The sequence below is a fragment of the Gordonia sp. N1V genome (genome assembly GCF_029269935.1).
Classification (GTDB): domain Bacteria; phylum Actinomycetota; class Actinomycetes; order Mycobacteriales; family Mycobacteriaceae; genus Gordonia; species Gordonia polyisoprenivorans.
The window spans coordinates 288,358-346,028 of record NZ_JARJDD010000005.1 but is presented as its reverse complement, the minus strand read 5'-3'; the positions used below and the strand labels follow the sequence as shown (position 1 = coordinate 346,028).

General features: G+C 68.6%; 34 protein-coding genes and 1 riboswitch (2 of these 35 only partly in view). Of the genes, 6 read left to right on the top strand and 28 right to left on the bottom strand.

The window, feature by feature from the left end:
* From P3L18_RS09595 to P3L18_RS09575, 5 genes are all read right to left on the bottom strand, one after another.
* Positions 1-851 carry the 5' portion of a VOC family protein gene (locus P3L18_RS09595; protein WP_006372796.1) on the bottom strand. It extends 4 nt beyond the left edge of the window, so 851 of the gene's 855 nt are visible here — the first part of the coding sequence; it begins with the start codon at positions 849-851; the stop codon falls past the left edge of the window.
* 14 nt (positions 852-865) lie between these two features.
* Complete coding sequence (locus P3L18_RS09590) at positions 866-1,174, bottom strand: hypothetical protein (protein ID WP_006372797.1); 309 nt, start codon at positions 1,172-1,174, stop codon at positions 866-868.
* 155 nt (positions 1,175-1,329) lie between these two features.
* Entirely contained in the window at positions 1,330-1,551 is a 222-nt protein-coding gene (locus tag P3L18_RS09585; protein ID WP_026920127.1) for a DUF3263 domain-containing protein, read from the bottom strand.
* A 321-nt stretch (positions 1,552-1,872) separates the two neighbouring features.
* Positions 1,873-2,703 (bottom strand): adenylate/guanylate cyclase domain-containing protein, encoded by an 831-nt coding sequence (locus P3L18_RS09580; RefSeq protein WP_006372799.1) that lies wholly within the window; start codon positions 2,701-2,703, stop codon positions 1,873-1,875.
* Positions 2,700-3,065, bottom strand: a complete 366-nt coding sequence (locus tag P3L18_RS09575; protein ID WP_020171316.1) for a hypothetical protein — start codon at positions 3,063-3,065, stop codon at positions 2,700-2,702. Before P3L18_RS09575 ends, P3L18_RS09580 begins: the two co-directional genes overlap by 4 nt.
* A gap of 119 nt (positions 3,066-3,184) precedes the next feature.
* Here P3L18_RS09575 and P3L18_RS09570 point away from each other — a divergent pair, with 119 nt between their 5' ends.
* On the top strand, positions 3,185-3,529 hold the full coding sequence (locus tag P3L18_RS09570) for an RNA polymerase-binding protein RbpA (protein ID WP_006372801.1): 345 nt from the start codon (positions 3,185-3,187) through the stop codon (positions 3,527-3,529).
* Positions 3,530-3,693: 164 nt separating this feature from the next.
* Here P3L18_RS09570 and P3L18_RS09565 read toward each other — a convergent pair whose 3' ends face one another.
* The 5 genes from P3L18_RS09565 to cobN all read right to left on the bottom strand — a co-directional run bounded on the left by P3L18_RS09565 (position 3,694) and on the right by cobN (position 12,236).
* Positions 3,694-4,494 (bottom strand): polyprenol monophosphomannose synthase, encoded by an 801-nt coding sequence (locus P3L18_RS09565; RefSeq protein ID WP_020171317.1) that lies wholly within the window; start codon positions 4,492-4,494, stop codon positions 3,694-3,696.
* Entirely contained in the window at positions 4,481-6,256 is a 1,776-nt protein-coding gene (gene lnt, locus P3L18_RS09560; RefSeq protein ID WP_276113960.1) for an apolipoprotein N-acyltransferase, read from the bottom strand. Before lnt ends, P3L18_RS09565 begins: the two co-directional genes overlap by 14 nt.
* A complete protein-coding gene (locus P3L18_RS09555; protein ID WP_079929726.1) occupies positions 6,253-7,881 on the bottom strand; it encodes an amidohydrolase family protein in 1,629 nt (542 codons plus the stop codon). The genes lnt and P3L18_RS09555 overlap by 4 nt, the downstream gene beginning before the upstream one ends.
* A gap of 87 nt (positions 7,882-7,968) precedes the next feature.
* Complete coding sequence (locus P3L18_RS09550) at positions 7,969-8,475, bottom strand: FxsA family protein (protein WP_006372805.1); 507 nt, start codon at positions 8,473-8,475, stop codon at positions 7,969-7,971.
* 104 nt (positions 8,476-8,579) lie between these two features.
* Complete coding sequence (gene cobN, locus P3L18_RS09545) at positions 8,580-12,236, bottom strand: cobaltochelatase subunit CobN (protein ID WP_276113959.1); 3,657 nt, start codon at positions 12,234-12,236, stop codon at positions 8,580-8,582.
* A gap of 58 nt (positions 12,237-12,294) precedes the next feature.
* Positions 12,295-12,361: riboswitch (cobalamin riboswitch) on the bottom strand.
* Positions 12,362-12,439: 78 nt separating this feature from the next.
* On the opposite strand from cobN, the gene cobG reads away from it, so the two are divergent.
* Positions 12,440-13,633, top strand: coding sequence for a precorrin-3B synthase (gene cobG, locus P3L18_RS09540; protein WP_276113958.1), 1,194 nt, complete (start codon positions 12,440-12,442; stop codon positions 13,631-13,633).
* Here the strand turns inward: cobG and P3L18_RS09535 are convergent.
* On the bottom strand, positions 13,618-15,150 hold the full coding sequence (locus tag P3L18_RS09535; protein ID WP_276113957.1) for an NAD(P)/FAD-dependent oxidoreductase: 1,533 nt from the start codon (positions 15,148-15,150) through the stop codon (positions 13,618-13,620). The two genes, cobG and P3L18_RS09535, sit on opposite strands and share 16 nt — an antisense overlap.
* A 57-nt stretch (positions 15,151-15,207) precedes the next feature.
* On the opposite strand from P3L18_RS09535, the gene P3L18_RS09530 reads away from it, so the two are divergent.
* Complete coding sequence (locus P3L18_RS09530) at positions 15,208-15,996, top strand: SDR family oxidoreductase (RefSeq protein WP_276113956.1); 789 nt, start codon at positions 15,208-15,210, stop codon at positions 15,994-15,996.
* 4 nt (positions 15,997-16,000) lie between these two features.
* Here P3L18_RS09530 and P3L18_RS09525 read toward each other — a convergent pair whose 3' ends face one another.
* The 4 genes from P3L18_RS09525 to P3L18_RS09510 all read right to left on the bottom strand — a co-directional run bounded on the left by P3L18_RS09525 (position 16,001) and on the right by P3L18_RS09510 (position 19,996).
* The gene (locus tag P3L18_RS09525) at positions 16,001-17,680 is read right to left on the bottom strand and encodes a hypothetical protein (RefSeq protein ID WP_276113955.1); all 1,680 of its coding nucleotides are present in this window, start codon (positions 17,678-17,680) and stop codon (positions 16,001-16,003) included.
* Positions 17,681-18,007: 327 nt separating this feature from the next.
* The gene (locus P3L18_RS09520; RefSeq protein WP_249155056.1) at positions 18,008-18,799 is read right to left on the bottom strand and encodes a nitroreductase family protein; all 792 of its coding nucleotides are present in this window, start codon (positions 18,797-18,799) and stop codon (positions 18,008-18,010) included.
* Positions 18,792-19,304 (bottom strand): DUF2505 domain-containing protein, encoded by a 513-nt coding sequence (locus P3L18_RS09515; protein ID WP_211544914.1) that lies wholly within the window; start codon positions 19,302-19,304, stop codon positions 18,792-18,794. The genes P3L18_RS09520 and P3L18_RS09515 overlap by 8 nt, the downstream gene beginning before the upstream one ends.
* Positions 19,304-19,996 (bottom strand): flavodoxin, encoded by a 693-nt coding sequence (locus P3L18_RS09510; protein ID WP_094600532.1) that lies wholly within the window; start codon positions 19,994-19,996, stop codon positions 19,304-19,306. The genes P3L18_RS09515 and P3L18_RS09510 overlap by 1 nt, the downstream gene beginning before the upstream one ends.
* A gap of 82 nt (positions 19,997-20,078) precedes the next feature.
* Here P3L18_RS09510 and P3L18_RS09505 point away from each other — a divergent pair, with 82 nt between their 5' ends.
* Positions 20,079-20,897 (top strand): class I SAM-dependent methyltransferase, encoded by an 819-nt coding sequence (locus P3L18_RS09505; RefSeq protein ID WP_020171328.1) that lies wholly within the window; start codon positions 20,079-20,081, stop codon positions 20,895-20,897.
* Between the two features lie 8 nt (positions 20,898-20,905).
* On the opposite strand, the gene P3L18_RS09500 is transcribed toward P3L18_RS09505, so the two are convergent.
* The 11 genes from P3L18_RS09500 to P3L18_RS09450 all read right to left on the bottom strand — a co-directional run bounded on the left by P3L18_RS09500 (position 20,906) and on the right by P3L18_RS09450 (position 53,891).
* Entirely contained in the window at positions 20,906-22,177 is a 1,272-nt protein-coding gene (locus P3L18_RS09500) for an acyltransferase (RefSeq protein WP_006372816.1), read from the bottom strand.
* Between the two features lie 45 nt (positions 22,178-22,222).
* Positions 22,223-23,071: an ABC transporter permease gene (locus P3L18_RS09495; RefSeq protein WP_006372817.1), complete on the bottom strand. Its 849-nt coding sequence runs from the start codon at positions 23,069-23,071 to the stop codon at positions 22,223-22,225.
* A 4-nt stretch (positions 23,072-23,075) separates the two neighbouring features.
* The gene (locus P3L18_RS09490; protein ID WP_006372818.1) at positions 23,076-23,915 is read right to left on the bottom strand and encodes an ABC transporter permease; all 840 of its coding nucleotides are present in this window, start codon (positions 23,913-23,915) and stop codon (positions 23,076-23,078) included.
* Complete coding sequence (locus tag P3L18_RS09485) at positions 23,912-24,958, bottom strand: ATP-binding cassette domain-containing protein (RefSeq protein WP_276113954.1); 1,047 nt, start codon at positions 24,956-24,958, stop codon at positions 23,912-23,914. Before P3L18_RS09485 ends, P3L18_RS09490 begins: the two co-directional genes overlap by 4 nt.
* Positions 24,945-29,366, bottom strand: coding sequence for a type I polyketide synthase (locus tag P3L18_RS09480; protein WP_276113969.1), 4,422 nt, complete (start codon positions 29,364-29,366; stop codon positions 24,945-24,947). Before P3L18_RS09480 ends, P3L18_RS09485 begins: the two co-directional genes overlap by 14 nt.
* An 11-nt stretch (positions 29,367-29,377) precedes the next feature.
* Positions 29,378-34,864, bottom strand: coding sequence for a type I polyketide synthase (locus P3L18_RS09475; RefSeq protein ID WP_276113953.1), 5,487 nt, complete (start codon positions 34,862-34,864; stop codon positions 29,378-29,380).
* Complete coding sequence (locus P3L18_RS09470; RefSeq protein ID WP_276113952.1) at positions 34,861-40,392, bottom strand: type I polyketide synthase; 5,532 nt, start codon at positions 40,390-40,392, stop codon at positions 34,861-34,863. Before P3L18_RS09470 ends, P3L18_RS09475 begins: the two co-directional genes overlap by 4 nt.
* A 4-nt stretch (positions 40,393-40,396) precedes the next feature.
* Positions 40,397-45,217 carry a type I polyketide synthase gene (locus P3L18_RS09465; protein ID WP_276113951.1) on the bottom strand — a complete coding sequence of 1,607 codons (4,821 nt, stop codon included), beginning with the start codon at positions 45,215-45,217 and terminating at the stop codon, positions 40,397-40,399.
* A complete protein-coding gene (locus P3L18_RS09460) occupies positions 45,214-50,901 on the bottom strand; it encodes a type I polyketide synthase (protein WP_276113950.1) in 5,688 nt (1,895 codons plus the stop codon). The genes P3L18_RS09465 and P3L18_RS09460 overlap by 4 nt, the downstream gene beginning before the upstream one ends.
* A complete protein-coding gene (locus tag P3L18_RS09455) occupies positions 50,898-52,658 on the bottom strand; it encodes a fatty-acid--AMP ligase (protein ID WP_276113949.1) in 1,761 nt (586 codons plus the stop codon). The genes P3L18_RS09460 and P3L18_RS09455 overlap by 4 nt, the downstream gene beginning before the upstream one ends.
* Positions 52,659-53,192: 534 nt before the next feature.
* On the bottom strand, positions 53,193-53,891 hold the full coding sequence (locus tag P3L18_RS09450) for an alpha/beta fold hydrolase (protein WP_020171335.1): 699 nt from the start codon (positions 53,889-53,891) through the stop codon (positions 53,193-53,195).
* Between the two features lie 122 nt (positions 53,892-54,013).
* On the opposite strand from P3L18_RS09450, the gene P3L18_RS09445 reads away from it, so the two are divergent.
* Both P3L18_RS09445 and cobJ read left to right on the top strand, forming a co-directional pair.
* Positions 54,014-54,637: a precorrin-8X methylmutase gene (locus P3L18_RS09445; protein ID WP_170320202.1), complete on the top strand. Its 624-nt coding sequence runs from the start codon at positions 54,014-54,016 to the stop codon at positions 54,635-54,637.
* Positions 54,638-54,695: 58 nt separating this feature from the next.
* Positions 54,696-56,201, top strand: a complete 1,506-nt coding sequence (gene cobJ, locus P3L18_RS09440; protein WP_265077970.1) for a precorrin-3B C(17)-methyltransferase — start codon at positions 54,696-54,698, stop codon at positions 56,199-56,201.
* A 52-nt stretch (positions 56,202-56,253) separates the two neighbouring features.
* Here the strand turns inward: cobJ and P3L18_RS09435 are convergent, their stop codons facing one another.
* On the bottom strand, positions 56,254-57,042 hold the full coding sequence (locus P3L18_RS09435) for a cobalt-precorrin-6A reductase (RefSeq protein WP_006370179.1): 789 nt from the start codon (positions 57,040-57,042) through the stop codon (positions 56,254-56,256).
* Positions 57,011-57,671, bottom strand: the 3' portion of a protein-coding gene (locus tag P3L18_RS09430) for a cobalt-precorrin-4/precorrin-4 C(11)-methyltransferase (protein ID WP_276113948.1). 137 nt of this gene lie beyond the right edge of the window; 661 of the gene's 798 nt are visible here — the last part of the coding sequence; its start codon lies beyond the right edge, outside the window; it ends in the stop codon at positions 57,011-57,013. Before P3L18_RS09430 ends, P3L18_RS09435 begins: the two co-directional genes overlap by 32 nt.

The following is a 57,671-nucleotide window of genomic DNA, read 5'->3' as shown; positions in this document are numbered from 1 at the left end:
CGGGCTCCTTCGTCGTGGACGGATGCGGCACGGCGCGGGTGGTCAGTGCCGATGACGGTCGAACGGCCGATGATGATCGAACGCGTCGCAAGGGCATCGTCGTTGATGGTGGCCACCTTGGTACCCGGTTTGCGGCCGTCTCGGACCTCGGAGATGCCGACCCCGGCGTCGGTCAGGCGACGATGGGTAGCCCCAATGTCGGTGCTCCCCCACGCAATACCCCATAGGCGGATGGGCTCGTCGGCGGGCGCGCTGTCGGGGACGACGACTTCCACGACGAGATCGCCTCGGCGGAAGAACAACTGTCGCAGACCGTCGACGACTCGGCGGTCGAGCCGGAAATCCAGTCCGAGCGTGGCACCGAACAGCGCGACCGCGTGATTGCGATCGGGGCTGGAGAACACGAGATGATCGATACCGGCGATGTCGGCGGCAACCTCGGGCGCCGACACGGTCAGCCCGCGATCGGCCACCGGGTCGGCCGGGGTGACACCGAAGGGCAACGTGTCGACATGCCACTCCCCGCGCACGTCATCTCCCGTCGGTGCCGTCAGCTCCAGACCGCGCCGCCGGAGTAGGCGCACATGACCGTCGGCGTCGGGGACTCCGAAGAGTACCCGGTGCTGATCACCAGATGTACTGGGCCGCAATCGGATTCGAGCAGCGAACACGCCGATGTCGTCGGTGGGCTGCGACAGACCGAGCAGCCTTGCATATGCCGCGGCCGATGCGTCGACGTCGGGCGTGCCGAGATCGACAACGGCAACCGGGTCGTGCGGTCCGGTCGGTGCCGTGGCGGTGGGTCCGGTCTCGATCCCGCTCGGGACGTCGGTGTCGGCGTCATGGGCCATCGGAGAAATGCTCCTCATCGTCTGTGTCGGCCGCGACGGCCGCGCGGGGGTCGGGGTGGCTCCTCGCGCGGCGGGCTGCTGGTGATGTGCCACGACCCGCAGTCACAGCGATAACACCGCAGCGTCGGCGCACGCCGACCGACCTGCCGTATCCGGCCGATCCCCTCGATGGCTGCCGCCTCCGAACCGAAGGCGTCCTTGTACGGCGTCGGACAGTCCCGATACACCGGCGCCGGACGCCGTCGACGCCGCGGGGTCAGGTCTGTCCGCGCCTCCACACCTCGATAGAACTGCTCGAGGTCGTCGTCGGAGAAAGGCGTCATCACTGCACCACCACCGATCTGCGACGGCGCGTCGACCTCTTCTGTCGGTCGCAAGCATCCGGGTGGTTGCCTGATCGGGTGGGCACATACCCAGCCTGCCATCCTCCTCGGCGTGACGTCGCGTCAGCGCGCCGAGCGCTCGGCGTGTTATCGGCTCAGCGCGCCATCCACAACCGCCGGCGGATCACCTGGCGCATCCGCCGCAATTCGGAGTTGCTCAGTCCGCTCGGCGGTGCCTCGTCGACGAGCTGATCGACCTGCGCGAAGAAGTCACGATCGGTCAGCCCGAACTGCTCGGTGATCTCACGGGACGAGCCACCGCCCAATGTGTACCAACTCGTCTCGAAGTCGATCATCTGCTGCTGCTTGTTGTTGATCACTGTCATGGTGCCGCCCAACCATCGTGGTGTTTCCGTGCGCACAGAACACTCTCGGTCTTGGCTCGGCCGAGAATGTTGCAGGAGTGCGGTTGACGTCCTTTGTACACCGCGACGGTGACCGAGGGCAGTCATTTGTGCACCGACGAGGTTAATCCCCGCGAGCTCTTTCCACAGGTATCGAAACACCTTGTCGCAGTGGACGACTACGTCGGTCTTTCTCGCCGTGGCGGACGTGCCGGAAATGTCTCGACGGACCGATCTCTCATCGCGGGGTCAAGGGTCGCGACGACGTCGCCGGGACCGGTCCGATCCGCTGTGCTACGCGTCGTATCGGGGAACCACCGCGTATACGGTCAGTTCCCGGGGAACGCCCTTGGCCTTGAAACGGCGGCGTCGGCGGCGGGCATAGCGCTGCGGATCGACGCTCTCGAGGGTCGCGTCGCTGATGAGCAGTTCACCCGCGCCGGCGGCACCGGCAACGCGTGCCGCGATATTGACGTCGACGCCGACGAAGTCGTCGCCGACCGCGCGAGGTGTACCGGTGTGCAGGCCGGCCCGCAGCTGAGGACGGTAGCCGTCGATCGTGAGTGCGCTGACCGCACCGATCGCCTCGTAGGCGGCCACGATCGCCTCGTCGGGATCGGTGAACATCGCCATCACCCCGTCCCCGAGGTTCTTGACGATCCGGCCGCCGTGCTGCCGGACCACCTGCTCGGTCGCGGTGTTCACTTCTCGCAGAAGTCGCAACACCTGATCATCGCCGGCTGCGAGAGCCCAGGTGGAGAACGCCACGAGGTCGGTGAACAGGATGGTCACGTCGACCGGTGTGTCCGCGGAGTGCCCGCGCCGCCGGGTCACCGATTGCCAGGCCTGTACCGCAGCGAGACCCAACTCTCTGGTTGCACTTGGCTTTTCAGGTCTGGCGTCAGCGATCAACCGGGCCAATCGGTCCGACGGTCGGGAGTCGGTGATCGATGGTGGTGCGTCCGGCAGCAACCTGCGGACCGCGCGGATCGCCCGGATGCCGGTGGAATTGGCGTCGGCGCGGGCGAGAGCATCTGCGGCGCGGGCACTCAGCGGTGCCGGTTCGGGACCCGATGGCGGTTCGGGATTCGGGTCGGATGAATCGGGGGCGTCGCCGGCGTTCACCGCAGTCGCTCCGCGTCTCGCGCCAAGGACAGCAGCTCGTCGGCGAGACCGGACAGAGTGGCGCGGTCGGCGTCTTCGCCCACCGCGGTGGCGAGGTCCTCGGCGGCACATCGCAGGGCGAACATCCGGTCCCCGAACTCCGCGACCTCGGCCGAGGACAAGATCACCGCATCGTCGGGAATAGAAGTACCCGCCACGAGCGCTCTCTGTTCGTACGCCCGCTGTCGACATGACCGTTTGCAGTACTTGCGTCGCCGACCCATCTCGGAATCGGCCATGGCCGAGCCGCACCACGCGCACGCGTAGGTTCGCCGGGAACGGGTCGCATCCACGGCACAGACCGTACCGTGCGCGGTACTCATCGCGACACAAGCCGCGCGCGGTGTCGCGTGCATCGGGCGTCACGGATCAAGAAGAGTAGAATGGTTCTGTTCAGCAGCTGGTTTGGTCAGCGAGCAAGCCGAGAGGAAAGCAGTAGCAAATGGCAGATCGAGTACTTCGGGGTAGCCGCCTCGGTGCGGTGAGCTACGAAACCGATCGTGATCACGATCTCGCGCCGCGGCGGATTGTCCAATACCGCACCGACAACGGGGAGATCTTCGACGTCCCGTTCGCCGACGACGCCGAGGTGCCGTCGAAGTGGCCGTGCAAGAACGGCATGGAGGGCACCATCCTCGAGGGCGCCGAGCCCGAGGAGAAGAAGGGCAAGCCGCCGCGCACCCACTGGGACATGTTGCTCGAGCGGCGCAGCGAGGAAGAGCTCGAGGTCCTGCTCAATGAGCGCCTCGACCTGCTCAAGCAGCGCCGTCGCGGAGCGACGAATTGATCGAGCGCTGCGGAGCGACGAATTGATGCTGCGGGGCGACGAATTGATTGAGCTCTGGGGGGCGACGAACTGATCATCTGATCATCGCCGACTCAGGCATACAGACGGGCGGCCCGGGAGATCGTCTCCCGGGCCGCCCGTCGTTCTGTCTGTCTGGTGCGTCGTCAGCGCCGTACGCCGAGTTGGGCGAGCCGACTCTGCACACCCCAGCGGAACACCTTGACGAAGGCCTCCGACATGACGCCACCGCTCATCTTCGACTGACCGATCTCGCGTTCGGTGAAGGTGATCGGAACCTCACGGACGTCGAAGCCCGCCTGGATCGATCGCCATGCCAGGTCGATCTGGAAGCAGTACCCGGCGGATTCGACTGTATCGAGGCTGATCTTCTCCAGCACCGCGCGGCGGTACGCGCGGTAACCGGCCGTGATGTCGTGGATTCCGGCACCGAGCGCGAGACGCGCGTAGGTGTTGGCGCCCCGCGACAGGATCTCGCGCCGGCGCGGCCAGTTGACCAATTCGCCACCCTTGACGTAGCGCGAGCCGATGACCAGGTCGGCGCCGTCGTTGATCGCCGCAAGCAGGGCGGGTAGTTGTTCGGGAGCGTGGCTGCCATCGGCATCCATCTCGATGATGACCTCGTAGTCGCGTGCGAGCCCCCAGGCGAATCCGGCCAGGTAGGCCTTACCGAGTCCGTCCTTGTCGACCCGGTGCAGGACGTGGATGCGGCCTGCGACGTCGGCGGCGGCCAACTCGTCGGCAACCTCACCGGTACCGTCCGGGCTGGAATCGTCGACGACGAGCACGTGGATGGCGCTCAGCGCGGTCTGCAGGCGACCGATGATGAGTGGCAGGTTCTCGCGCTCGTTGAAGGTCGGGATGACGACCAGCGCTTTCTCGCCGTCGGGCCCGACCACGGTGGGTCGCTCGACACCACCGGCGGGCGATCGGTCACTGTTCGTCACCGGTGTACTCCTCCGACTTCTCCGGGGCGGTGCCGGCACCCTTGTGAGGCCGCACCGCCGTGAATCTCTGAGTGAACCTAGTACGCATTGCCACCGCGACCAAAAGCGCCACCACCGCGAGGAGCATCGCGATGCGCTCCGGCCATGCTCCCAGACGGGTGGCGATCGTCGTGGCGGAACTCAACGGAAGCCGGTCGGCGAGGATCGCCGGGGTGAAGATGTCCGATTCCGACGTCATCGATCCGTCTGGTTCGATGAGTGCGCTGACTCCGCTGGTCGCGGCCACGATCACGGCCCGACCGTGCTCGACCGCCCGGAATTGCGACATCGCGAGCTGCTGGTAGGTCATGTTCGTGCGACCGAACGTGGCGTTGTTGGTGGGTACGTACAGGATCTGGGCGCCCTGATCGACCGCGTCGCGTGCCGCCCGGTCGAAGGCGACCTCCCAACACGTGGTGACCCCGACGGTGACGTCACCGGAACGTCCGGGCACGGTCAGCACCGACGGGCCGGTGCCGGGGCGGAAGTTGCCTGCCATGTCGGCGTAGGACGAGAACATCCGGAAGAACGGACGCCACGGCAGGTATTCGCCGAAGGGCTGGATGATGTGCTTGTCGTACCGCGCGATGGGGCCCCGGCTACCGTCCCAGACCAGCACGGTGTTGGTCGGGCGACCGTCGGGTTCGACGATCAGCGTGCCCACCAGGATCGGTGCGCCGACGGCGTCGGAGGCGGCGGTGATCTCTGCGGCGGCGTCGGGGTTGTCCAGTGGATCGATGTCGGAGGCGTTCTCGGGCCACGCGACGAACGACGGTTGCTCGATGTGGCCGGCGTTGATCTCGTCGGCGAGCGCCATGGTTTCTCGGACGTGGTTGTCGAGGACGGCGCGCCGCTGGGCGTTGAACTCGAGTCCGAGTCGCGGCACATTGCCCTGGACCGCCGCGATCTGCGCCGAGGCACCCGATACGTTGCGGTCGACGGTGTCGGGCAGTAACGCGATCGCCGAGACCGGCGCGAGCAGGGCCAGGACGATGCCCAGTGCGGCGCCGCGGACGACCGAGGATCGTGGGCCCATGCCGACCGCGGTGTCCCGGCGGGCGGCGAGCTGGATCACCCAGACCACCGATGCGCCGAACAGTGCGACCGCCCCGGACACCCCGGGCGCCCCGAGGACCGACGCCAGCGGCAGCAGCGGACCGTCGACCTGACTGAATGCGGTTCTACCCCAGGGGAATCCGCCGAAGGGAAAGGACGACCGCAGTCCCTCGACCAGCACCCACGACAGTGCGAACCAGATCGGCGGCACGGGCAGACGCATCGTCAGCGTCGCGCACACCCCGAACAGGGCCAGGTAGGCGGCGAGCGCGGCGGCGAGCGCCAACCACGGCAGGGGTCCGACGTACACACCGATCCAGGGCAGCAGGGGGACGAAGAACCCGAGACCGTATACGAAGCCGATCCAGGCCCCGGTCCGGGCGCGGGGACGCCCCTCAGCCAGCAGCCCGTAGAGCAGTCCGAGTGACACCACCGCCATGAACCACCAGTTGCGGGGTGGGAAGGCCGAGAACATGGCGAGCCCGGCCAGGGCGGCGAGGACGGTGCGTACCGCCCACAGCGTTCGGCGGTGTGCGGCGGGCGAGGCGGTGGTCCAACGGTCGCGCAGCCGATCCCGGCGCCGCGGTGGGGACTGCTCGGTGCCGGCGGAGCGATCCGCATCGGCAACGGTCCCGGGGACGGCGTCGGTTCCCGGTGCGGGCGTCACCAATCGCCCCGGTCGACGTCGTGGATGATCGAGCCGGCGCGGACGGTCCGCACGCATCGTGGCAGGCGGGCGTCGGGTGAGACGTCGGGCAGCGCGGGTACGCGCGATCGCGGATCGGTCGACCACCGCTGCACCCCGGCGTGCGAGCCGGCGACCACGAGGTCGTCGGCTTCCCACACCGCATAGTCGGCACGCGCTCCGGGTTCCAGCGTGCCGGTCAGTCCGTCGTGCACACCGCCGGCGCGCCACGCGCCGCGTGTGCAGGCGCCGAATGCCGCCCGCGCCGAGATCGCCGACGACGCCCGATGTGGGTGCACCGCAGCTCGGATGGTTGCCCACGGATCGATCGCCGTCACCGGCGAATCGGAGGAAAACGAGAGTGCCACACCGGCTTTGGCGAGCATTGCGAAGTCGTTGAGGCCGTCGGCGCGAGGCCCGAGCCGTTGGGCATACAGCCGTTCACGTCCACCCCATTCGGCGTCGAACAGCGGCTGCATGCTCGCGATCACTCCGCAGCGGGCCAGGATCGCGGCGTCGGTGGCGTCGGTCATCTCGACGTGTTCGAGCCGATGGGCGCAGCGTGCCAGAGCCGGTGTGCCGAGTTCGTCGGCGACCGAGGCGAACGCGGCGATGACGGCCTTGGTCGCGGCGTCACCGATCACATGGAAGCCCGCCTGCGCGCCCGCCAGCGTGCAGGCGTGGATGTGCGTCCGGATGGTCTCGGGTTCGAGATAGTTGATGCCGCTGGTGTCCGGATCGTCGGTGTAGGGCTCCCGCAACCACGCGGTGTGCGAGCCGAGAGCGCCATCGACGAACAGATCCCCGGCCAGCCCGTCGGCGCGGGTGATGGAGAGCAGCTCGGCGGCATGCTCGGCGTCCTGCGCCGCCTGCCCCCAATAGCGGCGCACCTCCACCGGGTGGTCGAGGTCGGCCAGGGCGAGGAAATCGTCGAGGCCGGCGATCTCGGGTCCGCCGTTCTCGTGCACCGCCACCACTCCGGCGGCGGCCGCGGCGTCGAGTGCCCGGCGCTGCCACCGGGCGCGGGTCGCCGGGGTCACCAGTGTCCGGGCAGCGGCACGCACGAGGTGGTGTGCCTGGGCGACGAGCGGCGCATCGGGGTCGTACCCCTCGGCGGCGTCGAGGTCGGTGACCAGCCGGCGCAGCGCGGTGGAGGCGACCGCCGAGTGCTCGTCGATGCGCGCGAGGTAGACCGGGCGGTGACCGACGACGTCGTCGATCTCGGCTGTCGTGGGAAACCTGCGGTCATCCGGATCGACGCCCGCCCAGGTGGAATCGTCCCACCCGAGCCCCCAGATCAGCTCGTTCTCGTCGGCTCCGTCCGCGGCGGCCGCGAGGCGTGCGAGACAGTCGGTACGGCTGGTGGACTCACTCAGCGTCAATCCGTCCAGGGCGAGTCCGGTCGACGTCAGATGCACATGGGAATCGACGAAGGCGGGTGCGACGAAGCGCCCGGCCAGATCGATGATCCGGGCATCGGGGTGCAGGGCTCGGCCCACGGCGTCGGAGCCGACCCACGTCACGACGCCGTCGGTGACGGCGAGCGCGGTCGCGTCGGGAACGCTCGATGAATAGACGAGTCCGCCGAGCAGGAGTTCGGTAGCCACGATCGTCCAGTGTGCCCTGAGTGGGGTCGGCAGGTGTCGGGGGGTTTGGTGCGGTGCGGATCGAGGCGACGGCGGTCGGCGCGGTGATCAGTGTCCGGGCGGTAGCTGCCGGTCGCCGGCCGGGGTGGCACCTGCATGCGCCGGGTCGCCGGGAGCAGGCGAATCGACGACGGTGCCGTCGATGACGGTGCCACGTCGGAAACCCGAGGTCGCATAGATTCCGGCGCGATCCATCGCCACCACGAGACGGCGGGCGCCGAACGCGGTCACCGCGGGCCGGACCAGGCGCCGGGTGGGCGGTGCGAGCAGCACGATGCCGGCCAGTGTGGAGACCACGCCGGGGATGATCAGCAGGATCGAGGATCCGGCCATGATGGCGGTGTCGGCGAGTGGTGCCCGGGCGTCGACCTCATTGCGGGAGGCGCGCCGGAGTTCGCCGAAGACCTTCGCACCCTGCCAGCGCAGCATGAGGAAGCCGACGACGGCCGCGGCGATGGTGATGAGCACCGCCCACCCGAAGCCGAGGGTCATGGTCATCGCCACGAACACGCCGATCTCGACGGCGAGATAGAGCAGGGCATACGCGAGTCGCATGAGTCGGCCTTTCGTTGCGTGTCTGCACCGCTCAACGAACGAGGCGCCGGTTTTGCTCCGCAACCCGGGCCCACCGACTCTGGGAAAACACTGAGAAATCCGCGCTACTCCCCGTCGCGCCCCTCGATGTCACCCTCGGTCTGCAGATACACCGCCCGGAGGTCGTCGAGCATCTGCGCCGGGGGCTCGTGCCACATATCGCGCTCGACGGCTTCGAGGAGGCGTTCGGCGATGCCGTGCAGCGCCCACGGGTTCGACTCGGCCATGAACTTCTGATTGTGCTCGTCGAGGACGTAGGACTCGGTGAGCTTTTCATACATCCAGTCGGCGACGACGTCGGTGGTGGCGTCGTAGCCGAAGAGATAGTCGACGGTGGCCGCCATCTCGAAGGCACCCTTGTATCCGTGGCGCTGCATCGCCGAGATCCACCGCGGGTTCACCACGCGCGCCCGGAACACGCGACTGGTCTCTTCGGAGAGTGTGCGTGTACGCACCGCGTCCGGGCGGGTGGAGTCGCCGATGTAGGCCTCCGGAGAGCGTCCCGTCAATGCGCGCACCGTCGCGACCATGCCGCCGTGGTACTGGAAATAGTCATCGGAGTCGGCGATGTCGTGCTCGCGGGTGTCGGTGTTCTTGGCGGCCACCGAGATCCGCCGATACGCGCTGCGCATGTCGTCGACCGCCGGGATGCCCGACAGGTCGCGCCCATAGGCGTACCCACCCCATTCGGTGTAGACCCGTGCCAGATCGTCGTCGGTGCGCCAGTCCCGCGAATCGATCAGTTGGAGCAGACCCGCACCGTAGGTCCCCGGTTTGGAACCGAAGATACGGGTGGTGGCCCGACGCCGGTCGCCGTGCTCGGCCAGTGCGGCACGGGCATGGGCCGCAACGAAATTGGAGTCATCGGGTTCGTCGGCGTCGGCGGCGAGGGCGACGGCGTCGTCGAGCATGGTGACCACGTGGGGGAATGCGTCGCGGAAGAAGCCGGAGATGCGGACGGTCACGTCGATCCGGGGCCGGCCGAGTTCGGCGAGGCCGATCAGTTCGAGCGCCGACACCCGGCGCGACGCCTCGTCCCAGACGGGCATCACGCCGAGCAGCGCGAGCACCTCGGCGATGTCGTCGCCCGAGGTGCGCATCGCACTGGTGCCCCACACCGACAGCCCGACCGACGCGGGGTATTCGCCGTGGTCGCCGAGGTAGCGCTCGAGCAGGGAATCGGCCATCGCCCGCCCGGTCTCCCACGCGAGGCGCGACGGTACGGCCTTGGGGTCGACCGAATAGAAGTTGCGGCCGGTGGGCAGCACGTTGATCAGACCACGCAGCGGCGATCCGCTGGGACCGGCCGGGATGAACCCACCGTCGAGGGCGTGCAGCACGCGCGGGATCTCCCCGGAGGTCTGTCGCAGCCGCGGGACGACCTCGGTGGCCGCGAAGCGCAGGATGTCGGCGACCGCGGGCGGATGCCCGGTGGCCACCTCGGCGACGGTCTGTTCCGACCAGTCCCCCGCCGCACACGACTGCACGATCTCGCGGGCGAGGTGTTCGACGGCGTCGACGTCGGTGCGCGCGGCTTCGCCGCTGCCCTCGGTCAGGCCCAGGGCCTCACGCAGTCCCGGGAGGGCCGCCGTCCCGCCCCACAGCTGTCGGGCGCGCAGCATGGCGAGTACGAGGTCGACCTCGTGCTCGTCGGCGGGAGCCTGTCCCAGCACATGCAGTCCGTCGCGGATCTGCACGTCCTTGATCTCACAGAGCCAGCCGTCGACATGCAGGAGCATGTCGTCGAAGACCTCTTCGTCGGGGCGCTCGGTCAGCCCGAGATCCTGATGCATCTGCGCCGCGGTGAGCAACGTCCAGATCTGCTGACGGATGGCCGGCAGCTTGGCCGGATCGAGGGTGGAGATGTTGGCGTGCTCGTCGAGGAGTTGCTCGAGACGGGCGATGTCGCCGTAGGACTCGGCGCGCGCCATCGGCGGGATCAGGTGATCGACGAGCACCGCATGGGCGCGTCGCTTGGCCTGGGTGCCCTCGCCGGGATCGTTGACGAGGAAGGGGTACACCAGCGGCAGATCGCCGAGGGCGGCATCGGTTCCGCAGTCCGAGGACATGCCGAGTGTCTTACCGGGCAACCATTCCAGGTTGCCGTGTTTGCCGATGTGCACCACCGCGTCAGCGCCGAAGCCGGGGATGTCGCCCGCTCGCCCCGCCCGCCCGGCGACCCAGCGATACGACGCCAGATAGTGGTGCGACGGTGGCAGATCCGGGTCATGATAGATCGCGACCGGATTCTCCCCGAATCCGCGCGGTGGCTGCACCATGATCGCGGTGTTGCCGAAAACCAGTGCGGCGATGACGATGTCACCGTCCGGATTGGTCGAGCGGTCGACGAACAACTCCCCCGGCGGCGGCCCCCAGTGTCTCGTCACAGCCTCACGCAACGCAGCGGGCAGCGTCGCGAACCAACGCGTGTAGTCCGCCGCCGACACCCGAATCGGGTTGGCGGCCAACGACTCCTCGGTCAGCCAATCGGCATCCTGACCGCCCGCTGCGATGATCGCATGGATCAGCGCATCGGAATCGTCCTCGGCCAGACCGGGAATGGCGTCCGGGCCGGATTCCGGGCCGATGTCGTATCCCGCGTCGCGCATTGCCCGCAGCAACGACACCAGACTGCGCGGGGTGTCGAGGCCCACGGCGTTGCCGATGCGGGCGTGCTTGGTCGGATACGCCGAGAGCATCAACGCGATACGACGTCGGGCCGCGGGGGTGTGGCGCAGCCGGGCATGGGCCGCGGCGATGCCCGCGACCCGTGCACATCGCTCCGGATCGGGACGATAGGTGGGCAGCCCGTTCTCGTCGAATTCCTTGAACGAGAACGGCACCGTGATGATCCGGCCGTCGAACTCGGGCACGGCGACCTGGGTGGCGACATCGAGCGGCGAGAGCCCGTCGTCGTTGGCGTCCCAGTCGGCCCGCGAGGACGTGAGGCACAGGCCCTGCATGATCGGGATATCGAGGGCGGCAAGGCGTTCGATGTTCCAGGCATCGTCGTCACCGCCCGCCGACGCGGTGGCCGGGGTGGCGCCGCCGGCCGCGAGGACGGTGACGACGAGCGTGTCGGCGGTACCGAGCAGCTCGATGAGGTCGTCGGGAGCGGTGCGCAGCGACGCACAGAACACCGGCAGTGCGCGGGCGCCGGCGTCCTCGATGGCGCGGCACAACGCGTCGATGTAGGCGGTGTTGCCGGCCAGATGCTGCGCCCGGTAGTAGAGCACGGCGATCGTCGGAGTCGACCCGTCGTGGCCCGCGTTGGCAACGTCGGCGCGCGCAGTGCCGGAGCGATCGAGGATTCCCCATGCGGGGGTCTGCGCGGGCGGATCGAAGCCGAGGCCGGTGAGCAGCAGTGTGTCGGAGAGGAAGTTGTGCAGGTTCTCCAGATTGCTCACGCCCCCCGCCGCGAGGTAGTTGTGGGCCTGCTGGGCGACTCCGGCGGGAACGGTGGAGCACGCCATCAGATCGGGGTCGGGCTGCTGCTCACCGGACAGGACGACGACCGGGCGACCGGCGGCCAGTACAGCTTCCAGCCCGTCCTCCCACGCGCGGCGCCCACCGAGGATCCGGACTACGACGATGTCCGCCGGCGCAACCAGATCGGCGATGTCGTCGACCAGCAGCCGCGACGGATTGGCGATCGCATAGTCGGCGGCCGCGGCATGGGCGGTGATGAGGTCGGTGTCGGAGGTCGACAGCAACAGGATCATGAGAACTCCTCACCGGGGTGGCGCGCCCGGTCGTGTGGTCGGGGTGCCCAGCGACAGGTCTGACTCCGGGCGCATCCGTGGACACCCCCGACACAGTGGCGCGACCGCGCCGGAATCACACCGGCTTCTGACGCACTGGACGTGTGGTTGGAGCCTAGTGCAGGCGCCGTGGGCGGCCCACACCCGCGTCTACGCTGGATCCCGTGACCGAACCCCGCGAGCGCAGCGCCGACGACCGGTGTCCGGGTGTGTTCACTCCGCACCCGGCCGCCGATGGTGCGCTCGCGCGGGTCCGACTGCCGGGCGGTGTGCTCTCCGCCGCTCAGATGCAGACCCTGGCCGAGGTCAGTGCCCAGCACGGCGACGGGTACCTCGAGCTGACTGCGCGCGCCAACATCCAGCTGCGCGGGATCAGCGATGTCGAGGCCGTCGCGGACGCGCTGACCGCGGCCGGTCTGGTACCCGACGGGGTCGGGGGTGAGGACATCGGCGGTAGGGAGAAGATCCGCAACATCGTGGTGAGTCCCCTGACCGGCCGGATCGAAGGCCACGCCGATGCGTCGCCGATCGCCGCGGCGCTCGATGCCGAACTGCGTCGTGCCGATGGTCTCGACGGTCTCTCGGGCAGGTTCCTGTTCGGGGTGGACGACGGACGCGGTGATGTGGCGCGTCACCGGCCCGATGTGTGTGCCGTCCTGCGGCATCCGGCGGAGACCGGGGTGGCCGACATCGTGGTCGACGGTGAGGTGGCCGGTTCGGTCGACACGACCGCCGCTGTCGCGCCGGCGCTGCTCGACGTCGCGCGTGCCATGGCGGCGCTGACGGGACCCGGCCGCTGGCGCATCCACGACCTCGACGCCGCGACGCGCGTGTCGGTGATCGATGCGGCGCGGCGGCGCCTCGGACCACCCGGAGACCAGACATGGGCAGATGTACCGGCGACTGGGCCGGTCGTCGGATGGTTCGAGCAGGACGACGGCCGGGTACTGCTCGGTGCGGTGGTCGAGCTGGGTCGTCTCCCGTCGCGGCTCGCCGAGTTCCTGGCTGCAGTCGGCGCGCCGATCACGATCACCACCGATCGGGAGATCCTTCTCTGCGATCTGACCGAGCCGATCGCCGAAACCGTCGTCCGCGTCCTCGCGCCGATGGGCCTGATCTTCGACGCCGCCTCACCATGGGTGCGGGTCACTTCGTGTGCCGGGGCCCCGGGATGCGCCAATTCGCACGCGCCGGTGCGTACCGATCTCGCGAACCGGGTCGCGGTCGGTGAGCCGGTGACCGACCGTGAGCACTGGGTCGGGTGCGAGCGCGGATGCGGCTCCCCCACCGAGTCACATCTACGGGTCGAGGCCGGCCCCGACGGCTATCACACGCGTCGGGTTCAGGAGAACAGGTAGTCCTCGAGCGGGAACGTGTCCTGCGCCCGCACCGCCTCGGCGACAGAGGTCGGCCGGAACAACGGGGTCTCTCCCTTGGCGTTGAACCAGTACGAGCGTGACCGGGCGCAGTTGCCAAGGGCGAACACCGAATCGGCGATCCGGGTGGTCATGTCGTCGAGGAACTTCTCGTTCGCCTCTTCACGGACCTCGAAGGACACCGCATCCCGGCGTCGGACCTCCCCGAAAAGCCGCGCGATGTGCCGCATCTGGCATTCGACCGTGGTGAACCAGGACAAACCCACCCACGAGTAGGGGCCGGCGGAGTTCAAGAAGTTCGGGAAGTACGGCATCGTCAGACCCTCGTATGCGGCGAATGCGGTTTCCCGCCACCACTTTCCGAGATTGCGGCCGTCGCGTCCGATCACCTCGATCGCCGGGAGATTCTTCTCCCACACGTCGAACCCGGTGGCGAGGATCAGGACGTCGACCTCACGGGTACGGCCGTCGGCGGTGACGATGCCGTCGGGCACGATGTGATCGATGCCGGTGGTGTCGAGGTTCACGTCCTCGCGTGCGAGCGTGCGGTAGTAGTCGTTGGAGACCGTCGGGCGTTTGCACCCGTAGTCGTAGGCGGGTGTGAGATCGCGACGCATCTGCGGGTCGCGCACCTGCAGATACCGGAAGAGTGCGGCAATCCGTTTGACGGCGTCGTTGACGCGACGAAATCGCCGGAAACGCCACATTGCGATCAGCATCGCCATCTCTTGGGTCACATCGGTGACCCAACGCACCGCTCGCTGACTGGCCGGCATCTGCCGAAACAGTGCTCGCACCGGCGCAGGGATGGGGGCGTCGAGCTTGGGCATCACCCACATCGGTGTGCGCTGATACACCGTCAACTCCTCGGTGAGATCGGCGATTTCCGGGATCAGTTGCACTGCAGTCGATCCGGTCCCGATGACCGCCGCGCGTTTACCGGCGAAATCGTAGTCGGGATCCCACCGTGACGCATACACCACCCGCCCGGCGAAAGTGTCGATACCGGGGATGTCGGGGGTGGCGGGCTGGGACAGGAAACCGGTGGCGCACATCAGGAATCGCGTCGTCATCGTGGTTCCGCCGGCGAGGGCGACACGCCAGGTGTTGGTCTCGGCATCCCACCGCGCGCCGTCGACCGAGACACCGAATCGCATATGCCGCCGGACATCGTACTTGTCGGCGACGTCCACGGCGTACTGCTTGAGTTCTGTTCCCGGTGCGTATAGCCGCGACCAGTTGGGGTTCGGCTCGAACCAGAACGAGAACGTGGGCGACGGAACATCCACGGCCAGACCGGGATATCGATTCACATGCCACGTACCGCCGAGGTCGTCCTCGCGTTCGAGGATGACGAAGTTCTCGTAACCGAGCCGCTTGAGGGCGATCGCGGCTCCGATGCCGCCGAATCCCGCACCGACGATGATCACGTCGTGGAGTTCGTGTCGCGGCTCCGATGACCGCCCCTGCTCTGGTGACTGTGGGTCCGCGGAATTCATGGCTACCTTCCTGTGGGAGTTGACGGCTCGCGTATCGAGCTGCCTACTCTGGTCGACATGGACGTCTCGAATGCGCACGTACTCCTCACCGGCGCCTCCGGCGGGATCGGCGAATTCCTGGCAATCGCACTGGCCCGACGCGGGGCCCAGCTGACCCTCACCGGACGGCGCTCCGACGCGCTGACCGAACTCGCAGATCGAGTGGGCGGCCGGGTGATCACCGCCGATCTGACCGAGCCACAAGCGCCGACCGAGGTGGTCGAGCAAGCCGGTCGCGTCGACATCCTGGTGGCCAACGCAGGTCTGCCCGCGTCGGGTCCACTCCTGGAATACGCGACCGAGGAAATCGATCGTGCGCTTGAGGTCAACCTCAGGGCGCCGATCCTCATGGCCAAAGCTGCTGCAGCGCAGATGATTCCACGCGGACGAGGCCATCTCGTATTCATGTCGTCGCTCTCGGGAAAATCGGCATCGTCGAACACGTCTCTCTACAACGCGACGAAATTCGGTCTTCGCGGGTTCGCGTTGGCGCTGCGGGAGGATCTGCGGCCCCACGGGATCGGCGTGTCATCGATCTACCCCGGACCGGTGCGTGACGCCGGCATGATCGCCGATTCCCGAGTGGGCTTGCCGCGCGCGGGCACGGTCACCGCTGCCGCCGTGGGCGCCGCCACGATCCGAGCCATCGAACGCAACCGGCTCGAGACCACGGTGACGCCCTTGCCGCTGCGGGTGGCCACGACGCTCGGCGGACTGGCACCGTCCGCCTCGGCGGCGTTCGCCCGTCTCACCCGCAGCGACCGGCTGGTGGCCGCCATCAGCGACGGCCAGCGCAGCAAGCGCTGACCGGCTAGTCGGCGGCACGGTGCTTGCCGACATACGGTGCCGGTGCCGACCCGGTGCTCGACGATGAGCCCCCGGACGACGTCGTGTTGGACGAGGACCCGGTTGACGACGTTGACTCGGAGGTCGACGTGCTTGCGGCGCCGGAGCCGTTTGCCCCGGAGTCTGTCGTGCCCGAACTTGCCGTCCCCGAACTCGCTGTGCTCGAACTTGCTGTGCTCGAACTTGCTGTGCTCGAACCGGACTCGGAACTCGAGGTGCTCGGCGCACCGGAGCTCGTGGTTGTCGACGGTGTGGAAGTGGACGGTGCGGAAGTCGACGCTGTAGGAGTCGACGCTGTAGGAGTCGAGACCGCGGGGGTGGTGCCGGTGGTGGACGGGGAACTCGTGGATGTCGTTGTCGTGGGGGTGACCGACGCCGACGTCCCGCGCAATGCCTGCTCCGAAGACAAGGTGACCGAGCTCTTGACAGCCGTCGTCGGCGATGTCGCCGCGAGAGCAGGCGTGGTAGTTCCGGTGCTCCCGGCGGCAGAACCGGCGGTGGGTACGGCGTTCAGGATCGATTCACGGATCATCTCGGCGAGTTGCTCGGCCGAGGTTCCGGTCATCCCGGCGGCCTGGCCGAGTCCGTTGATGTTGGTGACCACGTTGGCGGCCAACAGTTTTGCAAACGCATCGACCTGTGTGCCGAAGGCCTCGAGATTCTGCGGGATCAGGGTGGGCAGCTGCGGAATCATCGCGAGTGACTGATCCACCGAGGTGACGGCGTCGGTGTAGATCTGCTGCCACGCCTGCGCGGTCCACAGGTTGGTGACCTGGACGTAGTCGGGGCGATCCGGATCGTCGTAACCGGGTGCGGGATTCTCCACCCAGTTGCCGTCGGTCAGTTGCTGCCCGAGGTCGAAGGCCGTGTAGTACTTGCCGAACAGCCCGAACTTCGGCAACGACCCGGGCGCACCCTGTGCGCCGAACAGCTGGCACGGCAGGCAGTACGTGCCCGGCACGAACGGATTGAGCCCGTTCCACACCGCTTCGGCGAAGTCGCCGTACGCGCTGGCCCACTGTGCGGTGGTCGGCCCTTGCTGCACGCCGGTCGGGTCCTGGGTGAGCGTTTCCCATACTGCCTTGAGCGGGCCGAGCAGATCGAGGTGGACCGTCTCCCCCGACCAGAAGGGCTGGATGTTCACCACCGTTCCGTCAGCGGTGGTGTAGGTCGCGTCGTTGGGATCGATCGTGTTGCTGATCTCCGGGAAGGTGTAGCCCGTCACCAGTTCCCAGGCCGGAACCTGCCCGTACTGCAAGAAGTACAGCGGATCGCTACACGGCCCCGGAACGCCGGTGCAGTTCGGTGTCATCGGTGCGAACGAGGCCAGCGTCATCCAGAGTTGGTCTGACTGCGCATTCGCGACCAACGGCACCGGCATCAGCAGCAGACTGATCGCCTTGACCTTCTCGTAGTCCTGCTGATCGAAGCCGACCACATTGGTTGGGATGTACACCCACCAGTTACCGGAGTCGTTGAACGCCTTGGTGGTCTGCTGCAGTGCCTGATACTGCACGGCGGGAATGTTGGCCAAGGTCTGGTAGATGTTCGTCGGGATGTTGGCGATCGAGGCCTCGGCGTGCGCCTGCGCGCCGGGCGCGGCGACCTGCGCGCCGATCGCCGCGGCCACTCCCGCACCGGCCATGGCGGCGACCACCGATCGTGAACCCCGGTGCGGTGAGCGCTGTCTCGCTGTCGTCGTCATCGCTGTTTTCGTCATCACTGTGTGTTCCCTCCCGTTGCCGCGTGTGGATCGCGGTTGGACAATTCGATGCGTTGATTGGGCCGCGTGTTTTCTTCGGTGGTCGAGGTGTCCGAGCCCGCTGGGGCGAGGGCCTCGAGACCCGGTGGGATGACAGGTGTAGTCGTCACCGCGGGGTCAGCGGAACCAGCGTCGGCGCGGGTGGTCTCGAGGCTCGCCGCACGCGGCTCGCACCTCGACCAGCGGGGGAAGAGCCGGGCGCCTACGTCGTCACGGGTTGCCATACGGTGCCTCTTCCTCGAGTCGCCCGAGCCAGATTCGGCCTCCGTAACCATCGAGATGGGTGACCTCCCCGACGGGCCGGCGCGCCGATGGGCCGTATCGCCCCCGCGGCCAGCCCAGGGGCACGATGCACAGCGGGGTGACGTTGACGGGCAGCTCGAGAGTTCGACGTACCGAGGTGAGGTTCCACAACGGCATCGTGGTCAGCGACGCACCGAGACCCATTGCCCGAGCGGCCAACAGCAGGTTCTGCACGCTGGGATAGATCGATCCCCAGTATCCGGATTCGGCCGGATGCGGCATGCGCACACCGGTGAGCCGCCCCTCTCGTACACCGAGGCGCAGGCAGGCGACCACCAGGACCGGGATCTCGGCGAAGTGGTCGACCTGCCACTGGACGGCCTTGATGGTGCGGCGCGTGGCGTCGTCGGATCGGACCAGATGACGGAGTGCGAAGCGTGAGTACAGATTCCACGCTTGCCGGTACCGTCGCGCCAGCTTCTCCTTGACCGCGGGGTCCTTGACGACGATGAACTCCCACTGCTGGCCGTTGTTGCCGGTCGGCGCGTGCTGCGCGAGTTCGATGCAGGTCAGTACGAGCTCGTCGTCGACCGGATCGGGACGGACCCGCCGAATCGCGCGCTGGGTCATCATGGCCTCCTGCAGCGGCATCGTCAGCCGCTGCAAGGCCTCATCGACGGTCGGTATCGGTGCGGGTTCGCGTGTCGGCGGCGGTGTCGACGGTGATGGCGACGGTGATGGCGAGGCGATCTCAGTCATGGTTGTCGATCCATTCGGTGGTGAACCGGCCGACATCGGGTATGTGGCGTCGGAATTCGGCGCCGATGGCACTCTCGACGCGCCCTCCGACCAGCGGAAGGCGTACCTCCACGGTGCCGTCGACGACCATGTGTGACCCGCCGGATGCGGGTTCGATACGTGCACGCCCGAGCCCGGAACCGGGAGCCCCGAGCACAGTGATCTCGATCGTGCCGTGGACACGATCGTCGGCGCCGACCTGCCAGTGCTCGGTCGTGCGCACCTTGAGCTCACCGGGATAGACCCGTCCGATCAAGGACGGGAGGCGATCCGCGCGGAGGTCTTCGGTCATGACCAGCCGTACCGACTCACCGTCGGGCGTCGATGTCCTGTCGAGTTCATCGAGAGTCGTCGACGACTCGAAGGCGGCATAACGGTCGTGCCAGTACGCGGCCGCGGCGAACGCGTCGAAGACCTGTCGGGTGCTGTGCGGGGAGGTGACGGCAACCTCGAATGTGCGCGGCATCAGGCACTTCCCGCGGTGGTGAGTTGATCGCAGATGTCCTCGGCGAAGTCGCGTGCCCGGATCAGGTCGTCGGGTCCGATGTTGGTCATCGGGATCGGTACCCCCAGATAGCTTTTCCGGTACTCCCCGGAGCCGAGATAGCTGGTCAACGAGAGCATCGAGCGCAGCTGGCCACCCGGATAGGTCGTGACGAGACTGCCGAGGTAACGCCCGCCCTGCCAGCGGCCCTGTGCGCGGACCTCTTTCAGATTCCCCCGCCAGCTGTCGCGGCAGACGACGAAGACGGCAAAAGCGCTGCCCGCCAGCACTTGCCGGGCCACCGGTGAGGTCAGGAACGAGCGAATCGGCATCGCCGGTGCGCTCCACCAGGTCGGCGATCCGATGCAGACCAGGTCGTAGCGGCGCTCGGTCACGAAATCCGGCACACGGATCGATCCGGTCTTCTTACGAACCTGGGCCGGCAGGACACTGAGCATGTCGGGCCACACGCGGGCCATCGGAAACCGCGTGAATCGGCGCGCGTACCGGTCGTCGGTGAACTCGATCGCCGCCTCGTCGACCGCATAGCCGTGCGCGGCGAAGACGTCCCCGGCGGCCGTCAGCATGCTCCGGGTCTGCCCCGTGTAGCTGTAATACAGCAACAGAACCCGGGGCTGCGGCCGGCCGGCCGCGTCGGGATCAGCGTGCGTCATCTCCGGCCTCCCTTGTCATCCCGCCGAGGCGGACTCTCAATAATATTGGCGCACAAGCATATTCGGTACTACAGTGAGGAGCATGACGACCAAGGTTGCTGTCGACCTGCAAGGCCCGGCCAAGACCATGCTCACCACTCTGTATTTGAAATCGCTCGATGCGGCTCTGCCGCACCCGGTTCTCGGAGATCGCTTTGCGCCGCAGGCGGTGGAGCGACTCGACGTCGACTGGAGCGAGCTGGGTGTCACCGCGCGGTGGGCGCCGATCGTGACCGTGCGCACCGCGCAGTACGACCTCTGGGCGCGTGACTTCCTCGCGGCACACGATCAGGCGACCGTCGTGCACATCGGCTGCGGTCTGGATTCGCGGGTGTTCCGCCTCGATCCGGGACCCGGCGTCGAATGGATCGACGCGGATTTCCCGGAGGTGATCGCGCTGCGGCAGAGGGTGTATCCCGATCGGGCCCACTATCGGCTGGTGGCGACGTCGGCGACCGATCCATCGTGGCTCGACGCCATCCCCGCCGATCGGCCGGTGCTGTTCCTCGCCGAGGGCATCAGCATGTACCTGACGCGCGATGAAGGACTCGGCCTGATCTCCCGGGTTGTCGAGCGTTTCCCGACCGGCGAGATCCAGATCGACTTCTACAACTGGCTGGCGATCGCCACCCAGCGCGTACACATGCTCAATCGGCGATCCGGGTCGCGACTGCATTGGGCGGTCAACTCCCCCGCCGACATCGTCGGTGAGATCCCGGCTCTGCATGTCGTGGACTCGGCCAACCTCTTCTCCGCGGAGACCTTCGCCCGGGTGAGCGGTCCGTTCGCGGGCGCCGGAGTGCTGTCCCGGGCGATCCCTGCGGGCCGAAAGGCTCTGCAGTACCACCGATATGCGTTCTGACGGCTGCGTCATCGGAGCGCCCCCGCTCCGATGACGGGATCGGCCGGTGCCGCGATCCCGGCGAGCAACGTCGCGATGGCGTCGATCGACCGCTGGGGATCCGGTCCATGCGTGTGATATTCGATCATCAGCCGGCCGTCGAAGATCTTGCTCGTGTACATCTCGATGCCGCCGCCGACCTGGAAGTGCAGTTCCCCGTGAACCGCGGTCAGTCGCACACCCGGCGGGGTGCGCATCGGTGGCACCACACCGTTGTCGGTCATCATGACGACGTCGGGCAGGCCGGGCGGATTGCCTTCGTAGCTCGGCGTGAAATGCAGCAGGGACTGGGCGATGACACCCTCGGCGAGATCGGCGCGATACGCCTCGGCGATCCGGGTGGCGAGATCGAGAACATCGGTGCCGTGATCGATGTCGGCAAGGAAGGTGCCCACCCCGACGGGGTTGGTTGCGGCCGTCGCGGTCACCGGCGGGCTGAGCACGTAGCGCAGATCGACCGGATAGATGTAGGGCACCGGGATGCGCCTGCGGCCGCGCACCTGCCATTCGGCGATCAGGATCACCGCCGCCAGTACGCCATTGAGCCCCACGCCGTTGCTGCGCGCGTAGTCGACGATCGCGCGGGTCTGGCGTTCGTCGAGCCCACACCACGCCATCGGTACCTGCTGGGGAGCCGAGGGCCGCGCGGTCGACGTGGTACGCCGCGACGGCGGCAACTCGTAGGCGAACAACGCGGGCATGAAGCGCTCCAGACCGGACCGGTGGAGCTTGGTGATGCCGCGGTGGGCCAGCACGGTTTCCAGCGAGTCCGGCGCCGGCTCCACGGGGCCCGGCCGCAGGTCTCCCGTGGTGACCAGATCGGTGTAGTAGGAGAACAATTCCTCGATCAGGGCGAACTGGTGATGTCCGTCGGCGAGGCTGTGGTGGACGTACAGGGTCGGCTGGGCTCCGCCGTCGAGCACCACCACGCGCAGGTGCACCAGGGTTTCGGTCTGGTCGAAATGCGGAGGTACGACCTCGGCGCTGCCGTCACGGTTGTCCACCACCATGATTCCCGGGTGCATCAGATCGTCGACGACGATCTGCCAGCGCTGATCGGCGTCGCGTTCGAGATGGCCGCCCAGGACGGGATGCACTTCGAGCAGCGTGTCGAAGGCCTCGGCGAGCGCGTCGGTGTCGACGGGGCCGTCGAGGTGGGCTCCGAGTCCGACGAAATTGTGTGTCTCGGCGAACATCTCCTCGCTCTTGGCGAGATGGCGGATGACTGCTGAGGCGCTCACGGGTCCTCCTGGTGATCGATGACGGTCGGTGCGGGCTTCTCCGGATCAGCTGTGCATACTGGCCTTTCGGTAGCCGAGGGCCAGAGGGATCGCGCAGACCACGATGATGCTCACCGACCACGCGAGCAGACCCGTCAACGGAGTGGCGACCGGCCCGCCCACCGACAGGCCCTTCATGGTGTCGACGGTGTAGCTGAGTGGTTGATGCGACACCGCGGGCTGGATCCACTCGGGATACTGATGCAGCGGCACGAATCCGGTGCTGAAGAACATGAACACCCCGGACACGAGCGCCGTCGCCTCGACGACGATCGTCTTGGCCGAGTACAACGCGAGTGTGGCGACACCGACGGCGAACGCGAGCCCGAACAGACAGGGCACGAACACCCAGCCGATCGCGGCGGCCACACCCTCGTGGAATCGGAATCCCATGGCGTAGCCCGCGATCAGCAGCGCGAGGGTGGCCACGACGATGCGGATGGTCTCGGCAAGCAATCGCGAGATCACCCCCGCCGCGCGGTTGATGGGCAATACCCACAGCCGCGCCAGCAGCCCGCTGTCACGCTCGTGCATCAGCGACAATCCGCCGACCGTGGCACCCTGGGTCGCGGCGACCATCGCCACCAGGGGCACGCTGCCGTACAGCGCGTCGATACCGGTGACCCGGGTGATGCCGTTGCCGAGAACAATGTTCAGTGCGACCAGGAACGCCACCGGAACCAGGATGGTCTCCGAGGTACTCGCCGGATCGCGCAGCCAACGACGCATGGTGCGAGCGGTCAGTGTCACGGTGTGCGAGAGCAGAGCGCGCGGCGACCATTCCGCCGGCCTGCGCGGCGCAGCCGGAATCGGATGTGCTGGGGCGGAGGACATCTCGCCGGTGAGTGGGGTCATCAGCTCATCCCTTCCGCCCCGCCAGCACCGCGTAGACGGGCATCAGGACCACCAACAGCGCAACGATCCAGGCCAACGATGGCCCGATGGTCTGCCAGGTGATGGCGCCGGCCGCGCCGGGCACCCGGTCACCGGCCAATGCCCGCAACGCGTAGACGAACTGTGAGATCGGTTGATTGCGCACGAAGCCCTGGATCCAGTGCGGAAACGCCGACGCCGGCTGGACCCCGACCGAGAGTAGTCCGAAGATCAACTGCGGCAGCATCATCAGATGGGTGGTGGCGTCGGGATTGCGTGACGCCGTGCCCACCACCTCCCCCAGGAACGACAGGGTGAGTCCGATCGCGAGGACAAGTCCGCAGAACGCGACGGTGTAGAGGAGCCCGGCATAGAACCGGAATCCGATGACGTGTCCGCAGATCAGCGAGATCACCAGCGCGACCGTGCAGCGATACATGCTGGCGGTCATGCGGGACGCCAGCGGGGTGACACGGGATATCGGCAGTGCCCGGAAGCGCCGGTTGATCCCCTCGACGGCATCCGAGGCCGAACGGAAGGCGCCGGAGATCGCCGCGAAACTGATGGCCTGCAGTGCGATCAGCGGCATCAGATACTGTGCGTAGCTGCTCATCTCGGCGGCGTAGAGCCCCATGAAGTTCTTCAGTGGGATGTAGAAGCCCGCGGTGAACATGATCGACGCCGCGACCTGGGTGAGGAGTTCGCCGTTGCGCAGCGTCGGCACGATGCTCCGGGTTGTCAGCACCCACCACTGCTGCACTCCGGAGGGATTGGTCTCCCGCGTGGCGCCGGTGACCCGCTCGGGTGACCACGACGTCGGGGTCACGACGCCACCTCGGCCCGGTCTGGCCGGGCGGTCTCGGCGGTGAGCGCGAAGAACACCTCGTCGAGCGACGGGCGTCGCAAGGCGACGTCGGCGAGTTCGATTCCGGTGCGGTGCAACCGACCGAACACCTCGACCATCGTGTCGGCGCCGTGCGGTGCGGGCATGGAGACGCGGTCGGGATGGGCGGTCACCGTTGCGCGCCGGGACCGCGGCATCATCGGGGTCAGCGCCGCGACGATCGCCGGGATCGCGGAGGTGTGGCGGGGCACGATCTCGCAGTAGGTCGCCCCGGTGCGTTCCTTGAGCTGATCGGCTGTGCCCTCTGCGATCACCGTGCCCCGGTTGATGACGACGATCCGGTCGGCGAGGGTGTCGGCCTCCTCGAGGTACTGCGTGGTGAGGACGGTGGCGATGCCGTCGGACTTGAACCGTTCGACGAGATCCCACACCGCCTGCCTGCTGCGCGGATCGAGCCCGGTGGTCGGCTCGTCGAGGAACACGACCTCCGGTCGGACGACGAGACCGCACGCGATGTCGATACGTCGCCGCATGCCCCCCGAGTAGGTTCCCAACGGCCGATTCGACGCGTACTGCAGGTCGAACTGTTCGAGCAGCTCGTCGGCCCGGCGTCGCGCCGCCGACTTGCGCCATCCCTGCAGCCGGCCGAACATCACGAGGTTCTCCCGGCCGGTGAGCATGTCGTCGAGGGCCACCTGCTGCCCGGTCAACATGATCGAACGCCGCACCGCGGCCGGGTCCCGTGCGACGTCGTGGCCGGCGACCAGCGCGGTTCCGGAATCGGGAGAACTCAAGGTGCACAGGATGTCCACCGTGGTGGTCTTTCCCGCCCCGTTGGGGCCGAGGAGGCCGAGGACCTCGCCGCGTCTTACGGTGAAACTGATACCGCGCAGCGCCTGGAAGTCCCCGAAGTTCTTGCGCAGATCCCGTACGACGACCGCGGCGTGCGATTCGTCGGGGCGTCGATGCCGACCACCACCGCGGTCGGTGTCGTGGGTGTGGCCGTGAGTGTCAGTGAAGGGCACCGGATTCCCCCAGATCGACGTCGGCGGTCAGGTCGATCAGTTCCAGCTCGCCGTCGGCGGAATCCGCCTCGTCCTCGACGATGGCCTCGCGCGCCAGGTCGGCGAGGGACGCAATACTGGCGTCGGCGAGCCGGGACACGACGTCGGCACCGATGCGGGCTGGGTCGTACCACCAGTCGACGTGCAGGATTCCCCCGCTGCGCTGGGCACGGATCTCGAGTGCGTGCCCGAACCCGGGTGCCGATGCCCGAAGTGCCTCCGCCATCGTCGGATCGATCGAGACGGGTTGGTCGTCGGCGGTCGGGAGATCGGGAATCGGGCTGCCGACGACCAGCGCGATATCCGGTGCCGGAGTTGCCTCGAGAGCACGCGCGGTCGGGGCGTGCAGGTGACGCAGGACGCCGTGGCCGACACCGTGATGCGGTACCGCGGCGAGTACCCGGTGGACGGCCTCGATCTGCGCGGCAGTCGGTTCCCCGCTGAGCGCAGTGCAGCCGAGCGCCACGGGGTACAGGGCGGTGAAGGATCCCAGGGTCCGACGCGGGTCGAGGTCGGGCCGTAGGACCCGTCGACCGCGCCCGGCGAGGTCGACGTCGATGATGCCGTCGCCGAAGGTCTGCGCCAGCGCGCGACCCAGTGCGGTGAGCAGGAAGCGATCCACCGGGAAGGTGAGTCTGCGACGCGCGTCGTCGAGTTCGATCGTCTGGGTGGTCGTCAATGCGGTCGAGATGCGCTGCAGCGCAGTGGAGGTCGTCCGCATCGCATCACCGGTGATCGGTCTGCGCGTGGCCCGTCCGGGCCCGGTCAGCCAATACCTGCGTGAGTCGAGGACCGCCGGATGGGCGGCCAGCTCGGAGGACAGCTGTGCCCACTGGCGCCACGCAACGGGCACGGGCGCAAGCGAGATGTCCTCGCCGGCGAGCACCTGACCGAAGGCGGTGAACAGATCGGTCACCAGGATGTCGCGGGCTTCCTCGTCGGCCACCAGCCCGTGCACGCTCATCGCGAGATACGACTGTCCGTCACCTGCCTGTACATGGGCGGCGAGGTACGGGGTGAGCCCTCCGTCGCCGGTGAGGGTGCGGAGGAACTCGGGGATCTCCTGCGCCCCGGACACCGCCGCGACCGCGAGGTCGGCGGCCTCGACGGGCGCCGCGACACGGACCTCGCGGATGCCGTCCTCCTCGACGATCCGTATCCGCAGTGCATCGTGGCGATTGACCACCGCGGTGAGGACGTCGCGAATGCGGTCGGTGCCGACGTCGTCGCGGACACGCAGGATCAGCGGTACGCGCCACCTGTTGGTGTCGGTGACACCGGAGTCCAGGAACCGGATCATGGTGGGCGTCAGGGGAAGATGGTCCGGATCGGCCGTGACCGTGCGACCAAGTCCGCCTGCGGCGTAGCGCTGGGTCAGTGTCGCGGCGAGGGTGGCGACGGTCTGGTTCTCGTAGAGATCCTGCGGGGTGATCTCCAACCCCTCGTTCGCCGCGCTCATCGCGATGCTGATCGCGATGAGCGAATCCCCACCGATCTCGAAGAAGTTGGCGGTGCGCTCGACCGACTCCACTCCGAGACATTGCGCCCAGATCCGGCCCAGCGTGGTCTCCATCGGCGTGCGGCCGTCCGCGACCGAGGGCTGGATCTGCGGCGGTGCGGTACCCCCGGCGGCGTCGCCCGCGGTGTCGGGATCATCCGTGCGCAGCATCCGTGCCGAGCGATCGTGGTCGACCCAATGGCGTTGACGGGCAAAGGGATATCCGGGAAGTGTGACGATCGGTCGATCGCGGTCGTCGTCGAGGTCGACCGGAACTCCCGCCGACCACAGTTGACCGAGACCGAGCAGGAAGGTGGTGCGGTCGTCGCGATTCTGGGCAGGGTGACGCATGAGACGTATGGCTCGGTGCCCGTCGCCCCATCGGGGGTGGCGCGCGGCGGCACCGGACAGCGTTCCGCCGGGCCCGACCTCGACCAGGACGCGGGCGGGGTTCTCGAGCAACGCCCCCACCTCGTCGGCGAAACGCACCGTTGCCCGGATCTGCCGTGCCCAGGTGGCCGGGTTGGTGGCCTCGGCCGCCGACATCACGGTGCCGGTGACGTTCGACAACAGCGGGATCTGCGGTTCACGCAATGTCATTCGCGACAAGAAGGCCGTGTACTCGGCCACTAAGCCGTCCATCAGCCGCGAGTGGAACGCATGGGAGGTGCGGACCCGCCGTGCGGTGATCCCCGCCTGCGCCAGCCGTGCCGTGAACGCGGCGATCGCGGTATCGGTGCCGGCGACAACGCATCCACCCGGATCATTGATCGTGGCGATGTCGACCTCACCGGCCAGATACGGTGTGACCGCCGCGGGTTCGGCCGGCACGGCGACCATCACGCCACGTGGCGCCGCATTCATCAGCCGGGCGCGCATCGCGACCGCCGATGCCGCGGTCGGCAGATCGAACACCCCGGCAAGAGTGCCTGCGACGTATTCGCCGATGCTGTGCCCGGCCAGCACCGCGGGATGCACCCCGCGTGATTGTGCGAGACGCGCGAGTGCGTATTCGACGGCGAACAACGCGGGTTGCGTTCGGTCGGTGCGTTCGAGTGACCGTGCACTGCCCTCGAAGATCTCCGCGCGCAGGTCGATTCCGAGCTCGGCGTCGAACGCCGCGACGCACTGCGCGAAGTGTTCGGCGAAGACCGGCTCGGTGTCCAGCAGACCTCGCGCCATGCCGACGTGTTGCGCGCCTTGGCCGGGAAAGAGGAACGCGACGCGATCGGTCGCCGTGTCGGCGCCTACGACCTCGTCGGTGATCATCACGTTGTCGTGCTCGTCGGTGCGCAGTACCTCGACGGCGTGGGCGGCGTCGTCGACGACGGCGACGAGGCGATGTCGGTACCGGTGCCGCCGGTTCAGGGTATGCGCGAGTACGCCTACGTCGAGGTCGGGGCGCGCCTGCAGGTCGTCGGCGAGTGCGGTCCGTGCCTGCGTGAGCGAATCGGGTTGCTGCGCCGACAGTGTCACGATCAACGGGCCGCGCGTCGCCGGAGGCAGTGGGGCCGGTGGTGCTTCCTCGAGTACCACGTGGACGTTGGTTCCGCCGACACCGAACGAACTCACCCCGGCGCGGCGCGGACCGTCGCTCTCCCAGACGGTGGTCTGCGCCCGGACCTCGAATGGTGTGCGTTCGAGATGCAGTTCGGGGTTGGGCTGGGTGTAGTGCAAGGTGCCCGGCAGCGACCGATTCTGTAGGCACAGCACGGTTTTGATGAGACCCGCGATACCCGAGGCCGTCTCGAGATGACCGATGTTGGCCTTGACCGATCCCAGGACGCACGGACCTCGGCGTTCCTGCTCGGCGAGTTCGAAGGCTTGCCGCAGCCCCTCCACCTCGATCGGATCACCCAGTGGTGTGGCCGTGCCGTGTGTTTCGACGTAGCTGATGGTGGCGGCGTCGACCTCGGCGACGGCGTGCGCCTCGGCGATGACCTCCGCCTGTCCGGCCGCGGTGGGCGCCGCATAGTTCATCTTGGTCGCGCCGTCGTTGTTGATCGCCGACCCGCGGATCACCGCATGGATGCGATCACCCTGTGCCAGTGCGTCGTCGAGATGTTTGAGGACGACGATTCCCACGCCGGAACCGAACAGGGTGCCGTCGGCCCGCGAGTCGAAGGGCCGGCAGTATCCAGTCGGCGAGGCCATCGACCCGGGCTCGTACCAATAGCCCACCCGGTTGGGCACCCGGATCGAGGATCCGCCGGCCAACGCCATCTCGCATTCGCCGTTGAGGATGCTGGCGGCGGCCAGATGCACCGCGAGCAGCGACGACGAGCAGGCCGTCTGGACGGCCAGCGCGGGACCGCGCAGGTTGAACTGGTGGGCGACGCGGGTGGCCAGGTGGTCCTTGTCGTTCTCCAGCGAGAGGTTGATCATCTCGAAGCTCGCGCCCTCGCCGATGATGCGGTGGGGATCGAGGTGGGACATCAGGTTGTGCAGCAGATATCCACTGGCCGAACTCGTTCCGAAGACGCCGACGGTTGCCTCGATGTCGTGCGGATCGAGTCCGGCGTCCTCGAGAGCGTGATACGCGGTCTGTAGGAACAGTCGGTGTTGTGGGTCCATCATCCGGGCGGCGCGAGGGGTGAACCCGAAGATTTCCGCATCGAATTCCTCGATGCCCGTCAGCAGCGGTGCGCGCCGCACGTAGGCCGGATTGTCGAGGGTCTTGTCGCTCACCCCGTGCGCGGTGAGGTCCTCGGCGGTGAGGGTCTCGATCCCTTCTCGCCCGGCCTCCAGGTTGCGCCAGTACTCGGTGAGAGACGCCGATCCCGGGAAGCGGCCGGCCATGCCGACTATCGCAATCGCGTTGGCCCCGTATGCTTCTGACGTTCCTGCTTCTGACGTTCCCGCTTGTGTCATGCCCGCTTCTGTCATGCCCGCTGTCCTGTTCTGCGCCGGCCGGCCCGTTGGCGTGCGGCGGCGCGCAGTTGTGCTCGTTCCCGGAGGCCGCCCGAGGCGTCGGTGTCGTCGGCGACGGCGAGATCGAGCTGACGGATGAGATCGGCGGCGAGCGCACGCAGACTTGCACCCTGAAGGAGCAGTGCCACCGGTGGTTCGGCTCCGAAATCGCCGCGCACCGCGTTGCGGATGCGTACAGCCATCAGCGAATCCATGCCCAGGTCGGTCAACGGCTTGTCGACGTCGACGGCCCGACTGTCGGCGAAGCCCATGATGGCCGCGATCCGGGTGCGCAGACGGTCGGTGACGGCGTCGTGTACCGCGGTCGCATCGAGGGTGCGCAACGCCTCCACCCCGCCCCAGGTGTCGTCGGTGAGGTCGTGCAGCTCGGCGACGAGTGGTGCGAAGTAGCCCAGTTGATCGAGTTCGGGGAATGCGACGGCCGCGCGGTCGAGCCGGAGGCGGATGACGCCGGCCCGGGTGGCGTCGGCGACCACCAGCGCGTCGAACGCCTCGATGCCTTCCGCCGGGCTGATCGGGTCGAGAGCGTCCATCGTCAGGGCGGCTGCCACGCCCACCTGGGCCCACTGGCCCCAGTTGATCGCGGTGGCCGGCAATCCCTGGTGGCGGCGCCAGAGCGCGAAGGCGTCGGCCCACGCGTTGGCGGCTGCGTATGCGCCCTGCCCGGGCGAGCCGAGCAATGACGCCGCCGAGGAGAACACCACCCACCAGTCCAGGCGCAGATGTGTTGTCGCTTCGTGCAGGGCGATTGCACCGGCGACCTTGGGCGCCCACACCCGGCTCAGGCTGTCCGGTTCGAGTGCGCTCAGCAGTGCGTCGTCGATGACGGCGGCCGCATGCAGCACGCCGCGAACCTCTCGGCCCGTCTCCCGCGCGGCGTCGACCAGTGCGGCGGCGACGCCGGGTTCGGCGATGTCACCGGCGATGTAGGCCACCTCGCCTCCGTTCGAGAGGTCGTCGATGAGCGTCTGCTGGTCGGGTGTGATCGCTCGGCGACCGTTGAGGACCACTCGTCCGGCGCCTGCGTCGAGGAGGTGACGTGCCATCAGGGTGCCGAGGCCACCGAGGCCACCGGTGACGATGTAGGCCGCGCCTGCCGTGACCGGGGTGACCGACGGGGCGCCGAGCGGAGCACGGCGCAGACGGCGGACATGACGCGCACCGGCGCGCCAGGCGACGATGTCGTCACGGGAATCGGCGGCCAATTCGGCGACCAGCGGGGCATCATCGTCACCGTCGAGATCGACCAGGGTGACGTGCAGCGCGGGATGTTCGTAGGCCATCACGCGCACGAGCCCTTCCAGCGCCCCTACGGTCGGATTGCCCGACTCGTCTGCGCCGACGCCGATTCCGTTGCGCGTGACCAGCCAGACGCGAGGCGCGCGACCCGGCCGGGCGGCGACCGCCCGTACCGCGGAGGTGACCGACCAGACGAGTGCGCGGGCCTGCTCGGACGCCGCACCGCGGGGGTCGAAGGTCTCGGTGTCGAGCAGCACGACCACACCGGCGGCCGCCGAATCCGCGTCGAGATCGGCGATGGCGGCTTCGGTGAGGACGGACCCGGTTCCGGTCATGCCCGATCCGGACGTCCCCGCCGGCAGCGTTCGGCGGATCACCCGCCGCGACGGCGAGCGACCCAGCAGATCGGCAAGCTCGTCGGCCGAGGAACCATCGGCGGTCGAGTGCCCGGCGAGGATCAGCCAGCTGCCGTCGGCGAGTTGTCCCGATGCGTCGCCCGGGAGATCGGCGGGGACCCATTCGGTGTCGAACAGCTTCTGCTCGAGGGGCAGCGGCACCGAGTGGCGTTCGACCTTGCGTAGGTAGACACCGGATGCGACGGCGACGGTTGCCCCGGACTCGTCGGTCAGGATGAACGAACCGAGCTTGTCCGCGGTGCCGGGGATCTCGGTCACCTGCGCCGAACACGTTGCGCGACGCCCGATCACGCCGGTGACGCGTAGCGACTCGATGGCCACCGGGAGGTAGGTCGCGGCGTCGGCGCCACCGGCTGCGATCCCCGAGGTCGACTCCTCGGGCATGGCGGCCGCCACGCCCTGCAGGGCGGCGTCGAGCAGCACCGGATGCAGCCGGAACCCGCGGTCGACGCCGGCCGCGGCGGGTAATTCGATCCGCGATTCCGATGCCCCGGTTCGTGGGCCGGCATCATCGGTCGACCCCACCCGCACGATGTGGGTGAGCGCGGCGAACGCCTCACCGTGGGCGGCGCCGGTGCTCCGCAACGCGCGGTAGAAGTCCGAGGGCGCCACGGTCGTCCCACCGATCAACGCGACCGGGGCGGGGATGTCCGGCGATGTCGACGTGACCACCCGCCCGGTGGCGTGCCTGCGCCACGCACCTTCGGTGGTACGCGAATGGATCTCGAAGCCCATCTCGCCGTCGGCCACGCGGCACAGGCGCGTGGTCACCGACACCGTGGTGTCCACGGCGAGCATCTCCTCGACCTCGAGGCGATGCACCTCGAGCCCGGTCGCCGGCATACCCAGCGCCTCGGAGCCCGCGGCGAGCACCATCTCGGCGAATCCGGCGGCCGGGAGGACGGCACGGTCGTGCACCTGGTGATCGCCGAGCCACGCCAGATGGTCGGTGCCGATCTCGCCCTGCCAAATGTGCTCTCCCCCGGGAACTTCGACATGGGTGCCGAGTAGTGGGTGCTCACCGGAACGGGTGGATGTCGCCCGAACCGTCGGCCAGTACCGCGTGTGCTGCCAACTCGTCGGGGCGAGTGTCACCGGCGGCGGGGGCGTGACGGCGGATTCGGTGGCGGCGGGCTTCTCGGGGTCCGATTTCTCCGGGCCGGACCGCGGGGTGACGGATTCGACGACGGCGAGCGCGCCGTGGAAGGTCAGGGTCTCGTCCTCGCCGCGCACGAGGGTGCCCAGCACCTCCACGTCACCGTCCGGACGCGCGGCGGCCAGCGTGTCGCCGATCGAATGGGTGAGCAGCGGGTGCGGGCTGATCTCGATGAAGATCGAGTGGTCGGCGGCGGCACGGGTGATCGCATCGCCGAAGCGCACGGGGTTGCGCAGGTTGCGGACCCAGTAGTCGGCGTCGGTCACCGGAGCGGTCTGCGATTCCTCGACGGTCGAGACCATCGGGATCGTCGGCCGCCGGGGGGCGAGGTCGGCCAGTGCCGCCCGCAGGTCGTCGAGGATGGGATCGACGGTCCGATGGTGCGAGGCGACGTCGACCTCGACGCGCCGGGCGAGCAGATTGCGGGCGGTGACCTCGGCGATCACCGCGTCGACCTGCTCGGGCGGACCTGCCACCACGCACTGCCGTGGGGAGGCGTACACGGCCGTCGAGAGCCCCGGGTGTGCGCGGACGAGTGCGTCTGCGGTCGCCGCGTCGGCTTCGAGGAGCGCCATGGCGCCGTGGCCCGAGAGTGCCTTCATCAACCGCGACCGCGTCGCGATCACCGACAACCCGTCCGCCACCGACAACGCCCCCGACACCACCGCCGCAGCAACCTCACCCATCGAATGACCGATCACCGCATCCGGACACACCCCATAGGACCGCCACAACGACACCAACGCCAACTGCACACCCACCAACACCGGCTGAATCCGATCAATACCCACCACCGGCTCCCCCGACGCCAACACCTCCCGCAACGAAAAACCCACCACCGCAACAAACACCGGCTCCAACTCCACCACCGCAGCCGCAAACGCCGGCTCCGCCACCAACAACCGACGACCCATCCCCGCCCACTGCGACCCCTGCCCCGAAAACACGAACACCGTGCCGGGCCGAGGCCGGTACCGGCGCGGGGCGAGCATGCCGGGACGTGGGCTGCCCTCGGCGAGGGCGCGCAAACCGGCCAGTGCCTCGTCGGTGTCGCGGGCACACACGGTGCCGACGGGATCGGTGGTGGTGCGCAACCGATCCAGGGTTGCTGCGACGTCGGGCAGTGCGACCGACGGGCCGGTCTCGAGCCACTGCGCGAGTGCACGAGCACGGTCACGGACACGATCCTCCGATCGACCGGTCACCGACAGTCGCGATACCGTCGGCATCGCCGACGCCACGCTCGACGCGGCGGCGAGTGCGGGCCCCTGCTCGATGACGATGTGGGCGTTCGTACCGCCGAGACCGAAGGAGGAGATCCCGGCACGCCGGGGTGTGTCGCTCTGTGGCCATTGCATCGTCTCGGTCGGCACGACGATGCGCGTCGACCGGGCATCGATGGCCGGATTCCATTGGGTGAAGTGCAGATTCGGCGGGATCTGCCCGTGCTCCACCGTCAGCACCGCCTTGATGAATCCGGCGATACCGGCGGCCGCCTCGAGGTGCCCGAAGTTGGTCTTGACCGCACCCAGTGCGCAGGATGACTCGCGGCCGTACACCGCGGACAAGGCGTCGAACTCGATGGGGTCGCCCAGAGATGTTCCGGTGCCGTGGGTTTCGACGAAGTTGACCGAGGACGCGGGCACGTCACCGGCAGCGAGCGCGCGGGTGATCACCTCGCGTTGGGCCGGCGCATTCGGTGCGGTGAGCCCGTTGGACCGTCCGTCGGAGTTGACCGCGGAACCGCGGATGACCGCGTGCACCCGGTCACCGTCGCGGACCGCGTCGGCAAGGCGTTTGAGGACCACTACGCCTGCACCTTCGCCGCGGACGAAACCGTCGGCCGCCACGTCGAAGGCATTACACCGTCCGCGAGGCGAGAGCATTCCCCATTTACCCAGTGCCAATTGCGTTTCCGGCCGAAGGATCACACTCACACCGCCGGCCAACCCCAGATCGGACTCCCGGGAACGCAGGCTCTGACACGCCAGATGGAGAGCGACCAGCGACGATGAGCACGCCGTGTCGACGGCGACCGCCGGGCCCCGCAGACCGAGCAGGTAGGCGATGCGCCCCACGGTGATGCTGTGCGCGTTACCGGTTGCCGAGTACGCGTCGATCGACTCCGGATGCGAGGCCGAGGTGCTCTGGTACTCGTTGTAATAGACACCGAGGGTGACCGCCGCACGCACCCCGGTCAGGGCGTCGGAACGGTACCCGGCATCCTCGAGCGCCTCGACCGCCACCTCGAGCGCGATGCGCTGCTGGGGATCCATCGCCTCCGCCTCACGCGGGGTGATCCCGAAGTAGTCGGCGTCGAAACCCGCGATGTCGTCCAGGAATCCGCCCCACTTCGACGGCATCCGCCCGGGCACCATCGGATCCGGGTCGTAGTACTCCTCGGCATCCCATCGCTGCGGCGGAACCTCCACCACCCCGTCACGGCCCTGGGTCAACAGCTCCCAGAACGATTCCGGCCCACGGACGCCGCCCGGGAAGCGGCAACCGATGCCGACGACGGCGATGGGTTCGGCACCGGTGATGCGTGCGGCCTTGTCGAACTGCTCGACCAAGGCGCTGCGTTGTGCCGGCGTCATCGCCGACACTCGATCGAAGGTGGTCTTCATCGTTGCCCACTCTCGGGGACGGCCGACACGGGCTGTGTGTCGGACAGGGACTCGGATCCGGCCAACGGATCCGAGAGGGATTCGACGCTGTCGAAGAGACTGTCGAGCACGCTGACCTCGGCCTGCTGCTCGCCGGCCGCCTCCGCCGCGGCGGCCTGCGTCGCCTCACGGCGGGGGGCGAGAAGACCGGTGAGCATCTCGCTCAGGGCGTCGATGGTGGGATGGTTCCAGAGCATGGTCGCCGACAGGTCGAGGCCGACCAGGTGACGGGCATCGCGCAACACCGTCATCGCCATCATCGAGTCGAGACCGAGCTCCGGGAACGGCTGATCCGAGCGCACGGCGTCGGTCGGCATACCCAGTTCCCGTGCCAGGATCACCCGCATCCGGCTCACCAGTTCGGAGCGGGTTTCTTGCTCGGACATCAGCTCCCAGTCAGGCGCGTCGACGGCCGCGTCGGGCGCTCCGCCGACCTCTGTTCCCGCCGCCGGCGCGGCGGGAACGAAACACAGGCCCCGGAGGTCGACGGTGAACGGTGCGCCCGTCCCGGCGGTCACGTCCGCGGCGAAGCCACCGCGGCGTGCCTCGCGATACCGCACCTCGACGGTCGCCTCGCCGTCCGCCGTGGTGGGTGACACGGTCATCGTCTCCACCGCTGCCGGGAACATCAGGCCGTCGTGCGACGCGTCGATCAACCGTGCGAGGTGTACCGCGGCATCGAGAAGCGCCGCGGTCCCCGCCGCGGACACGCCGGCCTCCAGAGTGCCGGGCGCGGAACGGTTCTCGAGGGCCGTCCACCCGTAGGGTCGGCCGGACAGACCCCAGTGCTGCTCGAGCTCCGCCGCCTGCTCGGACGAAAAGCCGGTCGCCGTACGGGCGGCTTCGATGGGTGGTGCCTCGGAGTCGAGAAGACCTGCGCTGAGATGCTCGACCCACTCGTGCGGGCCGGCGCCCACCGAGGTGGCCGAGGCGATCGTGATTGCACCGGTCTCGTCGAGCCGCACCCGCACGACGCGGGGACGATCGAGGACCAACGGCTGGGTGAATGCGATGTGCTTGGCACCGGCCGCGCCGGCCTGCGCCACCACGGTGGCCACGGTGTGCAGCAGCACCGAGGCCGGGACGACCTCCACCCCGTGCACCAGATGCGAACCGGGATAGGGCAGTTCGTCGTCGGCGATACGGGCGAACCAGGTGTGTGACGGGACCTCGGCGGCACCGGCGCCCGAATCTCCCGCGCTCGTCTCGACCGTGCCTGTCTCGATCGAGTCGACCTCACCCAGAACGGTGTCGGGCCGGGCCGGAGGCAGACCCGACAGGTCGTGGTCGGCCTCGCCGAGCAGGTCGTCGACGATGTGGAACGAGGTGCGCATCCGGTAGGCCTCGGCCAGCCGCGCCCACTGTGCGCCGACCACGATCGGCCGGATCGGCGCGTCCGCCCCGAGCAGGGTGGGCAGGGTCGCGATCGCGGTCTCGTTGCGCATCGGGGTGAGTCCGGCGGAAGCGGTCTCGGGCTGGGCATCGGCCCAGGATTTCCACAATCCCCAGTCGATGACGGTGGCCGGCAGCCCGACGGCGCGGCGGGCGAACGCGAAGGCGTCGGCGAAGGAGTTGGCGGCGGTGTAGTGCCCGAGCCAGCGCGAGCCGAACAATCCGGTGATCGAGGAAAACAACACGAAGCGGCGGACCGGGGTGGTCACCGTCAGTTCGTGCAGTACCGAGATCGCGTCGACCTTCGGGCGGAACATCGCGTCGACCTCGGCATCGTCGAGCTCGATCAGTGAACCGGCGCCACCGGCCAGCGCGGCGACATAAACGCCGTCCAAGGGTGGGAGATCGTTTCCGAAGCGCGTGAACAGCTCTCGCATCGCCTCTGGGTCGGCGGCGTCGGCGGAAAAGTTCACCAGCGTGGTCGAGTTCGCGGCGAGCTCTGCGGTCACCTCGGCCGACAGGTCGGCGCCGCTGCGGGAGAGGGCGACGATGGTGTCGGCGCCCATCCGCGACAACTCGACGATGAGGTCGGGCCCCACGTTTCCGGTCGCTCCGACGACGAGCGCAGTGGTGTAGCCGGGTAATCCGGTCAGTGGGGTCGGCGGCACCGCGGCCCGCAGTCGTGGCAGTAGTCGTCGGCCCGCCCGCAGCACGACCTGATCCTCGCCGTCGGAGCTGTCGAGCTCGGCACGCACATGACGCGCCACCAATGCGGCGGGCAGCGCGGCGTCGACGTCGAGGACCCGTCCGAAGATCTCGGGGTTCTCCAGGGCGAGTGTCCGGGCGAATCCCCAGAGCACCGCCTGCGCCGGATCGGCGGGCTCGCCGTCGGCCACGGGCTGGGCGTTGCGGGTGAGGATCGTCAGATGTGTACGGCCGGGCGCCGAAGCGAGCGCAGCAGCGACCCGTCGCACGTCACCGAACACCTCGTGAGCGCGGAGCGCACCGAAGTCTGTCCGGGTGGCCGTCGGGGCGAACACCACGTGTGTTGCGCCGGTCAGCGCGGCGCCGTCGGTTGCGTCGGCGACGGTCACCGCGCGCGCCGCCGGCCCGAATGCCGCGGCCAGCGCATCCGGCTCTTCTGAGACGACAACCCAGCCGTCGCCGTCGTCTCTCGCATCGGCACCGACGGCAGGCGATGCCACGTCGACGGGCAGGGCCCGCTCGATCCAGGCGAGTTCGTGGTACCACTCGTCGAGAGCGCCGCCGCTGCGCGGCGAACCGGTCTCGGTCGGCGGTGGTGGGCCGGCGCGGTGTGAGTCGGCGCGGTGTGGCTCGGCAGCGGGTACCTCCACCCAGTACCGGGAGTGCATCCACGGGGATTTCGGGAGCCGCGTGAACGCCCCGGTATCGGGCACCGCGGGTGCGCGCAGCGTCTGTGTCGCAGCGAGATTCGTGAAGAAGGTCTCCACCTCGTCGGTGTCGCGGGCCAGGCTGCCGATGGTGTGGTGATGCCGATCGGCCAGCGTTGCATCGATGGCGTGGGTCAGCAGCGGATGGGGGCTCATCTCGATGAACGTCGCGTGCGTGGCACCGGCCTGCGCGACCCGCTCGGTGAAGCGGACCGGGTTGCGCAGGTTGGCGCACCAGTAGTCGGCGTCGAGGACCGGCGACGTCGCGCCGTCCGGGTCGGCGGTCGACAACATCGGGATCGTCGGTTCGGTCGACGTCAGGCCGGACAGCGCTGCCCGCAGCTCCGGCAGCACCGGGTCGATGATCGGATGGTGCGACGCCACGTCGACCTCGACACGCCGAGCGAGCAGATCGCGGGCGGCGACCTCGGCGATCGCCGCATCGATCTGCTGGGGCGGACCGGCCAGCACCGTCTGATCGGGTGCGGCGTGCACCGCGATGGTCAGATCCGGGTACCGACTGCAGATCTGGTGCGCGGCGTCGACGTCCAGTCCGACCAACGCCATGGCGCCGTGGCCCGAGAGTGCCTTCATCAACCGCGACCGCGTCGCGATCACCGACAACCCGTCCGCCACCGACAACGCCCCCGACACCACCGCCGCAGCAACCTCACCCATCGAATGACCGATCACCGCATCCGGACACACCCCATAGGACCGCCACAACGACACCAACGCCAACTGCACACCCACCAACACCGGCTGAATCCGATCAATACCCACCACCGGCTCCCCCGACGCCAACACCTCCCGCAACGAAAAACCCACCACCGCAACAAACACCGGCTCCAACTCCACCACCGCAGCCGCAAACGCCGGCTCCGCCACCAACAACCGACGACCCATCCCCGCCCACTGCGACCCCTGCCCCGAAAACACGAACACCGTGCCCCCAGGGCAGGTTCCCTCATGTGCGGGAACGACTCCCGGCGCGCGGTAACCACCGGCGAGGGCGCGCAAACCGGTCTCGGCCCGTGTGTGATCGCGTGCGGTGACCGTCGCGACCACACCGAACCGTGAGCGGTGGTGGGCCAGGGTGTGAGCGATCGCCGACAAGTCCACCTGTGCGCCGTCGCCGCCGATCCAGTCCGCGAGGGTCTGAGCCTGTGCGGCAACGCGTTCGGGGGTCTTGCCCGAGATGATCAGCGTGTGGACCCCGGGTCCCGCAGTCGCCGGTACAGGGGTAACCGCGCCTGGGGTCACCGCGAAGGGGGTCGGTTCCGCCGGCATCTCGGGGGCCTGCTCGAGTACGACGTGCGCGTTGGTGCCGCTGACACCGAAGGACGACACCCCGGCACGGCGTGGTCGCCCGGATTGCGGCCACTGCTGTGGTTCGGCGGCGATGGCGAAACGCGAGGCGCCGTCGCACGCGTGCGGATTCAGCGCCGAGAAGTGGAGCTGACGAGGGATGTGCGCATGCTCGATCGCCAGCACCGTCTTGATGAGACCGGCGATACCGGAGGCGGATTCGAGGTGCCCGAGGTTGGTCTTGACCGACCCCAGAACCAAGGGTGCACTCTCGCCCCGCTCGGCGAACACCCCGTGCAGGGCGTCGAGCTCGATCGGATCACCCAGCGGGGTTCCGGTGCCGTGGGCCTCGACGTAGTCGATCTCCGCCGGTGCCAGGTCGGAGGCGGCCAACACCGAGCGGATCAACGCCTGCTGGGCGGGACCGTTCGGAACGGTCTGGCCACTGCTCGCGCCGTCCTGATTGACCCCGGTACCGCGGATGACCGCGCGGATCCGGTCGCCGTCGCGCACCGCGTCGGAGAGGCGCTTGAGCACCACCACGCCGCACCCCTCGCTGCGCACATAGCCGTTGGCGTCGGCGTCGAAGGTCTTGCAGGTGCCGTCGGGGGCCAGCATGCCCCACCGGGAACAGGCGATGCTGTTCTCCGGGCTCAGGTTCAGATTCACCCCACCGGCCAGCGCACTGTCGATCTCACGGCGCCGCAGCCCCTGACACGCGAGATGGACCGACACCAGCGACGAGGAGCACGCTGTGTCCGAGACGATCGCCGGGCCGTTGAGGCCGAGGAAATACGACAGGCGGCCCGCGGCGAAGTTGGCGGCGTTGCCGAACGGGATGTACGGGTCGAGTCCCGTCCGCGGGATCGCACCCGCGAACGTCAGGGTGTAGTCGTTGGTGGTCATCCCCACGTACACGCCGGTGGCCGTTCCGCGCAGCCGTTCACGCGTGAGGCCGGCGTCCTCGATGCACTCCCAGGCGACCTCCATCAGCAGCCGCTGCTGGGGGTCCATCCCGATCGCTTCGCGCGGGGTGAGTCCGAAGAACTCGGCATCGAACTCGTCGGGGTCCCAGTGGGTGAGGAAACCACCCACCCGGTTCACGATGGTGCCCGGGATCGTGTGGTCCTCGGCGTAGAACTCGTCGGCGTCCCAACGGTTCTCGGGCACCCGCACCACACCGCTGCGGCCCTCGGTCAGCAGATCCCAGTAGTCGCCCGGATCGTCGACGTCGCCGGGTAGCCGGCAACCCATGCCGATGATCGCGATCGGCTCGCGGTCGCCCTGCTCGGCGATGGCGAGCTTTCGGGACAGGTCGTCGATCTTGCGCAGTGCGTCGGTGATGATCGCCCGGCGATCCGAGGTTTCGGGAGGCACCAGGTCAGCCCAGCCTTTCGGAGAGTGCTTGCAGGAGTTCGTCTTCGGAGAGATCGTCGAATCCGTCGTCGGGTTCGTTCGTGTCGAGGTCGGCCGTCTCCGGGAGGGTGGCCGCGAGATGGTCGGTCAGGGCGTCGACGGTGGGGTGATCGAAGACCACCGATGTCGGCAACAGTTCGCCGAGGGATTCCGAGAGCGCTCGCTGCAGGGTGACGCTCATCAGGGAATCCATCCCGAACTGGAAGAACCCGGCGCTGCGGTCGAGTTCGGCGGGTGAGGTCAATCCCATGACCTTGGCGACGAGATCGGCCACCCGGTCGGCGAGCAGGGACAGACGTACCGACGGGTCGGCGTCGCGTAGTTCCCGCCGGAATGCGGTGTCGCCCTCGGTGATGGCACCCCGGTCGGTGCCGTCGCCGGCGGCGGGCATCACCTCGTCGATGATGTGCAGTGCGGCGCGGGTGCGGTAGGCGGCGCCCAGCAGCTCCCAGTCGGCGTCGACCACGATTGCCCGCGCCGGGGTTCCCGGTCCGGTGACCGATGTCAGGGCGTCGATGGCGATGCGATCGTCCATCGGTATCAATCCGGACTCCGCGGTGACCTGTCGTTCGGCCGAATCCTGGTGATCGGCCAGCGATTTCCACAGCCCCCAGTTGACGGTGGTTGCCGGCAGGCCCGCGGTTCGGCGGGCGTGCACGAAGGCGTCGAGGAATGTGGTGGTGGCGGCGTAGTGGGCGAGCCACCGCGACCCGAGCAGGCCGGAGATCGACGAGAACACCACGAATCGGGACACCGGGAAGGTCAGCGTCATCCGGTGCAGGACGGCCAGGGCGTCGAGTTTCGGACCGAACATGGCTGCCACGTCTTCGTCGGTCATGTCGGTGAGGGTGACCGGACCACCACCGAAGGCGGCGAGGTGAACTCCGTCCAGCGCAGGAAGATCGGTGCCGAAGCGGGCGAACAACGCAGCCATGGCGGTCTCGTCGGTCGCGTCGGCGGCGACCACCACCACTCGGCACCCGCGGTCGCCGAGTTCGGCGACGAGCGGATCGAGACGTGTGCCCGGAGTGCGCGAGACGGCGACGACGGTGTGCGCCCCGCGGTCGGCGAGGTGAGCGATCAGGTGCGGGCCGATGTGTCCGGTGGCGCCGACGACCAGATGTGTCTGTCCGGTGATCGGTTCTCCCCCGACATCGTCGGACGATCTCACGCCCGCACGCAGTCGCGGGACATGACGCGTGCCGGCCCGGTAGACCACCTGATCCTCGTGATCGTCGGCGCCGATCTCGTCGAGCAGATAGCGTGCGACGACGCCGCCGGGGACCGAGGCGTCGACGTCGAGGACACCGCCCCAGATCTCGGGATGCTCCAGCGCCAGAGTGCGTCCCAGTCCCCACAAGGCGGCGTGCGCGGGGACGGCGTGATCGCCATCGGCCAGCGGTGCGCCGTTGCGGGTGATCAGGTGCAGCCGGGGTCGGGTGCCACTCGACACGGCAGCGGCGACGAGGCGACGCGCCACCGAGAACAGCCGATATGCCGGTTGCGCAGAGAACGGATCCGCCTCTGTGGCCGGGGCGAAGATCACACGATCGGCGCCGGAGATGCTCTGGCTCAACGTTTCCGAATCGTCGGTATCGTCGGCGAATGTATCGGGGTCGATCGGGATGATCTGCGAGCCGCCGGGAAGCGTGGCGCGCAGCACGGTGATCGACTCCGTATCGACACCGTCACCGACGATCACCCAGCGCTGCGGGTGCACGAGCGTCGAGGTGCGGGGTGCCGGCATCGTCGGCCAGGCCAGGTGATGCCACCACGATCGGGGGACGCGACCGTCGGCGGGATAAGAAGGTGACCCTGCTCCGGGCCCCGCCGACGCCCCCGGGGATCGGGTGGGTGTGGGCAGCCAGAACGAGGTGTGTCGCCACGGCGTGCGCGGTAGTACCGGATGCGGTTCGGCCGGATGCGGGGTCGACGGAACACCCTGGGCGGCAGCGTGATACCCGCGGTGGAACGAGATGGTGTCGTCACGGTCGCGGTGCAGTGTCGCGACGACCTCGGCGTCCTCGGCCCCCGACTCCTCCAGGCATTCGACGAGCGCCTGGCCGAGGATGGGGTGTGGGCTGATCTCGACGAAGGTCGCATGGTCTTCGGCACCGCGGGCGACCGCCTGTGCCAGCCGTACCGGCATCCGCAGGTTGTCGGCCCAGTAGTCGGCGTCGACCACCGGAGCGACGGAGTCCGCGGATGCCGGGTGCACGGTGGACAGGAACGGTATCCGAGCGGGCCGCGGAGCCAGGTCGGCCAATGCCGAACGCAGTGGTGCCAGAAGCGGATCCATCAGCGCGGTGTGCGAGGCGACCGTCATGGCGACCTTGCGCGCGAACACGCCGTCGGCGAGGACCTCGGCGAGGACCGCGTCGACGGCCTCGGGTGGACCGGCCACCACCGTCTGCCGCGGTGCGAGGTGACCGGCGATCTCGACGCCCGGATGTGCTGCCAGTCGTGCCGCGACCTCATCGCACGAGAGGCGCAGGACCGCGACACCGCCGGCCGGGGCCGCCGACATCAACCGCGAGCGGATACCGATCACGGCAAGTCCCTCGGCGACGGTGAGCATGCCGGCGACGACCGCGGCGCTCACCTCCCCCATCGATTGCCCGATCACCGCGTCGGGATGCACACCGTGATGTGCCCAGAGCCGGGTGAGCGCCACCTGCAGGCCCATCAGTACCGGTTGCACCTCGGCGTCACCGTGCAGGTCGCGGCGCTCGGTCAGAGCGTTGCGCAGTGAGAATCCGACGTGGTCGAGAAAGTCGCCCTCCATCTCGTCGACGGCGTCGGCGAAGGCGGGTTCGTCGGCGAGCAGAACGGCGGCCATCCCGGCCCACTGGGAGCCCTGGCCCGAGTAGACGAACACGGTTCCCGTTGCGCGCGCGGCGTTCTCCCGTGGCGGGGTCACCCCGACGGCAGCAGCTCCATCCACCGTGTCGCCACCGGCGAGGGCGCGCAGTCCGGCGATCGTGCCCGCCCGATCGCGGGCGGTGACGGTGGCGGTCACCGGCAACACCGCCCGGTGATGATTGAGGGTGTGGGCGATGTCGGGGACCGGGATCCCGGCACCGTCGGTGGTCATCCAGTCCGCGACTGTCGCGGCGAGATCGGCGACCCGCTCGGCGCTGCGGCCCGAGAGGACCAGGGTGCTCACCGCCGGGGCGAGCATGTCGACGGGCGGCGGATCGCGATGCACGACGGGTGCCTGCTCGACGACGATGTGCGCATTGGTGCCACCGAAACCGAAGGACGACACGCCCGCTCGTCGTGGTCGTCCGGTACTCGGCCATGCCCGCTTGGTGTCGACGACCTGCAGCCGCAGTTGGTCGAATGGTATGTGGGGGTTGGGTTCTCGCTGATGCAGAGTGGCCGGGATGGTGCCGCGCGAACACGCCAGGACGGTCTTGATGAAACCTGCGATCCCGGCGGCAGCCTCGAGGTGCCCCAGGTTGGTCTTGACCGCACCGAGTAGCAGCGGCGCGTCGGCCGGGCGCCCACGGCCGAGCACCGTGCCCAGTGCGCGGGCCTCGATCGGGTCACCGAGCAGGGTCCCCGTCCCGTGGGTCTCGACGTAGTCGATCTCGCGCACGCCGATGCCCGCGCGGGTGTACGCGGTGCGCAGCACCTCCATCTGCGCGGCGGGATTGGGGGCGAACAGTCCGTTGGAATGGCCGTCCTGGTTCACCGCGGTACCGCGGATGACGGCGAGGATCCGGTCACCGGCGGTGAGCGCGTCATCGAGACGCTTGAGGATGACCGCCCCCGCTCCCTCACCGCGCACGAAACCGTCGGCGGCGGCGTCGAAGGCATGACACGCACCGGTCGGCGACAACGCGCCGGACTGATCGAAACCGGCGAACACCGCCGGCGTCAACAGTAGGTTCACCCCGCCCGCGACCGCGACGTCTGCTTCACCGGACCGCAGGCTCTGGGTCGCGAGGTGGATCGCCACCAACGACGACGAACACGCCGTGTCGATCGTCAACGACGGGCCACGCAGATCGAGGACATAGGACAGCCGATTGGCGATGATGCTCAGGGCCGCACCGAGATTGCTCCACGCGTCGATCGTCGGCAGGTCGGTGGACGCGAGATACCCGTATTCGCCGGCGCAGGCGCCGACGAAGACACCGGTCGGCGTCCGGCGCAGGGATTCGGGTCGGATCCCGGCATGTTCGAGGGCTTCCCAGACGACCTCGAGCATCAGACGCTGCTGCGGATCCATCTTGGCCGCCTCGCGGGCGGTGATCTCGAAGAAGTCGGCGTCGAAGCCCTCGACGTCGTCGAGGAAGGAGCCGTGCCGGGTGGTCGAGGCGAGGGCGTCGACAACCTCGGGACGACCGTCGTCGAAACGGTCCCACCGGCCCCGCGGCACGGTGGTGACGGCATCACCGCCGGCACAGAGAAATTGCCAGTACTCGTCGGGACCGCTGATCCCGCCGGGGAATCGGCATCCGATGCCGACCACCGCGATCGGACCGTCGTCGGCCGATGATCGCCCCGCCGATGCCGATTGCGGTTCGACGTGGTCCCCGAGGCACAGGTGGGCCACCAGCGCGTCGATCGTCGGATGCTCCCAGAACTCGACGGGCGAGACCTGCCTGCCGAGGAACTCGGTGAGTTCACCGGAGATCATCACCGAGTCCCGGGAGCCGAGCCCGAGATCGGCCAGCGCCACGGTCGGATCGATGTCGTTTGCCGGGCGATCGACGAGGGCGGCGAGCCGCGTGGTCAGCCAGTCGCGCAGAACGGATTCGAGGTCGTCGGCGCTCATCGGAGACCGTGCTCCGCACCCAGCGGTGACGGCGCGGACTCGGCGTCGGCGAAGAGATCGTCGAGCAGGCCACCGGAATCCTCGGCGGGCAGTTGTGCGGCCGGCTCGTCGTCACCGGCGATCCGGGTGGCGAGGTAGTCGGCCAGCGCATCGATGGTCGGGTGATTCCACAGCATCGTCGCCGACAGTTCGAGACCGGCCAGTTTCTCGGCATCCCGGCGGATCGACATGGCCATCAGCGAATTGAGGCCGAACTCGGCGAAGGGGACGTCGGTGAGCAGGTCGGCCTCCGACATCCGCAGTTCCCGGGCCAGGATCGCTCGCAAGCCGTCGCGCAATCCGGCGAGCAGGTCGGGCCTGGCCATCTGCGACCACGACGGTGTGCCGGTGGTGGCGTCGTCGGCGTTCGGTGCGGGCGGTGGTGGCGGGAGAACGACTGCTTGTGCCACACCGGATTCGGAGATCAGGTCCCAGGCGTGCAGTGCCTCTGCCGGGGTGACGGGCCGGGATCCGCGGCGGGCGAGTTCGGCGGTGACGATGTCGGCGTCGACCGCGAACCCCAGTCCCTGCCAGGCGACCCAGTCGATCGTCAGGGCCGGGGTACCGGTATGGCGGCGCAGGCGCGCGAGCGCGTCGAGGTAGGCGTTGGCCGCGGCGTAGCCGCCCTGGCCCGCAATACCGAAATGCACACCGGCGCTCCCGGTCATCTCGAAGAAGTCCAGGCTGTCGCCGAAGACCTCGTGCAGTACCTGCGCCCCGGCGATCTTGGGTCGCATGACGGTGGTCAGTGCGGCGTCGTCGGACTCGGTGAGCAGTCTGTTCTCGGTGACCCCGGCCGCGTGCACGACACCACGGATGGGTGCGGCGCCCTCATCGTCACGACGGCTGAGGAAGGCCTGCACGGCCGCGCTGTCGGCGACGTCGAGTGCGACGACTGTGATGGTGATGCCGCGACTCTCCAGGTCGCGCACGGTGTTGATGCGGTCGCGGAGGATCGGGTCGAGATCGGCTCGGTCCCAGTCGCGGCGCGCCGGCAGACCGGTGCGGCCGACCAGGATGAGCCGGCGGGCACCGTGATCGACGAGCCGTCCGGCGATCACGCGGCCGAGTGCCCCGAGTCCCCCGGTGACGAGGTAGGCGGCATCCGGGCGGCAGCGCAGCATGACGCCGGCGCGTGGTGCGGGATGCGTTGCCTCGCCGCGTGTCTCGGTGTCGTCGCGGGTCTCGGTGTCGTCGCGGGTCTCGGGGGTCTGGAGGGGTTCGAGGCTCGGACGGAGCAGCCGACCGTCGCGCAAGGCGGCGATACCGCCCCACGGCCGGTCGAACCGCTCGGTGATCAGCGGCGCCGCGGTGGCCGGATCGGCACCTGCGGCCAGATCGATCAGTCCGCCCCACGCGTCGGGGTGCTCCTCGGCCATCACCGTGGCCAACCCCCACAGCGCGCTCTGGGGCAGATCGCCGGACGAGTTCGGTTCGCGCACACCGCGGGTCACGATCCACAGGGTCTGCGAGGTCGCGTTCCGGGCCATCCGTGCGATGACGGCGGTGACCTCCGAGGTCATTCCCGCCGCGGCAGCAGCGTGATCGGCAGCCAACTGATCGGGGTCCGCCGCGGTGGTGGGGGCGACGTAGATGACGTGGCGGGCGTCCTCGGCCCGATCGCGGCATGGCACTCCCGCACGCGCGAGTGCCACGGCGAGGGCATGCGCGTCGCCGAGCACAGCCACCGCGTCGCTTTGTGCGATCGTCGTCGGTGAGGCCGTGTCGGTTCCGACGTCCTCGCGCCACACCACAGTGCGGACCAGCGACCGCGGATCGGCTTCCACCACAGCGGATTCGGCCACACCGGGTTCGGCGTCGACCAGGGTGAACCGCAGGCCGCGGACGAGGAGGGCGTCGTCGGCGTCCTCGGTGGATCCGACTATGTCGACCACGAGGTCGGCATCGTCGGACACCACTCGGCGGATGTCGAGGACGGCGCGGGTGCCGCGCAGGGTTATCGGCAGGAGCACCGAGTCGATCCGGGCGGGAACCATCAGGTCGCGGGTCGAGTCGTCGACGAGTCGGGCGACGTGGGCCGCCGCGTCGAGCATCGCGGCCGGCGAGGGCTCGGGTAACCCGATGTCGGCCAGCATTCGGCCGGTGCTGCGCGCGACGCGTGACACCTCCCAGGCGAAGGGCTGCCCCTGCACGCCCCATTCGGCGAGGAGATCTGCGGTCGAGGAGGTCGGCGTCATCGCCACCAGGTCGGCGGTGTCGATCGGCCGGGAACCGTTGTCGGAGTTGAGGCCTGGCCGGAGGCCCGGCGGGGTCGACGAGACCGGTCGCGCGGTGACGTGGCGGACCCGCCGCGAGGTGTCGTCGTCGGTGATCGCCGAGGACGAGATGGACACCGAGTCGGCGTCGGCGACGACGTGGATGCGCCGTGGCGCATCCACCGCGATCGGATGGCGCAAGCTGATGTCGGTCAGCCCGTCGGCACCGAGGTGGGCAGCGGCGCCACCCAGAGTGGCCACCAGAACCGAGACGGGGACCACCTCGAGTCCATGCAGCAGGTGATGTCCTGGGTACGGCAGCGCCTCGGGGATGAGGTCGGCACGCCAGAGGTGGGTGGTGTCTCCGACCGCGATGTGCTCGCCGAGCAGGGTGCCCGGTCGTGGGGTGAGTCCGGCGCTCGCCGCACGCGACCGCGAGGAACGGGCACGGGTGGCGAACCAGTGCCGGGAGTGATGCCACGGCGTCGTCGGCAGTTGCGGATGCGGACCGAACGGAGCTGGTGCCGGGATGTGGCGGCGATCGGTGCGTGCGATGTTCAGATGGGTGTGGAAGGTCATCATCTCGTCTGCATCACGCAGGAGTGTGGGGACGGCGTGATGATGGATGTCGGCGAGGGTCTCGTCGATCGCGTGGGTCAGCAACGGGTGCGGGCTGACCTCCACGAAGACTCCGTGGTCGACGCCCGCCCGGGCCACCGCCGACGCGAACCGGACGGGATTGCGCAGATTCGCACACCAGTAGTCGGCGTCGAAGGTGGGTTCTCCGGTCTCGAGCGTGGTGCTGAGCAGCGCCAGGTGGGGACGCCGGGGGCTCAGATCGACCAGTGCCGCACGCAGATCGGGCAGCACGGGATCGATGATCGGGTGGTGGGAGGCGACGTCGACCTCGACCCGCCGGGCGAGACGATCCTGCGCCGCCACCCGATCGACGACGGCATCCACCTGTTCCGGGGGGCCGGCGATGACGCATTGCCTCGGTGAGGCCAGCACCGCGACGGTCACGGCGGGAAAGCCCGCGACGAGTTCGTGGGCGGAAGGGGCGTCGAGTTCGATGAGCGCCATGGCGCCTTGTCCGGCGAGCCGCCGCATGAGGCGCGACCGTGTGGCGATGACCTTCAGGCCGTCGGCCACGCTGAGCGCGCCGGCGACGACGGCCGCTGCCGCCTCACCCATCGAGTGGCCGATGACGGCGTCGGGGACGATGCCGTGGGCGCGCCACAGTCGCGTCAGGGTGAGCTGGAGGCCGGTGAGGACCGGCTGGATGCGGTCGATCCCGGTGACCGGGGCACCGGACCGGACGACCTCGATGAGCGAGAATCCGACCTGCTCGACGAAGTCCGGTTCGATCTCCTCGAGCGCGTCGGCGAAGGCCGGGTCATGGGCCAGCAGACCACGCGCCATCCCGACCCACTGCGATCCCTGGCCGGAGTAGACGAACACCGTCCCGGGGCGACACGGCTGCTCGTGGGCGGCGACGACACCGGGTGCGCTCACCCCGTCGGCGAGCGCCCGCAACCCGGTGATCGCCGCGGCATGGTCGGTCGCGACGACGGTCGCGAAGGCGCGTGCGCGATCACGGTGGTGATCGAGACCATCGACGACCTCGGCGAGCGGCACCGCGGCACCGTCTCCGTCGAGCCAGTCGGCGAGAGCGCCGGCCGTGGTCGCGATGCGCTCGCGAGATCTACCTGCCACCACCAGGGTCGCGATCGGGGACTTCGGTGATCGGCCGGTACTGTCCATGCTCTCGGCCGCCGGTCCGGTGAGGGCTTCGGGCTCCGGCGCCTGCTCGAGGACGAGATGGGCGTTGGTACCGCCGAAACCGAAGGCCGACACCCCGCCGCGACGGGGCCTGCCCGGCGTGGGCCACGGTGTCGTTTCGGCCACCACCTTCAGGCGCAGGTTGTCGAAGTCGATGTGTGGATTCGGTTCTGAGAAGCCCGGAGTCGCCGGGAGGCAACCCTTCTCGAGGGCCAAGGCGACCTTCAGGAAACCGGCGATGCCGGCCGCGGCCTCGAGGTGACCGAGATTCGATTTCACCGCGCCGATCAACAGCGGGTCGTCGGCGGGGCGTCCCCGACCGGCGACCGCGCCGAGGGCCCGCGCCTCGATGGGATCTCCGAGCAGGGTGCCGGTGCCGTGTGCCTCGACGTAATCCACCTCGCGCGGCCCGATGCCCGCGGAGATGTAGGCGGCCCGCAGCACGGCCATCTGCGCCGACGGATTGGGCGCCATCAGCCCGTTGGAATGACCGTCGGAGTTGACGGCACTCCCCCGCACCACCGCGAGGACGTGGTCGCCGTCGCGGCGGGCGTCGGCAAGACGTTTGAGTACCACGACGCCGCATCCCTCGGAGCGGACGTAGCCGTCGGCGGCGGCGTCGAACGAGTGGCACCGCCCGCTCGGCGACATGGCGTCGTTGCGGTCGAAGCTGCGCGTGATCGCCGGGGAGAGCATGACATTGACACCTGCGGCGAGCGCCGTCGACGACTCACCCGAGCGCAGACTCGCCACCGCGAGGTGGATCGCGACCAGCGACGACGAACATGCGGTGTCGACGGTGATCGACGGACCACGCAGATCGTAGTGATAGGACACGCGGTTGGCGATGACCGACAGCGCGCCGCCGGTCCCCGACCAGTTGTCGACCTCGGCGAGGTCGGCGGTGGCCAGGAAGCCGTACTCCCCAGCGCAAGCGCCGACGAACACCCCGGTCTGGCTGTGCCGCAACGATTCCGCAGGGATTCCGGCGTTCTCCAGCGCCTCGTGCGAGACCTCCAGCAGCAGCCGCTGCTGGGGGTCCATCTTGTCGGCCTCGCTGGGCGAGATGTCGAAGAACTCGGCGTCGAAGGCATCGATGTCGTTGAGGAATCCGCCCCAGGTGGTGGTGCGCGCCAGCGCCGCGTCGGTCTCGGCGGTGCCGTCGGCGAACGACTCCCATCGTTGCGGATCGACGTGGCCGATCGCATCGCCCTCGGCGAGCAGGAAATCCCAATACTGTTGCGGGCCAAGGATGCCGCCGGGGAACCGACAGCCCACCCCGACGACGGCGATCAGATCATCGGTGTCGGTGACGGGGCGCGCGTCGGTGTCGGGGTTCCGGGCTGCCGGCGCCGAATCGGTGGCCGCCGACCCGGTGTCTCGGCCGAGCGCGAAGCGTGCCAGCGCTGCGACGCTCGGGTGCTCCCAGAGATCGACCGGCGACACCGGCCGGCCGAGGTGTTCGGCGAGTTCGCCGGCGAGGACCACCGCGTCGCGGGACCCCACGCCGAGATCGTGGAACGGGATGTCGACGTCGACCCCGTCGGGGTCGCAGCCCATCAGGACGAGCCGGTCGACGAGCCAGTCACGCAGTTGCCGTTCGGCACGATCGTCCTCGCCCCGATCGGCGCGATCCCCTGGGGTCACCGGTGGCCGTCCAGGCGGGCGAATCCGCCGGTCCGATAGGTCTCGCCGGCGGCGGCGCGCCGGGTCTTGCCGCTGGTGGTGATCGGAATCGAGCCGGGCGCGACGAAGACCACGTCGGCCGCGCGCACGCCGTGTCGACCGGAGATCGTCGCCACCACCGCCGCCCGCAACTCGTCGAGGTCGACCGGCTCTCCGCGATCCTTCACCTCGGCGATCACGACGAGTTCCTCGGCGTGCTCACCGGGTACCGACACCGCCGCCACGCGGCCCCGGGTCAGCTCGGTGACCGTGCCCTCGATGTCGTCGGGATAGTGATTGCGGCCGTCGATGATGAGCAGATCCTTGATGCGACCGGTGATGAACAGCTCGCCCTCGGACACGACCCCGAGATCGCCGGTGCGCAACCATGGTCCGGCCGGGGTGTCCGAACGCGGATTCTCGATCCAGCCGCCGAACGTCGCCTCGGTGCGTTCGGGATTGCGCCAGTACCCCGCGGGCACGTTCTCGCCGTGCACCCAGATCTCGCCGACGCGGTCGGCGGGGTTCTCCTCACGGGTATCGGGGTCGACGATGCGGTAGGTCACCGAACGCTGGGGTCCGTGACTCATCAACACCGCGCCGTCCTGCCCTTCGCCGCACCGCAGCGCGTAGCCCTTCGCCAGCTTCTCGAAGTCGAACCGAACGCCCACAGCCGGAGTACCCGGAACGAGCGCGGAGACATACAGCGTCGCCTCGGCCAATCCGTACGCGGGCCGGACGATGTTCTCCGGCAGACCATCCGGGGTGAATCGGTCGACGAATCGGCGCACCGTGGCATCGTGGACGCGCTCGGCTCCGCACATGAATCCGGTCACCTGGGAGAGGTCCAGACCGGCCAGGTCGTCGGCGGAGGTCCGGCGGGCGGCGAGCTCGTAGGCGAAGTTCGGCGCAGAGGTGAACGACTTGGGATGACCGGCCATCACCTGAATCCAGCGGGACGGTTTCTGCAGGAACGCCATCGGACTGATGTCGACGGTGTGCAGACCCGCCATCACGCCACCGCAGATCCCCAGGAGCAATCCCATGTCGTGGTAAAAAGGCAGCCACGACACGAGCGTCGAGTCACGATCGGGCCAGCCGCCGTGATGAGCGAACATGTCGGAGATGAGCTGGTCGAGGTTGATGACCACGTTCTTGTGCGAAACCATCACGCCCCGAGGCGAACTCGTCGACCCCGAGGTGTACTGCAGTACGGCGGTTCGGTCCCGGCCGACCTGGCTGCCGGCGGCGGCGCCAGGTGTGTGGTAGTCGAGGGCGTCGATTTCGACGACCGCAGGCGTCACACCGGGCACGCTCTGCGTGTAGGGCAGGATCTCGTCGATGACGGTCGTGGTCGCGAAGACGACCGCCGGCGTGCAGTCGGCCAGAGCCGAACTGATGCGCTCGTCGTGGTGGGCTCCGAACATCGGAACCGACAGCGGCACAACGATGAAACCAGCCTCGAGCGCTCCGAGGAACGCGACGATGTAGTCGAGGCTCTGCGGACTCAGGATCGCCGCCCGGTCCCCGGGCGCGCCGTGCCGACCGAGTTCGGCGGCGACGACGCGTACGCGGTCGTACAGCTCGGCCCACGTCAGCGTTTCGGAGAAGCCGGCCGGATCGACGTCGTAGTCGATGAAGGTGAATGCTGCGGCATCGGGCTGGTCAGCTGCGCGAGCGCGCAGAATCCCAGGGATGGTGTCCTGCAGCGAGGGTCGTGCTCTCCCTCGACTGTTCACTGCTGTCCGTCACTTTCCCCCCGACGGCGAAATGTGTGTCTGTATGCGCGATGTGGCGGCCATCAACCACCGCAGGGTGCATCGCAACGATGTCTGTCGAGCCTCCCCTCCCAAGGAGGCGTTTCGAGTGAGCACGTGCGTCGATTCGACGGTTATCACGACGCGTGAGGTGTTCACGCTGTCGCGATCGTCGTTCAATCACAGCAACTCTCTCGTGAGCTGACGATACATGCACTGACTGTGAAGAACGGTGTCCGAGGGCGTCCCACACGACTTTACTGCCAGGTGTCACAGTGGGATTGAGGGAAACTCCGCCGAATCCGACTTCACCGGTCCGATTCATGCCTTTGCACCGAATTTACGTCGAGAATTCACCGAATCCGCGAAATTCACGGAAAGTCGACAGCGTTTTTCCAGAAATGAATTGGCGTTGTTTCTGAATTCAAACAGCCCCGAAATTCGGTGAGGAATGTCGATGTGAATTCGTGGCGGAACGACGGGCGCGGGTCACCCGGGTCGTGCCCGGGGTCGGCGTCAGTCCTCGGTGGCGGACAGGCGGCGCTCGATGTCGGCTGCCACGTCGGCGAGGTGCTCGGACAGATAGAAGTGGTGGCCGGGGAACTCACGCATGGTGAATTCGGCCGAGGTCCGTTGCTCCCACGGAGCAACCTTCTCTGCGGTGGCGACCTCGTCGTTGTCGGCGTGATACGCGTGAATGGGACACGCCAGCGTCACCTCCGGCGGGCATTCGTAGGCCGTGATCGCCTTGAATCCGCGCAGGGTCGGCAGAATCCGTGACGAGAAGGCCTCGTCCTGCAGCATCGCGGGGTCGAGTCCGGTCATCGCCGAGACCGCGTCGAGCAGTCCACGATCGGACTCCGGGATGTATTCGTACCCACTGCGGCCGGGTGCGGCGCATGCGGAGACGAACAGCGCCTCGATCTGCACCCCGCGCTGTTCGAGGCGGCGGGCGGTCTCGAAGGCGACCAAGGCCCCCATGGAGTGGCCGAAGAACGCCACGCGCGTGTCCGGGCCGAAGGCCGGCAGTTTGCTCAGCACGGTGTCGGCGAGGGCGTCGATACCGGTGAAGGCGGCCAGGTCTTGGCTTCCGTTCTTTCCCGGGTACTGGACCGCCACCCGTCCGATATCGGTGGTGAAGGTCCGTGCGAAGGGCACGTAGAAGGCCGCGGAGCCGCCGGCGTGCGGGAAGATGTACAGCGTAGGCGCGGTCACGCCGCATACGATAGCGCCTCACAGGGCACGCGGGTCCGCGACGATCACCGCCGGCGGGACCGAGTTGGCGCACCGAGCAGATGATCGGTCCCGACGGCGCTGCCGATAGGCTGACGGACATCATGACCGAGTACCTGCGTGATGGCGCCTCCATCTATCGTCGATCGTTCGCGATCATCCGTGCCGAGTCCGACCTGTCCGCGTTCGCTCCCGACGTGGCCGGTGTCGTCGTGCGGATGATCCATGCCTGCGGACAGACCGATCTCACACGCGACGTGGTGGCCACCGAGGGCGTGGTGCGCGCCGCACGGAATGCACTGACCGACGGCGCGCCGATTCTCTGTGATGCCACGATGGTCGCGAGCGGGATCACACGGCGTCGTCTTCCCGCGGACAACGAGATCCGATGCCATCTCCACGATCCCGCGGTGCCGGAGTTGGCCGAACGCATGGGTACCACCAGAACCGCTGCGGCACTGGAACTCTGGAAACCGGTCCTCGACGGCGCCGTCGTCGCGATCGGAAACGCCCCGACCGCACTGTTCGCGTTGTTGGAGATGATCGACGCCGGGGCGCCGCGGCCGGCGGCGATCGTCGGTGCGCCCGTCGGCTTCGTCGGGGCCGCCGAATCGTGCGCCGAGCTGGCCGCCCGCGCCGACCTCGAGTTCATCACGGTCACCGGCCGCCGGGGCGGGTCCGCGATCACCGCTGCCGCCATCAACGCACTGGCCAGCCCGGAGGAATGAGGCGTCGACCATGGGTTCAGAACAATCGGTGTCATCACAATCGGTGTCATCACAATCGATGTCGTCGCGGCGCCTCGGCAAACTGTGGGGAGTCGGACTGGGACCCGGTGACAGCGAACTGATGACGGTCAAGGCCGCTCGGGTGATCGGTTCGGCCGAGGTCGTGGCCTATCACTGCGCACGCCACGGGCGCAGTATCGCCCGCGGTGTCGCCGAGCCGTATCTGCGTCCGGGGCAGATCGAGGAGAGGTTGATGTACCCGGTGACCACCGAAGCCGCCGACCATCCGGGCGGCTATCGTGGTGCGCTCGACGACTTCTACACCGACAGCGCCGAACTCCTTGCCTCTCACCTGCGTGCGGGCCGCGACGTGGCCCTGCTCGCAGAGGGCGACCCGCTGTTCTTCAGCTCCTACATGCACATGCACAAGCGCCTGGCCGCCGAGTTCCCGACCGAGATCATCCCGGGCGTGACATCGGTGAGTGCGGCGTCGGCGGCAATCGAGGTCCCGCTGGTGGAGGCCGAGGAGACGCTGACCGTCGTTCCAGGCACCCTGCCGGTGCCCCGAATGCGTGAATTGTTCGCGCACGCCGATGCTTTCGCGGTCATCAAACTCGGCCGGACCTTCACCGGGGTGCGCGAGGCGCTGCGCGCGGCAGGCCGGCTCGACGAGGCGTGGTACGTCGAACGCGCATCCACCACCGCACAGAAGGTGGCCCCGGTCGCCGAGGTCGACCCCGCGCAGGTGCCGTACTTCTCGATGGTGGTGGTGCCGGGTCGCTTGAACAACCCGCGCGCAGGCGCCCCCGACCCGCCGCGGGCGGAGGTGGTGGTCGTCGGCCTCGGGCCGGGCGCCGACGATTGGACCACCCCGCAGGTGGAGCGGGAACTGGCGGCGGCCACCGATCTGGTCGGCTACAAGACCTATCTGGCACGTGTGTCGCCGCGGCCGGGACAGCGCATCCACGCCAGCGACAACCGCGTCGAGGCCGAACGTGCCGAGTTCGCACTGGATCTCGCGGCCCGAGGCGCCCGAGTCGTGGTGGTGTCCTCCGGCGACCCGGGAGTGTTCGCGATGGCCTCCGCAGTGTCCGAGGTGGCCGCCGAACCCCGGTGGGCCGATGTGCCCGTGCGGGTCGTCCCCGGCATGACCGCGGCCAACGCGGTTGCAGCGGCGGTCGGCGCGCCACTCGGCCACGACTTCGCGGTGATCTCACTATCGGATCGGCTCAAACCATGGGAGGTGATCGCCGATCGGATCCGCCGCGCGGTGACCGCCGATCTGGTGATCGCCATCTACAACCCGGGGTCGCGCAGTCGAACCTGGCAGGTGTCGGCACTGAAAGACATCCTGACCGAATCGGTTTCGGCAGATCGGGTGCTCGTCCTCGGACGCGACGTCGGCGGCGACGAGCAGTCGCTGACGGTGACGACCGTCGGCGACTTCGATCCGGCTGTCGTCGACATGCGCACGCTGATCATCATCGGGTCGTCGGCGACCCGGGTGGTGCGACGTGGCGGTGGTGATCTCGTCTACACCCCCCGCAGTCACCCGGGTCACTGAGCGCTGGTGGCACGCCGGGCACTCGGCGCACCCGGTGGCGAACCGGCCGATGTCATCCGTCGGTGAGCGTCCGGACCCATGCGGCCGCGGAGACAACGTCGCCGACGGCGGTGACACCCAGCGGTTCGGCTGGTCTTTCGACCATGATCACCCGGACCCCCAGTTCGGCGGCGGCGTCGAGTTTCGGGCGGGTCAACGCTCCCCCGCTGTTCTTGGTCACCAGCGTGTCGATCCGATTCTCCTGCAGCAGTTTCCGTTCGGCGTCGAGGTGATACGGACCGCGGGACCGCAGGATTGCGTGATGGGCCGGGAGCCGGCCGGTCGGCGGGTCGACCACCCGGATCAGGAACCATGCGCCGGTGACCCCGGCGAAGGCGTCGGCGTCCTGGCGACCGGTGGTGAGCAGGATGCGACCGTCGTGACCGCTGACCGCCACGGCGGCGGCGCCGATGTCGGGCACCTGCGTCCAATGGTCACCCGCGCGTGCGACCCACGGTTCACGTCGAAGTCGCAGCAACGGTGTGTCGGTCACGGCACACGCCGTGACGGCGTGCGCGGTGATCGTGGCGGCGAACGGGTGGGTCGCGTCGACCACGGCGCGAACGTGGTTGTCCTGCAACCACCTCGACAACCCGTCGACGCCGCCGAAACCACCGATGCGGACCGCGCCGACGGGCAGGCGGGGTCGGGCGACCCGCCCGGCGAGCGAACTCACGATCTCGATACCGTCGTGGTGCAGGTCTGCCGCGAGGTCCCGGGCCTCGGCCGTGCCGCCGAGAATCAGCACGCAGTCGCGGCCCGGCGGTCGGCTACCGGTCATCGGGTTGTCCCCGATACCCATGGGAGTCGTTGCGCAACTTGGTGATCCGAGCGTGGGAGTACAGGTAACTCTCGAGCCGGTCGGGATGATCGGCGGCATCGAGAACACGTCCGACGAAGATCACCGCGGTGCGGGTGATCCCCGCGTCGGCCAGTGCGGTGGCGAGGTCGGAGAGCCGACTGCGAATGATCACCTGATCTGATCGAGAAGCGAAAGCAACTGTGGCAGTAGGGCAATCGCTGCCGTAGACGGGGCTCAGCGTCTCCACGATCTGCGGCGCGCGATGGGCGGCGAGATGCAGCGCGAGTGTCACGCCCGCCGCGGCGAGGTCGGTGAGATCTTCGCCGGGCGGCATGTCGGTCGACAGCGTCGACACGCGGGTGACCAGCAGGCTCTGGCCGATCCCGGGAACGGTCAACTCGTTCTGCAGCGCCGACGCCGCGGCGGCGAAGGCCGGAACGCCGGGCACCCATTCGACATCGATACCCTCGGCGCGGACCCGCGCGACCTGTTCGGCCACGGCCGAGTAGATCGAGAGATCCCCCGAGTGCAATCGGGCCACATCGTGGCCGGCGCGATGCGCATCGACGATGTGGGAAATGATCTGCTCCAGCGGCATTCGTGCGGTGTCGATGATCGTGGCGTCGTCC

What these genes read in the sequence shown, in the direction of transcription:
- P3L18_RS09590 (WP_006372797.1), bottom strand. Translation starts at nt 1,174, where the DNA reads ATGACGCCTTTCTCCGACGACGACCTCGAGCAGTTCTATCGAGGTGTG.
- P3L18_RS09575 (WP_020171316.1), bottom strand. Translation starts at nt 3,065, where the DNA reads ATGAGTACCGCGCACGGTACGGTCTGTGCCGTGGATGCGACCCGTTCC.
- P3L18_RS09570 (WP_006372801.1), top strand. Translation starts at nt 3,185, where the DNA reads ATGGCAGATCGAGTACTTCGGGGTAGCCGCCTCGGTGCGGTGAGCTAC.
- P3L18_RS09550 (WP_006372805.1), bottom strand. Translation starts at nt 8,475, where the DNA reads ATGCGACTCGCGTATGCCCTGCTCTATCTCGCCGTCGAGATCGGCGTG.
- cobN (WP_276113959.1), bottom strand. Translation starts at nt 12,236, where the DNA reads ATGATCCTGTTGCTGTCGACCTCCGACACCGACCTCATCACCGCCCAT.
- P3L18_RS09535 (WP_276113957.1), bottom strand. Translation starts at nt 15,150, where the DNA reads ATGAATTCCGCGGACCCACAGTCACCAGAGCAGGGGCGGTCATCGGAG.
- P3L18_RS09530 (WP_276113956.1), top strand. Translation starts at nt 15,208, where the DNA reads ATGGACGTCTCGAATGCGCACGTACTCCTCACCGGCGCCTCCGGCGGG.
- P3L18_RS09525 (WP_276113955.1), bottom strand. Translation starts at nt 17,680, where the DNA reads ATGGCCGGTGCGGGAGTGGCCGCGGCGATCGGCGCGCAGGTCGCCGCG.
- P3L18_RS09520 (WP_249155056.1), bottom strand. Translation starts at nt 18,799, where the DNA reads ATGACTGAGATCGCCTCGCCATCACCGTCGCCATCACCGTCGACACCG.
- P3L18_RS09515 (WP_211544914.1), bottom strand. Translation starts at nt 19,304, where the DNA reads ATGCCGCGCACATTCGAGGTTGCCGTCACCTCCCCGCACAGCACCCGA.
- P3L18_RS09510 (WP_094600532.1), bottom strand. Translation starts at nt 19,996, where the DNA reads ATGACGCACGCTGATCCCGACGCGGCCGGCCGGCCGCAGCCCCGGGTT.
- P3L18_RS09505 (WP_020171328.1), top strand. Translation starts at nt 20,079, where the DNA reads ATGACGACCAAGGTTGCTGTCGACCTGCAAGGCCCGGCCAAGACCATG.
- P3L18_RS09495 (WP_006372817.1), bottom strand. Translation starts at nt 23,071, where the DNA reads ATGACCCCACTCACCGGCGAGATGTCCTCCGCCCCAGCACATCCGATT.
- P3L18_RS09480 (WP_276113969.1), bottom strand. Translation starts at nt 29,366, where the DNA reads ATGACACAAGCGGGAACGTCAGAAGCAGGAACGTCAGAAGCATACGGG.
- P3L18_RS09475 (WP_276113953.1), bottom strand. Translation starts at nt 34,864, where the DNA reads ATGAAGACCACCTTCGATCGAGTGTCGGCGATGACGCCGGCACAACGC.
- P3L18_RS09465 (WP_276113951.1), bottom strand. Translation starts at nt 45,217, where the DNA reads ATGAGCGCCGACGACCTCGAATCCGTTCTGCGCGACTGGCTGACCACG.
- P3L18_RS09445 (WP_170320202.1), top strand. Translation starts at nt 54,014, where the DNA reads ATGACCGAGTACCTGCGTGATGGCGCCTCCATCTATCGTCGATCGTTC.
- cobJ (WP_265077970.1), top strand. Translation starts at nt 54,696, where the DNA reads ATGTCGTCGCGGCGCCTCGGCAAACTGTGGGGAGTCGGACTGGGACCC.
- P3L18_RS09435 (WP_006370179.1), bottom strand. Translation starts at nt 57,042, where the DNA reads ATGGGTATCGGGGACAACCCGATGACCGGTAGCCGACCGCCGGGCCGC.